General features: G+C 61.1%; 52 protein-coding genes (1 of these 52 running past the window's edge). 35 read left to right on the top strand and 17 right to left on the bottom strand.

Annotated elements, in window-relative coordinates; genetic code table 11:
* Window positions 1-250 precede the first annotated feature (250 nt).
* Window positions 251-871 (top strand): TetR/AcrR family transcriptional regulator, encoded by a 621-nt coding sequence (locus tag BM132_RS11465; RefSeq protein ID WP_092398895.1) that lies wholly within the window; start codon window positions 251-253, stop codon window positions 869-871.
* Between the two features lie 142 nt (window positions 872-1,013).
* On the opposite strand, the gene preA is transcribed toward BM132_RS11465, so the two are convergent.
* The 3 genes from preA to hydA form a co-directional block, all read right to left on the bottom strand.
* The gene (preA, locus tag BM132_RS11470) at window positions 1,014-2,288 is read right to left on the bottom strand and encodes an NAD-dependent dihydropyrimidine dehydrogenase subunit PreA (RefSeq protein WP_092455354.1); all 1,275 of its coding nucleotides are present in this window, start codon (window positions 2,286-2,288) and stop codon (window positions 1,014-1,016) included.
* On the bottom strand, window positions 2,289-3,656 hold the full coding sequence (locus BM132_RS11475; RefSeq protein ID WP_092455356.1) for an NAD(P)-dependent oxidoreductase: 1,368 nt from the start codon (window positions 3,654-3,656) through the stop codon (window positions 2,289-2,291).
* Window positions 3,657-3,843: 187 nt separating this feature from the next.
* Window positions 3,844-5,283: a dihydropyrimidinase gene (hydA, locus tag BM132_RS11480; RefSeq protein ID WP_092455358.1), complete on the bottom strand. Its 1,440-nt coding sequence runs from the start codon at window positions 5,281-5,283 to the stop codon at window positions 3,844-3,846.
* 622 nt (window positions 5,284-5,905) lie between these two features.
* Between hydA and BM132_RS11485 the strand changes: the two genes are divergently transcribed.
* The 4 genes from BM132_RS11485 to BM132_RS11500 all read left to right on the top strand — a co-directional run bounded on the left by BM132_RS11485 (window position 5,906) and on the right by BM132_RS11500 (window position 10,890).
* Window positions 5,906-7,384, top strand: a complete 1,479-nt coding sequence (locus BM132_RS11485; RefSeq protein WP_092398887.1) for an NCS1 family nucleobase:cation symporter-1 — start codon at window positions 5,906-5,908, stop codon at window positions 7,382-7,384.
* A gap of 151 nt (window positions 7,385-7,535) precedes the next feature.
* Complete coding sequence (locus BM132_RS11490; RefSeq protein ID WP_092398885.1) at window positions 7,536-8,819, top strand: Zn-dependent hydrolase; 1,284 nt, start codon at window positions 7,536-7,538, stop codon at window positions 8,817-8,819.
* 107 nt (window positions 8,820-8,926) lie between these two features.
* On the top strand, window positions 8,927-10,411 hold the full coding sequence (locus BM132_RS11495) for a PAS domain S-box protein (RefSeq protein WP_092398883.1): 1,485 nt from the start codon (window positions 8,927-8,929) through the stop codon (window positions 10,409-10,411).
* 230 nt (window positions 10,412-10,641) lie between these two features.
* Window positions 10,642-10,890, top strand: coding sequence for a DUF1652 domain-containing protein (locus BM132_RS11500; protein WP_047230189.1), 249 nt, complete (start codon window positions 10,642-10,644; stop codon window positions 10,888-10,890).
* Between the two features lie 174 nt (window positions 10,891-11,064).
* On the opposite strand, the gene BM132_RS11505 is transcribed toward BM132_RS11500, so the two are convergent.
* Both BM132_RS11505 and BM132_RS11510 read right to left on the bottom strand, forming a co-directional pair.
* Entirely contained in the window at window positions 11,065-12,450 is a 1,386-nt protein-coding gene (locus BM132_RS11505; protein WP_092455361.1) for a sensor histidine kinase, read from the bottom strand.
* On the bottom strand, window positions 12,428-13,111 hold the full coding sequence (locus tag BM132_RS11510; RefSeq protein ID WP_047230191.1) for a response regulator transcription factor: 684 nt from the start codon (window positions 13,109-13,111) through the stop codon (window positions 12,428-12,430). The genes BM132_RS11505 and BM132_RS11510 overlap by 23 nt, the downstream gene beginning before the upstream one ends.
* Before the next feature lie 280 nt (window positions 13,112-13,391).
* Here BM132_RS11510 and hcnA point away from each other — a divergent pair, with 280 nt between their 5' ends.
* The 3 genes from hcnA to hcnC are packed head-to-tail and all read left to right on the top strand — an operon-like array spanning window position 13,392 to window position 16,403.
* Window positions 13,392-13,715 (top strand): cyanide-forming glycine dehydrogenase subunit HcnA, encoded by a 324-nt coding sequence (gene hcnA, locus BM132_RS11520; RefSeq protein WP_177193357.1) that lies wholly within the window; start codon window positions 13,392-13,394, stop codon window positions 13,713-13,715.
* The gene (hcnB, locus tag BM132_RS11525) at window positions 13,712-15,121 is read left to right on the top strand and encodes a cyanide-forming glycine dehydrogenase subunit HcnB (protein WP_092455363.1); all 1,410 of its coding nucleotides are present in this window, start codon (window positions 13,712-13,714) and stop codon (window positions 15,119-15,121) included. Before hcnA ends, hcnB begins: the two co-directional genes overlap by 4 nt.
* Window positions 15,114-16,403 carry a cyanide-forming glycine dehydrogenase subunit HcnC gene (hcnC, locus tag BM132_RS11530; protein WP_092455365.1) on the top strand — a complete coding sequence of 430 codons (1,290 nt, stop codon included), beginning with the start codon at window positions 15,114-15,116 and terminating at the stop codon, window positions 16,401-16,403. Before hcnB ends, hcnC begins: the two co-directional genes overlap by 8 nt.
* A gap of 201 nt (window positions 16,404-16,604) precedes the next feature.
* On the opposite strand, the gene BM132_RS11535 is transcribed toward hcnC, so the two are convergent.
* Both BM132_RS11535 and BM132_RS11540 read right to left on the bottom strand, forming a co-directional pair.
* Window positions 16,605-17,216 (bottom strand): glutathione S-transferase, encoded by a 612-nt coding sequence (locus BM132_RS11535; protein ID WP_092455367.1) that lies wholly within the window; start codon window positions 17,214-17,216, stop codon window positions 16,605-16,607.
* A 54-nt stretch (window positions 17,217-17,270) separates the two neighbouring features.
* Window positions 17,271-18,191, bottom strand: coding sequence for a MurR/RpiR family transcriptional regulator (locus BM132_RS11540; RefSeq protein WP_047230196.1), 921 nt, complete (start codon window positions 18,189-18,191; stop codon window positions 17,271-17,273).
* Between the two features lie 313 nt (window positions 18,192-18,504).
* Here BM132_RS11540 and iolC point away from each other — a divergent pair, with 313 nt between their 5' ends.
* The 14 genes from iolC to BM132_RS11605 all read left to right on the top strand — a co-directional run bounded on the left by iolC (window position 18,505) and on the right by BM132_RS11605 (window position 35,691).
* On the top strand, window positions 18,505-20,451 hold the full coding sequence (gene iolC, locus BM132_RS11545; RefSeq protein ID WP_092455368.1) for a bifunctional 5-dehydro-2-deoxygluconokinase/5-dehydro-2-deoxyphosphogluconate aldolase: 1,947 nt from the start codon (window positions 18,505-18,507) through the stop codon (window positions 20,449-20,451).
* Window positions 20,452-20,595: 144 nt separating this feature from the next.
* The gene (gene iolE / locus BM132_RS11550; protein ID WP_092398865.1) at window positions 20,596-21,489 is read left to right on the top strand and encodes a myo-inosose-2 dehydratase; all 894 of its coding nucleotides are present in this window, start codon (window positions 20,596-20,598) and stop codon (window positions 21,487-21,489) included.
* Window positions 21,486-22,295: a 5-deoxy-glucuronate isomerase gene (gene iolB / locus BM132_RS11555; protein ID WP_092455370.1), complete on the top strand. Its 810-nt coding sequence runs from the start codon at window positions 21,486-21,488 to the stop codon at window positions 22,293-22,295. The genes iolE and iolB overlap by 4 nt, the downstream gene beginning before the upstream one ends.
* A 30-nt stretch (window positions 22,296-22,325) precedes the next feature.
* On the top strand, window positions 22,326-23,828 hold the full coding sequence (locus BM132_RS11560; protein ID WP_092455372.1) for a CoA-acylating methylmalonate-semialdehyde dehydrogenase: 1,503 nt from the start codon (window positions 22,326-22,328) through the stop codon (window positions 23,826-23,828).
* Between the two features lie 30 nt (window positions 23,829-23,858).
* Window positions 23,859-24,680 carry a TIM barrel protein gene (locus BM132_RS11565; protein ID WP_092455374.1) on the top strand — a complete coding sequence of 274 codons (822 nt, stop codon included), beginning with the start codon at window positions 23,859-23,861 and terminating at the stop codon, window positions 24,678-24,680.
* A 163-nt stretch (window positions 24,681-24,843) separates the two neighbouring features.
* Window positions 24,844-26,775 carry a 3D-(3,5/4)-trihydroxycyclohexane-1,2-dione acylhydrolase (decyclizing) gene (iolD, locus tag BM132_RS11570; RefSeq protein WP_092455376.1) on the top strand — a complete coding sequence of 644 codons (1,932 nt, stop codon included), beginning with the start codon at window positions 24,844-24,846 and terminating at the stop codon, window positions 26,773-26,775.
* A 30-nt stretch (window positions 26,776-26,805) separates the two neighbouring features.
* Entirely contained in the window at window positions 26,806-27,816 is a 1,011-nt protein-coding gene (locus tag BM132_RS11575) for a bifunctional inositol 2-dehydrogenase/D-chiro-inositol 1-dehydrogenase (RefSeq protein ID WP_092455378.1), read from the top strand.
* Between the two features lie 195 nt (window positions 27,817-28,011).
* Window positions 28,012-29,064, top strand: coding sequence for a Gfo/Idh/MocA family protein (locus BM132_RS11580; RefSeq protein WP_092398853.1), 1,053 nt, complete (start codon window positions 28,012-28,014; stop codon window positions 29,062-29,064).
* A 142-nt stretch (window positions 29,065-29,206) separates the two neighbouring features.
* Complete coding sequence (locus BM132_RS28470) at window positions 29,207-29,359, top strand: hypothetical protein (RefSeq protein ID WP_177193354.1); 153 nt, start codon at window positions 29,207-29,209, stop codon at window positions 29,357-29,359.
* A 51-nt stretch (window positions 29,360-29,410) separates the two neighbouring features.
* The gene (locus BM132_RS11585) at window positions 29,411-30,337 is read left to right on the top strand and encodes a sugar ABC transporter substrate-binding protein (protein WP_092398851.1); all 927 of its coding nucleotides are present in this window, start codon (window positions 29,411-29,413) and stop codon (window positions 30,335-30,337) included.
* A 73-nt stretch (window positions 30,338-30,410) separates the two neighbouring features.
* Entirely contained in the window at window positions 30,411-31,964 is a 1,554-nt protein-coding gene (locus BM132_RS11590; protein ID WP_092455379.1) for a sugar ABC transporter ATP-binding protein, read from the top strand.
* Between the two features lie 187 nt (window positions 31,965-32,151).
* Window positions 32,152-33,174 (top strand): ABC transporter permease, encoded by a 1,023-nt coding sequence (locus BM132_RS11595; RefSeq protein ID WP_047230207.1) that lies wholly within the window; start codon window positions 32,152-32,154, stop codon window positions 33,172-33,174.
* A 326-nt stretch (window positions 33,175-33,500) separates the two neighbouring features.
* Window positions 33,501-33,905 carry a TraR/DksA family transcriptional regulator gene (locus BM132_RS11600; RefSeq protein WP_003202859.1) on the top strand — a complete coding sequence of 135 codons (405 nt, stop codon included), beginning with the start codon at window positions 33,501-33,503 and terminating at the stop codon, window positions 33,903-33,905.
* Window positions 33,906-34,083: 178 nt separating this feature from the next.
* Entirely contained in the window at window positions 34,084-35,691 is a 1,608-nt protein-coding gene (locus tag BM132_RS11605; protein WP_092455607.1) for a methyl-accepting chemotaxis protein, read from the top strand.
* 251 nt (window positions 35,692-35,942) lie between these two features.
* Here the strand turns inward: BM132_RS11605 and BM132_RS11610 are convergent, their stop codons facing one another.
* The 3 genes from BM132_RS11610 to BM132_RS11620 all read right to left on the bottom strand — a co-directional run bounded on the left by BM132_RS11610 (window position 35,943) and on the right by BM132_RS11620 (window position 36,867).
* The gene (locus BM132_RS11610; protein ID WP_092398847.1) at window positions 35,943-36,179 is read right to left on the bottom strand and encodes a DUF2789 family protein; all 237 of its coding nucleotides are present in this window, start codon (window positions 36,177-36,179) and stop codon (window positions 35,943-35,945) included.
* Between the two features lie 87 nt (window positions 36,180-36,266).
* Window positions 36,267-36,497: a hypothetical protein gene (locus BM132_RS11615; protein WP_092455381.1), complete on the bottom strand. Its 231-nt coding sequence runs from the start codon at window positions 36,495-36,497 to the stop codon at window positions 36,267-36,269.
* 133 nt (window positions 36,498-36,630) lie between these two features.
* Window positions 36,631-36,867: a hypothetical protein gene (locus BM132_RS11620; protein WP_092398843.1), complete on the bottom strand. Its 237-nt coding sequence runs from the start codon at window positions 36,865-36,867 to the stop codon at window positions 36,631-36,633.
* A 427-nt stretch (window positions 36,868-37,294) separates the two neighbouring features.
* Between BM132_RS11620 and BM132_RS11625 the strand changes: the two genes are divergently transcribed.
* The 3 genes from BM132_RS11625 to BM132_RS11635 all read left to right on the top strand — a co-directional run bounded on the left by BM132_RS11625 (window position 37,295) and on the right by BM132_RS11635 (window position 39,510).
* Window positions 37,295-37,744, top strand: a complete 450-nt coding sequence (locus BM132_RS11625) for a hypothetical protein (protein WP_092398841.1) — start codon at window positions 37,295-37,297, stop codon at window positions 37,742-37,744.
* Window positions 37,745-37,935: 191 nt separating this feature from the next.
* Window positions 37,936-38,946 carry an ABC transporter substrate-binding protein gene (locus BM132_RS11630; RefSeq protein WP_092455383.1) on the top strand — a complete coding sequence of 337 codons (1,011 nt, stop codon included), beginning with the start codon at window positions 37,936-37,938 and terminating at the stop codon, window positions 38,944-38,946.
* Between the two features lie 126 nt (window positions 38,947-39,072).
* Complete coding sequence (locus BM132_RS11635; protein WP_092455385.1) at window positions 39,073-39,510, top strand: DUF3995 domain-containing protein; 438 nt, start codon at window positions 39,073-39,075, stop codon at window positions 39,508-39,510.
* 23 nt (window positions 39,511-39,533) lie between these two features.
* Here the strand turns inward: BM132_RS11635 and BM132_RS11640 are convergent, their stop codons facing one another.
* The 6 genes from BM132_RS11640 to xylA form a co-directional block, all read right to left on the bottom strand.
* Entirely contained in the window at window positions 39,534-39,854 is a 321-nt protein-coding gene (locus BM132_RS11640) for an isochorismate lyase (RefSeq protein WP_092455387.1), read from the bottom strand.
* Between the two features lie 229 nt (window positions 39,855-40,083).
* Window positions 40,084-40,365 carry a fructose-bisphosphate aldolase gene (locus BM132_RS11645; protein ID WP_092455389.1) on the bottom strand — a complete coding sequence of 94 codons (282 nt, stop codon included), beginning with the start codon at window positions 40,363-40,365 and terminating at the stop codon, window positions 40,084-40,086.
* 602 nt (window positions 40,366-40,967) lie between these two features.
* The gene (locus BM132_RS11650; protein WP_092398827.1) at window positions 40,968-42,104 is read right to left on the bottom strand and encodes a sugar ABC transporter permease; all 1,137 of its coding nucleotides are present in this window, start codon (window positions 42,102-42,104) and stop codon (window positions 40,968-40,970) included.
* Window positions 42,105-43,661: a D-xylose ABC transporter ATP-binding protein gene (xylG, locus tag BM132_RS11655; RefSeq protein WP_092455391.1), complete on the bottom strand. Its 1,557-nt coding sequence runs from the start codon at window positions 43,659-43,661 to the stop codon at window positions 42,105-42,107.
* Between the two features lie 174 nt (window positions 43,662-43,835).
* On the bottom strand, window positions 43,836-44,837 hold the full coding sequence (xylF, locus tag BM132_RS11660) for a D-xylose ABC transporter substrate-binding protein (protein WP_092455393.1): 1,002 nt from the start codon (window positions 44,835-44,837) through the stop codon (window positions 43,836-43,838).
* A 146-nt stretch (window positions 44,838-44,983) separates the two neighbouring features.
* Complete coding sequence (gene xylA, locus BM132_RS11665) at window positions 44,984-46,300, bottom strand: xylose isomerase (RefSeq protein ID WP_092455395.1); 1,317 nt, start codon at window positions 46,298-46,300, stop codon at window positions 44,984-44,986.
* Window positions 46,301-46,457: 157 nt separating this feature from the next.
* Here xylA and BM132_RS11670 point away from each other — a divergent pair, with 157 nt between their 5' ends.
* The 7 genes from BM132_RS11670 to BM132_RS11700 all read left to right on the top strand — a co-directional run bounded on the left by BM132_RS11670 (window position 46,458) and on the right by BM132_RS11700 (window position 54,921).
* Entirely contained in the window at window positions 46,458-47,642 is a 1,185-nt protein-coding gene (locus tag BM132_RS11670; protein WP_092398819.1) for a XylR family transcriptional regulator, read from the top strand.
* 165 nt (window positions 47,643-47,807) lie between these two features.
* Window positions 47,808-48,149, top strand: a complete 342-nt coding sequence (locus BM132_RS11675) for a hypothetical protein (protein WP_092455398.1) — start codon at window positions 47,808-47,810, stop codon at window positions 48,147-48,149.
* A 243-nt stretch (window positions 48,150-48,392) separates the two neighbouring features.
* Entirely contained in the window at window positions 48,393-49,187 is a 795-nt protein-coding gene (locus tag BM132_RS11680; protein WP_092398815.1) for a DeoR/GlpR family DNA-binding transcription regulator, read from the top strand.
* A 117-nt stretch (window positions 49,188-49,304) separates the two neighbouring features.
* Window positions 49,305-50,231, top strand: a complete 927-nt coding sequence (locus BM132_RS11685) for a Gfo/Idh/MocA family protein (protein WP_092455400.1) — start codon at window positions 49,305-49,307, stop codon at window positions 50,229-50,231.
* A gap of 253 nt (window positions 50,232-50,484) precedes the next feature.
* A complete protein-coding gene (locus tag BM132_RS11690; RefSeq protein ID WP_092455402.1) occupies window positions 50,485-52,206 on the top strand; it encodes a type I secretion system permease/ATPase in 1,722 nt (573 codons plus the stop codon).
* Window positions 52,199-53,569 carry an HlyD family type I secretion periplasmic adaptor subunit gene (locus BM132_RS11695; protein ID WP_092398807.1) on the top strand — a complete coding sequence of 457 codons (1,371 nt, stop codon included), beginning with the start codon at window positions 52,199-52,201 and terminating at the stop codon, window positions 53,567-53,569. Before BM132_RS11690 ends, BM132_RS11695 begins: the two co-directional genes overlap by 8 nt.
* Window positions 53,570-53,571: 2 nt before the next feature.
* Entirely contained in the window at window positions 53,572-54,921 is a 1,350-nt protein-coding gene (locus tag BM132_RS11700) for a TolC family outer membrane protein (protein ID WP_092455404.1), read from the top strand.
* 80 nt (window positions 54,922-55,001) lie between these two features.
* On the opposite strand, the gene BM132_RS11705 is transcribed toward BM132_RS11700, so the two are convergent.
* The gene (locus tag BM132_RS11705; protein WP_092455406.1) at window positions 55,002-55,343 is read right to left on the bottom strand and encodes a hypothetical protein; all 342 of its coding nucleotides are present in this window, start codon (window positions 55,341-55,343) and stop codon (window positions 55,002-55,004) included.
* A gap of 204 nt (window positions 55,344-55,547) precedes the next feature.
* Between BM132_RS11705 and BM132_RS11710 the strand changes: the two genes are divergently transcribed.
* The 3 genes in view from BM132_RS11710 to BM132_RS11720 are tightly spaced (at most 37 nt apart) and all read left to right on the top strand, a layout consistent with a single transcriptional unit that may run on beyond the window.
* The gene (locus BM132_RS11710) at window positions 55,548-56,180 is read left to right on the top strand and encodes a TonB C-terminal domain-containing protein (RefSeq protein WP_092455408.1); all 633 of its coding nucleotides are present in this window, start codon (window positions 55,548-55,550) and stop codon (window positions 56,178-56,180) included.
* Entirely contained in the window at window positions 56,177-56,722 is a 546-nt protein-coding gene (locus BM132_RS11715) for a sigma-70 family RNA polymerase sigma factor (RefSeq protein WP_047228928.1), read from the top strand. The genes BM132_RS11710 and BM132_RS11715 overlap by 4 nt, the downstream gene beginning before the upstream one ends.
* Window positions 56,723-56,759: 37 nt before the next feature.
* Window positions 56,760-56,868 carry the 5' end (the start) of a FecR family protein gene (locus BM132_RS11720; RefSeq protein WP_092455609.1) on the top strand. Its footprint extends 833 nt past the window's final position, so 109 of the gene's 942 nt are visible here — the first part of the coding sequence; it begins with the start codon at window positions 56,760-56,762; its stop codon lies beyond the right edge, outside the window.

Consider the following 56,868-nt stretch of genomic DNA (forward strand, 5'->3'; position numbering starts at 1 on the left):
CGCCTGCTCTTAGTTGTGCGATGACTGGTCTAAGACCTTAGTCGAATGATCATCCTCGAACGCTCCCCAGCCGGGCTGCTGTAGGAGCTGTCGAGTGAAACGAGGCTGCGATCTTCCCCTGCCAATTGAGTCTCAAGCGAAAGATCAAGATCAAAAGATCGCAGGCTTCGCCAGCTCCTACAGGGACCACCGGTGTTTTCAGAAGTGGGTGAATGCTAGTCTTGACCAACGCTGTCGCCAGGGAGCCCTCATGGGCAATCACAAGATCGAGATTCGTCGCAGTAACGTCGAGAAAATCCTGCTGGCCGCCGAAAAGGTCTTTGCCGAAAAGGGCTTCGGCGGCACCGCCATGGCCGACATCGCCGCCGAGGTGCAACTGCCCCGATCCAACCTGCATTACTACTTCAGCACCAAGAGCGAACTGTACAGCGCCGTGTTGTTCGATCTGCTGGAGGTCTGGAAGCAGGACGCCTTGTGCTTCGAGATGTTCGATGACCCACGGGTGGTGCTCAGCAGTTACATTCGCGCCAAGATGAACCACTCTCGTAGCCGGCCCTACGGCTCGAAGGTCTGGGCCAACGAGGTAATACACGGCGCTCCGACATTGGGCCAGGCGCTGGACGCCAGCCTCTATGACTGGGCCAAGATGAAAGAGGCAAAAATCCGCCAGTGGGTGGAGGACAAACGCATCCTCCCCGTAGAGCCCTCAAGCCTGCTCTACATGATCTGGGCTTCGACCCAGCACTACGCCGACTTCGACCACCAGATCAACATCCTCAATGATCACCAGCCCCTGTCCGATATGCAGTTCGAGCGGGCGGTGCAGACGGTGACCAGTGTGATTTTGCGGGGGATTGGGTTGGAGCCCTGAAGTTTGTGGTGCGGCTGATGGCCCTATCGCGAGCAGGCTCGCTCCCACACTGGATCGTGTCGTTCACAGATTTTGTGAACGCCAGAAATCTACTGTGGGAGCGAGCCTGCTCGCGATGGCGTCAGTCCAGACACCTCAGTCCTCAGACCGCTACATGATAAGGATTACGCGGATCATGGTTCCAGTCCAAAAATGGCTTGCCCGTTTCCACCGTCACCATCTCGATGCAGTCCTGCACTGGACAGGTAATCTGGCACAGGTTGCAGCCCACGCACTCTTCATCGATCACTTCATATTTGCGCGTCCCGTCCGCTTGCTTGAGGCTGGCGATGGCTTGGTGGGACGTATCTTCACAGGCGATGTGGCAGCGACCGCAACCGATGCAGGCCTCTTGGTCGATCTTCGCGATGACCTGATAGTTGATGTCCAGGTACTTCCAGTCGGTGGTGTTGCCCACCGCGCGGCCGGAAAATGCCTGCAGGTTGGCGTGGCCGTGATCGTCCATCCAACGTGACAGACCGTCCTTCATCTCTTCGACAATCCGAAAACCGTGGAGCATCGCCGCCGTGCACACTTGCACGGCGCCACTGCCCAGGGCGATGAATTCCGCCGCGTCGCGCCAACTGCCGATGCCGCCGATGCCGCAAATCGGCAAGCCCTGGGTCTGCGGATCGCGAGCGATTTCGGCGACCATGTTCAGGGCGATCGGCTTGACCGCCGAGCCGCAATAACCGCCGTGGGTGCTCTGACTGCCGACGATGGGCAGGGCGACCATGCGGTCCAGGTCGACACTGGTGATGGAGTTGATGGTGTTGATCAACGACACCGCATCGGCGCCGCCCCGATGGGCCGCCCGGGCGGCGACGCGGATGTCGGTGATGTTCGGCGTGAGCTTGACGATCACCGGCAGCGAGCAATAAGTCTTGCACCAGCGCGTGACTTGCTCGACGTACTCCGGCACCTGGCCGACGGCCGCACCCATGCCGCGTTCCGGCATGCCATGGGGGCAGCCGAAGTTCAGCTCGATCCCATCGGCACCCGTGGCCTCCACCAGAGGCAGGATGCGTTTCCAGGATTCTTCCACGCACGGCACCATCAACGACACGATCAGCGCCCGGTCCGGCCAGTCCTTTTTCACCTGGGTGATTTCCCGCAGGTTGATCTCCAGCGAACGGTCGGTGATCAGCTCAATGTTATTGATGCCCAGTACCTCGCGATTGGCGCCGAAGTGGGCCGAGTAACGCGACGACACGTTCACGGCTGCCGGGTCCTCTCCCAGGGTTTTCCAGACCACGCCACCCCAGCCGGCCTCGAAGGCGCGGACCACGTTGTAGGCCTTGTCGGTCGGCGGCGCGGAGGCCAGCCAGAACGGATTGGGGGCTTTGATGCCAGCGAAGACAATCGACAGATCGGCCATTTACGCAGCCTCCACGTTGAGCATGAGTTGAGCGTTGATCGCCTCGGCGGCGAGCTTGCCGTGCTGCACCGCCTGCACCGTCAGGTCCTGGTCCAGGCTGGTGCAGTCACCGCCGGCATACACGCCGGCAATGCTGGTGCGCAAATGCTCGTCCACCAAGATTCGTCCATCCTGGCGTTTGAGTTCCCGGGCCAGCGGGTCCGCCAGTGCGTGATCATCGAAGGCCTGGCCGATGGCTTTGAAAATCCCGTCGGCGGGCAGTTCGAAGGTTTCGGTGCCGATGACCAACCGCCCGTTCTCCAGGTGGGTGCGGGAGAAACGCATGCCCCGCACATTCCCTGCCTCGTCCAGCAGCACCTGTTGCGGCTGGGCCCAGGTCAGCAGACGCACCTGATTGGCCTTGGCGATGTCTTGCTCATGGACGGTGGCGCCCATGTCCTCAAGGCCGCGCCGGTACACCAGGCTGACGTCCCGAGCACCGAGACGGGCCATCTGCACGGCCATGTCGATGGCGGTGTTGCCGGCGCCGAGAACGATGCAGTGCTCGGCCAGCGGCAATTGGCTGAGGTCGTCGGCCTGACGCAACTCGCGGATGTACTCGGTGGCGGCCAGCAGCCCCGGCGCTTGTTCATCGCTCAGGCCCAGTTGTTTGCTGGCGGCCAGGCCAAGGCCGAGGAACACAGCGTCGAATTGCTGGTGCAAGTCACTCAAGCTGAGGTTTTCGCCAAGCTTTTGGCCGTGGCGGATTTCGATGCCGCCGATGTCCAGCAGAAAGTCCAACTCGCGCTGGGCATAATCGTCCACCAGCTTGTATTTGGCGATTCCGTATTCGTTGAGGCCGCCAGCCTTTTCCCGGGCTTCGAACACCACCACGTCATGGCCGTGCATCGCGCTGCGGTGAGCACAGGACAACCCTGCAGGACCCGCGCCGACCACGGCAATGCGCTTGCCGGTGGCGGCGGCACGTTTGAACGGGTGCTCGCTGAAGTGGGCGTTGTCCACGGCGTAGCGTTGCAACAGGCCGATCAGTACCGGCGCGCATTCGTGGGCGTTGTTGCGCACACAGGCTTGCTGGCAAAGGATCTCCGTGGGACAGACCCGGGCACAACTGCCGCCGAGGATATTGGCCGAGAGAATCTTTTGCGCCGCGCCCTGGACGTTGTCCTGGTGGATGTTGCGGATGAACGAAGGGATGTCGATCTCGCTCGGACAGGCGTTCACGCACGGCGCGTCGTAGCAGTACAGGCAGCGGGAGGCTTCCAGGTGGGCCTGGCGCGCGTTGAGCGGCGGCGCCAGGTCGCTGAAGCGCGCGGCGAGGGCGGTCGGGTCTTCCTGGGAATGGGGGAGGTGACTCAAGGGCTGGATCATGGAATTGGCCTCACGGTGTTTGAGGTGCTGCCTCTGGTGGGCAGTGTTTTTGTTTGCGCACAAACCCTGTAGCAGCTGCCGAAGGCTGCGATCTTTTGATCTTGATTTGTCGATCTTTCGCTCAAGACTCAGGTGTCTGAACAAAAAGATCGCAGCCTTCGGCAGCTCCTACATGTACGGCGTTCGCTTATCGCTTTATGGCAACCGGTTTGTGCAACTCCGCCCGCTTGCTCAACAAATCGAACACCGCCGGATACGCCGGTCGTTCGATGTAGCGCCCCGCCCCGCGTTCGGCCCGCAGGTCACCGTCGACCCAGACCAGTCGGCCCTGGCTGATGGTGTGGCTGGGCACGCCCCGTACGGTCTTGCCTTCGAAGATGTTGAAGTCCACCTGCTGATGGTGAGTCTTGGCCGAAATCGTGCGGCTGCCTTGCGGGTCCCAGAGCACCAGGTCGGCGTCGGCACCGACGCGAATGGCCCCTTTGCGCGGGTAAAGGTTGAAGATCTTCGCCGTGTTGGTGGAGGTCAGGGCGACGAAATCATGCATCGACAATTTGCCGCTGTTGACCCCTTCATCCCAGAGCACCGCCATACGGTCTTCGATACCGGCGGTGCCGTTGGGAATTTTGCTGAAGTCTTCGCGGCCGGCGGCTTTTTGCTCGGCGCAGAAACAGCAATGGTCGGTGGCGGTGGTGTGCAGGTTGCCCGACTGCAAGCCATGCCAGAGCGCCTCTTGGTGTCCGCGAGGGCGGAAGGGCGGGCTCATCACGTAACCGGCCGCGGTCTGCCAGTCGGGGTGGCGATAAACGCTATCGTCCAGCAGCAGATGCCCGGCCAGTACTTCACCGTAAACCGGCTGGCCCTGGCTGCGGGCATAGGTGATTTCATCCAGGGCTTCTTTGGTCGACACATGCACCAGGTACAGCGGCGTGCCCAGGGTTTGGGCAATACGGATGGCCCGGCTCGCGGCTTCACCTTCCACTTGTGAAGGCCGCGACAGCGGATGGGCTTCGGGACCGGTAATGCCCTGGGCCAGCAACTTGCGCTGCAGGTGATCAACCAGCTCGCCGTTCTCGGCATGCACCGTGGGCACGGCGCCCAGTTCCAGGCACCGCTCGAAGCTCGCCACCAAGGTGTCGTCGGCCGCCATGATCGCGTTCTTGTAGGCCATGAAGTGCTTGAAGCTGTTGACCCCGTGCTGGCTGACCAGCTCGGCCATCTCTTCACGAACCTGTTCACTCCACCAGGTGATCGCCACGTGAAAACCGTAGTCACTGGCGCTTTTTTCCGCCCAGCCGCGCCACTGGTGGAAGGCCTCCATCAGCGACTGCTGGGGATTGGGGATGACGAAGTCGATGATCGACGTTGTGCCTCCCGCCAGGCCTGCCGCCGTGCCACTGAAAAAGTCTTCGCTGGCGACGGTGCCCATGAACGGCAATTGCATATGAGTATGCGGGTCGATGCCGCCCGGCATCAGGTATTGGCCGCTGCCATCGAGTACCTCGGCATCGGCGGGCGCATCCAGGTTTTCACCAATGGCTTTGATCACACCCTCGGCACACAACACATCGGCGCGATAACGTTCATCATGGGTTATTACGGTGGCGCCACGGATCAACAAAGACATTCCGAGTTCCTCGCAGGCATGACCGACTGATGCCGGTTCTTTATGTTGTATAGATCATGATGGGGAAGTGATGAAGTCGTGCAGAGTTTTAATCCTGTCACGGCTGTCAGGATTAGAAGCTAGCTGGAGTTTAATGAATCGGCAAGATTATTTTTAATAGACTGTTTGAATGTTTAACTCATTGAAAAATATCAATTAAATCAATAATTCACCAAAATGGTGAGCTGCCTCACCATTTTGACGCACTTGACAGGTTCATTATTTGAGCGAGATTTATCATGCTAAATCAGCAGCTTGAAAGATGTGAAAGTGCGGTTTAGACGCTTCGCAATATTGGGAGGTGCACCACTTTGAATCTCGGGCTCGACAGAACGTGCAGGTCATCTAGCCTCAAGGGCACTGGCGCGCGGTGCGAGTGAACAATGAAATTAAATTAAAGCGTTAAAGATCAAAAAGTTGTCAGCGTTATTTCGTTCAACCGGTCAACCCGGCGAGGCAATCGGCACAGTTATTGAGTGCTGTCACTGCCAGGCAGGGCCGCCGGTTGAACGCGCGCTTTACATGCAAGTACTCCGGCCATCGCCAGTCGATGAGCAAAAATAATGAAAACAGTGGAGCGGACATGACCAGATCAACAGTGACCGAGCGCGACGGGTTATTCGAGCTTGAGGCCGGCAGCGACGTGCTCGACAGCCCCCGTTACAACCATGACATCGCGCCAACCCAGGTGCATGAGCGAACCTGGAATAAATGGCACATCACCGCGTTATGGGTCGGCATGTCGATCTGTGTGCCGACCTACACCCTGGGCGGCGTGCTCACGGCTTATTTCGGACTGTCGGTGGGCGAAGCGCTGTTGGCCATCCTGTTCGCCAATATCATCGTGCTGATCCCCCTGACGCTGAATGCATTTGCCGGGACCAAATACGGCATCCCGTTTCCGGTGTTGTTGCGCTCGTCCTTCGGCGTCATTGGCTCCAACGTTCCCTGCCTGATCCGCGCATTGGTGGCGTGCGGCTGGTTCGGCATCCAGACGATGTTCGGCGGGTTGGCGATTCACCTGTTTCTCGGCTCGGTGTTCGAAGGCTGGAAGAGCCTGGGTGGCACCGGCGAAGTGATTGGTTTCATGGTGTTCTGGGTCCTGAACCTGTGGGTGGTGCTGCGCGGTGCCGAGTCGATCAAATGGCTGGAAACCCTGTCCGCGCCGCTGCTGGTGCTGGTGGGGGTTGGCCTGCTGATGTGGGCGTTGCCCAACGTCTCCCTGACCGAGCTGATGGCGGAGCCGGCCAAGCGGCCCGAAGGTGCCGGCGTGACCAGTTATTTCCTGGCGGGGCTCACGGCGATGGTGGGGTTCTGGGCCACGCTGTCACTGAACATTCCTGACTTCAGTCGTTATGCCAAGAGCCAGAAAGACCAGATCGTGGGGCAGATCATCGGCCTGCCGCTGACCATGTTCCTGTTCGCCGCCCTCGGCGTGGTGATGACGGCGGCCTCGGCGAAACTGGTAGGCGTGACCGTCTCCGACCCGGTGACCCTGATCGGGCATATCCAGAGCCCGCTGTGGGTGGCCCTGGCCATGGTGCTGATCATCATCGCCACGCTCTCGACCAACACCGCCGCCAACATCGTTTCGCCCACCAATGACTTCCAGAACCTGGCGCCGAAACTGATCGGCCGTACCAAGGCGGTGATGCTGACCGGCCTGGTGGGGTTGGCATTGATGGCCCATGAACTGCTGAAAAAGCTCGGTCTGATCGTTTCCGAGGTCAGCCTTGAGTCGGTCTATTCCAACTGGCTGCTGGGCTATTCGAGCCTGCTGGGGCCGATTGCCGGGATCATGGTGGTGGACTATTTCCTGATCAAGAAACAACAACTGGACCTGGCCGGGCTGTACCGCGACGACGTCTACCCGGCCTGGAACTGGAACGGCTTCATCGCCTTTGGCGTACCCGTGGTGCTGACGCTGCTGTCACTGGGCAGCGACGCGTTCAGTTGGTTCTACAGCTACGGCTGGTTCACCGGCTCGGCACTGGGCGGGGTGATCTATTACGGGTTGTGCAGTATGCGGGCGAGCCCGTCCATCGCTAAAACTGCGGTGTAAAGGAGGGCCCCATCGCGAGCAGGCTCGCTCCCACACTGGATTGGGGTGAATGCAAGTCTGTGTGCACAGCAGATCCCCCGTGGGAGCGAGCCTGCTCGCGATAGCGGCCTCAAGTACAACGAGAAAATGCCTGAAAAAACTGGAGATCCCCATGAACGCAGCCGTCGACGTTCTACAGTCCACCCAACAGCACATCAATCGCGACCGCTTGTGGCAGTCGCTCATGGACCTGGCGCAGCTCGGTGCCACGGTCAAAGGCGGGGTGTGCAGGTTGGCCCTGACCGACCTGGACCGTCAGGCCCGGGACTTGTTCGTGCAATGGACCGAGGCAGCCGGCTGCACCGTCAGCATTGACGCGGTGGGCAATATTTTTGCCCGTCGCCCGGGGCGCAATCCGAACCTGCCGCCGGTGATGACCGGCAGCCACATCGACACCCAGCCTACCGGCGGCAAGTTCGACGGATGCTTCGGTGTGCTGTCCGGCCTGGAAGTGCTGCGCACCCTCAATGACTTGAAGATAGAGACCGAAGCACCGTTGGAGGTGGTGGTCTGGACCAACGAAGAAGGCTCGCGCTTCGCCCCGTGCATGATGGGCTCCGGCGTATTCGCCGAGAAGTTTACCCTCGAAGAAACCCTGGCCAAGACCGACGCCGAGGGCATTACCGTGGGCCAAGCGCTCAACGCCATCGGCTACGCCGGACCACGCCCGGTCAGCGGGCATCCGGTGGGCGCGTATTTCGAGGCGCACATCGAGCAGGGGCCGATCCTGGAGGACGAACGCAAGACCATCGGTGTGGTGATGGGTGCACTGGGGCAGAAGTGGTTCGATCTGACCTTGCGGGGCGTCGAAGCCCACGCCGGCCCGACCCCGATGCACTTGCGCAAGGACGCCCTGGTGGGAGCCTCGATCATCGTCGGTGCCGTCAACCATGCCGCCCTTGGCCATCAACCCCACGCCTGCGGCACGGTTGGCTGCCTGCAAGCCTATCCCGGTTCGCGCAATGTCATCCCGGGCGAAGTGCGCATGACCCTGGATTTTCGTCACCTGGAGCCGGCGCGTCTGGATTCGATGATCGCCGAGGTCAGGCAAGTGATCGAGGACACCTGTCAGCAACACGGCCTGACATATGAATTGACCCCTACGGCCGACTTCCCGCCGCTGTACTTCGACAAGGGCTGTGTCGAAGCGGTCCGCGGTGCGGCCCAAGGGCTGGGCCTGTCCCATATGGACATCGTCAGCGGCGCCGGCCACGACGCGATCTTCCTCGCTGAACTGGGGCCGGCCGGGATGATCTTCGTGCCGTGCGAAGGCGGCATCAGCCACAACGAAATCGAAAACGCCGCCCCCGACGATCTTGCCGCTGGCTGCGCGGTATTGCTGCGGGCAATGCTGGCTGCCTCACAGGCGATTGCCGAGGGACGCATGGCGGCTTGAAAGATCAAAAGATCGCAGCCTCGTTGCACTCGACAGCTCCTACAGGGAACGTGTCATCGCCGTGGATGGTCGTAATTTCCATGCTCCTCTGACCACATGGAGACCCGATGAGCCAGGATGTCCCGACTACCGATACCAATCGTCGTCAACTGCTGCAAATCATCGCCGGGCTGTCTGATGGGGTGATGTTGATCGAAGTCGATCAGACCATCGCCTGGGCCAACGAAGCGGCGTTGACCATGCACGGGGTTACTGACCTCAACGAGCTGGGGGCCAACGCCGAGGAATACGTCCAGCGGTTCAATTTGCGTTATCGCAACAACCACCCGCTGACCGCGGACAACTACCCCATTGCTCGGGTCGCCCGTGGCGATGAGTTCAGCGATGTATTGGTAGAGGTCACACCCGAGGCCGATCCGGACCGTACTTGGGTTCATCGGATTCGCAGCATGGTGCTGACCGACCGCAGCGGTGAGGCGGAATTGCTGGTGCTGATTCTCAGCGACGCCACCGAGTGGGCCAGCGCCGAGCAGCGTTTTGAAAAAACCTTCGGTGCCAACCCGGCGCCGGCGGTGATCTGCCGCCTCAGTGACTTGCGCTATATCAAGGTCAACCAGGGCTTTCTGGAGATGACCGGCTACAGCCGTGAGCAAGTGATCGGGCGTTCGGTGTATGAGCTGGATGTACTCGAGGCGGCCGAGAAGCGGGATTTGGCCGTCGAACGACTGGGCCAGGGCGCGACCATCCCGCAGATGCAGGCCGAGTTGAAATTACCCGGTGGCGGCAGCAAGCAGGTGATCGTCGCCGGCCAGCCGTTGGACCTGCATGACGAAGATTGCATGCTGTTTTCCTTCATGGACATGGAGCCGCGCCGCAAGGCCGAAACGGCGTTGCGCCAGAGTGAGGAGCGCTTTGCCAAATCGTTCCGCCTCACGCCCGTGCCAACCCTGGTGTGTAGCGCCGAACAGCAATTGTTGGAGATCAACGAAGCCTTTCTTCAGACCAGCGGTTATTCCAGTGAAGAGCTGCTGGGCAAAACCGTGGAGGAAATCGGCTTTCTCGACCCGGATGCCAGCGCCGCGCTGTTTGCCACGCTGGAAAAAACCGCAACCGTGTCCAGTGTCGACGTCAAGGTTCACAAAAAAGGCGGGGAACAGATCGACTGCGAGATGGCCGCCGATACTGTCGTCATTCAGGACAAGCCGTGTTATTTGCTGGTGTTGATGAACATCACCGAACGCAAACGCTCGGAGCTGGAACTGGTGGCAGCTATCGAAGAGGTGATGAAAGATGCCTCCTGGTTCAGTCGGACCCTGATCGAAAAACTGGCCAATGTGAAGAGCATCAACGCCCAGCTGCCCAGCACTTCATTTACCGAGCTCACAGCCCGGGAGCGTGATGTGCTGGGGCTGATCTGTCAGGGCCTGGCCGACAAGGAAATCGCCGCGCGTTTGAAGCTGGCCCCTAACACCGTGCGCAATCACGTGGCGACGCTGTATTCCAAACTCGATGTTCACAGCCGCAGCGAGGCGATCGTCTGGGCTCGGGAACGCGGTCTGTTCGCCAATGAGTGGCGAATGAAGGCACCATGATAGCCAGTGCAAATGCACCGGGCGTGCTGGTGCAAATTCGGGTTTTGCCCGCGTCGTTGGCTCCTTAGGCTGTGAGGGTGCGGCATTCTCTGTGTAGTGCTGCGTCCCCCACGAAACAGTCAAGGAACACGCCACAATGAGCAGTGAACGAATCAATTGTGCAATCGCCAGGACGCTTGCCGGGCAACTGCCCGCCGGTCGCTCGCGGCTTCAGCGCTGAGGAGCAACGGATGACCCTACTGGCCCCCCTGCGCGCCCGACTCGAAGAAAGCTTCAAGCCACTGGCCTGCGAATGCAGCCTCAACGGCGACGGAACCCTTACCGTACGCCTGTATCACCGCGAAAGCGGGGAGGTGGATCTGGTGGTGAGCGGCATGAGCGTCGACAGCGTCCGCTCGGAAGAAAGCCTGGCAAAGCTGATCGATGAGTTGCGGTATGAGCTTGAAAACACCCCGCTGTATCGAAGTGATCCCGCCTGAATGATCCGCTGAACTGTGTAGCCGCTGCGTAGGAGCTACGTCGCAGGTAGGAACTGGTAGGAGCTGTCGAGTGCAACGAGGCTGCGATCTTTTGATCTGCTCTTTCGCTTGCGATTCAATTGTCTGGGAAAAGATCGCAGCCTCGTTGCACTCGACAGCTCCTACGGCCGCTACCTACAGCAGCGTTGCCCGGCAATCGAGTGCCAGCCGAGCGCCGCCTTGCTCGCTGCTGCCCACATCCAGCGTGAACCCGTGCAAATTGACAATCGCTGCGACGATCGACAGCCCCAGGCCAAAGCCGCTTTGCTGGCTGCTACCCTCGGCGCGGTAGAAGCGGCGAAACACAGCCTTGCGCTCCGCCTCGGGGATTCCGGGCCCGGAGTCGAGCACTTCGATGCGGCTGCTGTCGCCCTGATCAACACCCCGCAGGATCACTTCACCGCCCGGCGGGGTGAATTTGATCGAGTTGCTCAGCAGGTTGGACACCGCCTCGAACAGCAATGCCCGGTCGCCATTGAGCAAGGGCAGGGCATCGGGCACTTCGAGGGTGAAGGTCAGTTCCCGCTCCTCGGCCAGCGGCAGATAAAAATCGTGCAGTTCCTGCAACAACTGCAACGGATCGAGGCGCACGAACCCTGAGCGTCGTTGCTGGTCTTCCAGCTCGGAAATCCGCAGTAACCCCCGAAACCTGGCCATCAAGGTGTCAGTCTCGGCAATCACCTGATCCATCTGTAACGCTTCGGGCGAGCCGTCCGGGGCTTGCTGCTGGATGCGATAAAGCTGGGCACGCAGGCGAGTCAGCGGGGTGCGCAGGTCGTGGGCGATGTTGTCGCACACGCCCTTGACCTCGTTCATCAAGCGTTCGATGCGATCGAGCATGGCGTTGACGATCGCGGCCAGCATGTCCAGCTCATCGCGACGGCTCGACAGCGGCAGGCGATGGGTCAGGTCGCCGGCCACGATGGCCTCGGCACTGGCCTGCAGTTTGCGGATGCGTTGCAACGGTCGTCGGCGCAACAGATGCCAGCCGGCAATGCCCGGCAGGATGGTCAGGGATACGCCCCAGAACAGCGCGTGCAGAATGATGCGTGTCACCGCGAACAGCGAGCCGTTGTCCCGTGCCAGCACCAGCCAGCGTCCATCCTGGGTCCGGGTCGCCACCGCGTCGCAACTGTCGGAAGGAATACCTGGATCTCTGGAGTCGACGCAGCCGCCGAGCATATGAATCTTGCCGTCCAGCGGCAGGTCGGCGGGGACACGCCGGATCGGTCCGCTCAAGTGGCGCAGTTGCGGATCGAACAGGCCGTAGGCGTCGACGCCGCGTTCATCCAGGGTCAGGCTGGCCAAGAGCGCATCCTCCAACTGATCGCCATGAATGCGCGCGAACAGGTGTTGGCGCTGCATCAGCGAGTGCTTGGCAAGGCTGTCAAGGTAGCCGAACACTTCGTAATACATCACTCCCATCAGGACCGCGCTCCAGAGCACGAACAGCGAACTGTACAGCGCCAGCAGACGACTGCTGGAGGAGCGCCAGCCCTTAGCGGGGTTCAGCAATGACATAGCCGGAACCTCGTACCGTGCGAATCAGCGGTTCCAGGCCCGGCGGGTCGATTTTCTTGCGCAGGCGACCGATATGGACGTCGATCAGGTTGGTGCCGGGGTCGAAGTGATAGCCCCAGACCTCTTCGAAAATCATCATGCGCGACAGAATCTGGCCGCTGTTGCGCATCAGGAACTCCAGCAGCTTGTATTCGGTGGGCAGCAGGCTGAGCAGTTGCCCGTTGCGGCTGGCTTCGCGGCTGATCAGGTTGAGTTCCAGATCGGCCACCCGCAGTGCGGTTTCCGGCTCGCGGGCACCGTTGTTGCGCCGCAGCAGGACTTCGACCCGGGCGGCCATTTCGTCGGTGGCGAATGGCTTGGTCAGATAATCGTCGCCACCGGCCCGCAGGCCGCGCACCCGCTCGTCCACATCGGAGAGGGCGCTGATCATCAGGATCGGCGTGGCCACGCCCATGGTGCGCAACGTCGTCACAATCACCAGCCCGTCGAGTTCGGGCAGCATGCGGTCCAGGGTGATCAGGTCGTAATCACCGCTCACCGCCCGTTCCAGACCCTCGCGGCCGTTGTCGACCCAGTCGACATCCAGGCCGTTGCGGGTCAGTTCGGCGACGATTTCACGGGCGGTCACGGCGTCGTCTTCGATGGTCAAAATGCGGTTCATGGGCGGTACCGGGTGAGAAATTGGAGCCATTGCGCAGCATTCTGCCAAAAAATACCTGTCGGCTTTCTGAAAAAATGTTCATGCACGACGACAGCGGTATTCACTGGCCTGGATCAACACTTGGTCACAAATAATCCCTAACATAAATTCAGCGCGCACCATCATGCTGCGTCCGTTGCCCTGCTTTGGCGCGCTGTCGCTGATGGGCACTGACACGAACCGGTGATGGTGTGCCGCAAGGAGCCGAGACCTCACTGAACCTTCAAGGAAGAGCTGCATGATGCAACCTCAAGACCTTCTACGCCGAAAATTTGATATCCAGCCGCTGAAACAGGCCGACATGACGGTGCACCTTGACGGGCAGTCCGTCAGCGCGGCGCAAGGTGAAACCGTCCTCAGCGTCATCCAGTCCCTGGGCCAGCGCCAGGTAGCCCGCAACGATCACGACCAACTCAGTGGCGCATATTGCGGCATGGGCGTGTGCCAATGCTGCCTGGTCAAGATCGACGGCCGCCACAAGCGCCGCGCCTGCCAGACCCAAGTGCGTCCCGGCATGCAGATTGAAACCCGGGCCAATCGCATCGCCGAAAGGGAGGCACCATGAACCTCCATCCGGTGATTGTCGGCGGCGGGCCGGCGGGTATGGCAGCGGCCATCGAGCTGGCCACCCACGGGGTGCGTTGCACTCTGCTTGAGGAAGCGCCCCGCCTGGGTGGCGTGGTCTACCGCGGGCCGCTGCGCGACGGGGTGAGCCTGGATTACCTGGGGCCGCGCTATAGCGAAGCCCTGAAGAAACTCCACGGTGAGTTCCAGCGCTACGCCGGGCTGATCGATGTGCGACTCAACCACCGCGTCATCGGCGCCGAAGGGTTCAAGGCGCTGATGCTGCTGAACGCCGATGAACAACTGCGCGAGGTCACCTATTCCCACCTGGTGCTGGCGGCCGGTTGTCATGAACGCAGCGTGCCGTTCCCTGGCTGGACGCTGCCGGGGGTGATGCTGCTCGGTGGCCTGCAATTGCAGATCAAGAGCGGAGCGGTCAAACCGCCGGGGCCGGTGGTGATCACCGGTACAGGCCCGTTGCTGCCGCTGGTGGCCTGTCAACTTCACGCTTCGGGCGTGGCCGTGGCGGGCGTCTATGAGGCTTGTGCCTTCGGCAAGATCGCCAGGGAAAGCCTGGCATTGCTGAACAAACCACAATTGTTCCTCGACGGCCTGAGCATGCTGGCTTATCTCAAACTGCATCGCATCCCCGTGCGTTATGGCTGGGGAGTGGTGCAGGCCAACGGCGAGGGCGAGCTGGACATCGTCACCGTCGCACCGTATTCCAGTACCTGGGAGCCTGACCTCGAACGAGCCGAGCAGGTCCCGGCCCAGACGCTGGCGGTTGGCTATGGTTTCATCCCGCGCACCCAATTGAGCCAGCAGATGGGCCTGGAGCATGGCTTCAGCGATGACGGTTATTTGCGGGCGGTGTCCAATGCCTGGCAACAAAGCAGCCAGACGCACATTCACCTGGCCGGCGACGTGGGCGGGATTCGCGGTGGTGAAGCCGCCATGCTGAGCGGGCGCATGGCCGGGCTGTCGATCCTGATGCAGGCCGACCTGCTGGATTCGTCCACTGCCCTGGAGCACCGCGACCGGTATCGAGCGCAACTGGAGCGGATTATTCGTTTTCGCGCTGCCGTAGACCGCTACACGCAACGCGGCGCCGGTCAAACCGCTTTGCCGACCGCCGATACGGTCATTTGTCGTTGCGAACACGCGACCCGCGCCGACATCGACCGCGCCCTGGAGCAGGGCGTGCAAGACATGGCCAGCTTGAAAATGCGCACCCGCGTGAGCATGGGCGATTGCCAGGGACGGATGTGCGTGGGCTATTGCAGTGATCGCCTGCGCCAGGCCACCGGGCGTGCCGATGTTGGCTGGCTGCGGCCACGTTTTCCCATCGACCCGATTCCTTTTTCAGCCTTTCAGAACGTTGGTCCGGAGGCCGTCCAGCATGACTGAGCATCCAGACCGCAAACACTATGACGTCGTCATCGCCGGCGGGGGCGTGATCGGTGCTTCCTGCGCCTATCAACTGTCCAAGCGCAAGCATCTGAAGATCGCCTTGATCGACGCCAAGCGCCCCGGCAACGCTACCCGCGCTTCGGCTGGCGGCCTGTGGGCCATCGGTGAATCCGTGGGCCTGGGTTGCGGGGTGATCTTCTTTCGGATGATGTCGGCCAACCGCAAGCGCCAGGCCCCGATAGCGGATCAGAGCGCCGCCGTGGCGGTGGACGCCAGCACGCCGCACATCCTGCCCCAGTCATTCTTCGATTTTGCCTTGCAGTCCAATGCGATGTACCCCCAACTGCACCGCGAGCTGATGGACAACCATGGCATGGACTTCAAGTTTGAGCAGACCGGGCTCAAGTTCGTGATCTACGACGACGAAGACCGTTTGTACGCCGAGCATATCGTCGCCTGCATTCCCCACTTGGCCGATCAGGTACGCTGGCTCGACCAGGCCGCCCTGCGCGAGGCTGAGCCGAATGTCAGCCACGAGGCCCGAGGGGCGCTGGAGTTCCTGTGCGATCATCAGGTCAGTCCGTTCCGGCTGGCCGACGCCTACACCGAGGGTGCGCGGCAGAACGGCGTCGATCTGTTCTTCAACACCAACGTGACGCAGGTGCTTGGAGACGGGGCGCGGGTGACGGGGGTGAAAACCGCCGAAGCCGGGACCTTCACCTGCCGGACGCTGATCAATGCCGCCGGTGCCTGGGCCGCGGACCTGAGCAAACAGGCCACGGGTGTGCGCATCCCGGTCAAGCCGGTCAAGGGGCAAATCCTGCTGACCGAGCGCATGCCGAAGATCCTCAACGGGTGCCTGACCACCAGCGACTGCTATGTCGCGCAAAAGGACAACGGCGAAATCCTCATCGGCAGTACCACCGAAGACAAAGGGTTCGACGTGACCACCACCTACCCGGAGATCGAGGGGCTGGTACAGGGCGCGGTGCGGTGCATACCGCAGTTGGCCGACATCAACCTGAAACGCACCTGGGCCGGTTTGCGTCCCGGTTCACCCGATGAACTGCCGATCCTGGGGCCGATGCGCGGCGTGGAAGGCTACCTCAATGCCTGCGGGCACTTCCGCACCGGCATCCTGACCTCGGCCATCACCGGAGTGTTGCTGGACAAACTGGTGAACCACGAACCGCTGCCGCTGGACATCACGCCGTTCCTGGCGGATCGGTTTGAGGTGGCGCCGATGGCCGCAGGACCAAGGGAAGTGGTGCTGACTTGAAGCAATTTTTTGTGCTAAACAAAAATTTTGCAGTCCTCCGGCCCCAAACTGTGGGAGCGAGCCTGCTCGCGATGGCTTCGGATCAGTGCCATTGATGTTGATTGACCCACCGCTATCGCGAGCAGGCTCGCTCCCACATAGGTCTGGGGGTGACCCTCATCCGGTGGTCACTCAGGAACCCGCTGTGGGAGCGCTCTTCCGTTATTCCATCGGCGTGCTGACAAACGCCTCCAACCCTTCGGCATAGGCAGTAAACGCGCTGATCGACGGAAATGACTTGCCCTGCACCTGATCCGGCACCACCAGGTTGGTGAAGCTCCAGGCCACCGCCACGGTGATGCCCGCCTGATCGAGGGGGCCATCGGTGGCCAGGGGCTGTTTCACCAATTCCTGTTCGAGCATGTCATAGGCCGCCGCCAGTTGGCCTTCCACGCGTTCGACCCAGGGGGCGTGTTGGATTTCTGTCGGCCGAAGGTTGCGTTCGTAGTAGATCTGCACGGACTTCTCGCACGCCGCCAGGGCCAGGCCAATCACGCGCAGTGCGCGCAGCCGTTGCCCACTGTCGGCCGGCATCAGGCTTTTGCCCGGCGCGGCCAAGGTTTCGAGATAGTCGATGATCAACGTGGAATCCATCAGCACGCCGCCATCGTCGAGCACCAGAGTGGGGGCCTTGACCACCGGGTTGATGCCCTGGAATTGCTCGAAATGCCTGAACACCGAAACCGATTCGTGCTCCAGCGCGATCCCTAGACATTTGGCGCTAATGGCGACACGTCGCACATAGGGTGAATCCAGCATGCCGATCAGTTTCATGGCTTTTCCTTTAGCGACTTTTTATAAGACAACTTACTAAGGCAACCCCGGACGTCAATCCTCGAAGCCCACCTGTTCATGGATTTCATCGACCTTGAGCTCCAACCGATAAGCCACGGCAATAAAAAGAGCCTGGCACAAACACAAGGTCGCACTCAACGAGCGGAAGGCGAAGGAACTGCCTTCGTTCACCAACAGCACCGCATTGGCCCGTTTGGCCAGGGGCGACAGGTTGCTGTCGGTGATGATCAGCGTCTTGGCCTGATGGTGCTGGGCAATGCGCAGGCAGTGCTGGGTTTCCTTGCCGTAGGGCGTAAAGCTGATGGCGATCACCAGATCGTTGGCCCGCACGCTGCGCATCTGCTCGCGATAACTGCCCCCCAGCCCGGAAACCAGGTGAATGCGCTTGTTGGTGTGTTGCAGGTTATAGACCAGGTAATCGGCCACTGCGAACGAGCGCCGCACTCCGACCACATAGATGTTGTCGGCGTTGACCACCAGGTCCACGGCTTTGTCGAAGGCCTGATCGTCCAGCTCCAGGCCCAGGCGTTCGATACCCGAGAGGGTGGCGTTGACGCATTCGCGCGCCAGGTCGCCGCCGCTGGCTTTCTGCGACTTGTTGGCGATCATGCTGCGGATGCGCTGCTGGTAGTTCTGCACCGGCGTGGTCTTGTGGGTATAGGCCTCGCGAAACAAGGCCTGCATTTCGCTGAACCCACTGAAGCCGAAACGCTGGGAGAACCGCACGATGGCCGACGGATGCACTTCGCATTCGCGCGCAATGTCACTGATGCGATCGACCATGATCCGGTCGCTTTGCTGACTCATGTAGCTGGCGATGCGTTTGAGCTGGCGCGGCAGGCTTTCATACTCGTCGGTAATCAGTTGCAGCAGACGCTCGGCATTGATCGGTGGGCTTGAAAGGGCGGGTTCGGACGCACTCTCGGACGGCGCCGGCAGATCGGGGCGGGTCATAGAAAATCCTTCTGGCTTGTTCTTATAGGGCGGCCCGGGAAAAGAGCCGGCCCTCGACAATAGGTTGGCTGATCGCAGTCTACAGCGTAGGCGTGAGGAAAATCATGGGCAGACAACGTGGCAGTACCTGCTGAAACGATGCACTGCGTCTGGCACGCTCCAGTGATAGCGTATTGGAAAAAATATTCCACGTAAAAAATTTATAGAATAATTATTGATTGTTGGCTGCCGCTCGTTTTAGTCTGCATCCACCAAGAGCGTTGGCGCCGGTTTCGGTGGCCCGCGCGGGCTGATAAAAATAACAGGAGCCAGCATGGGCCAGACTCGTTTTGCCAGTGGGCGTCAATTGGATGTGATCTGCCTGGGACGCCTGGGCGTCGATCTTTACGCGCAGCAAATCGGAGCGCGTCTGGAAGATGTCGCAAGCTTCGCCAAATACCTGGGTGGTTCGTCGGCCAACATCGCCTTCGGCACCGCGCGGTTGGGGCTCAAGTCGGCGATGCTGAGCCGGGTAGGGGACGACCATATGGGCCGTTTCCTGGTGGAGTCCCTGGCCCGCGAAGGCTGCGATGTCAGTGGCATCAAGGTCGACCCTGAACGTCTGACAGCCATGGTCCTGTTGGGTATCAAGGACCGGGAAACCTTTCCCCTGGTGTTCTACCGGGAAAACTGCGCCGATATGGCGCTGCGCGCCGAGGACATCCATGAAACGTTCATTGCCTCCAGCAAGGCGCTGCTGATCACCGGCACGCATTTCTCTACCGAAAGTGTCTACAAGGCCAGCACCCAGGCGCTGGATTACGCCGAGAAACACAACGTCAAGCGCGTGCTGGACATCGACTATCGCCCGGTCCTCTGGGGCCTGGCAGGCAAGGCCGATGGGGAAACCCGTTTCGTCGCCGACCAGAAAGTCAGCCAACACGTGCAACGCATCCTGCCGCGTTTCGACCTGATCGTCGGCACCGAAGAAGAATTCCTGATCGCCGGCGGCAGCGAAGATCTGCTGAGTGCGTTGCGTACCGTGCGCTCGCTGACGTCGGCGACCTTGGTGGTCAAGCTCGGCCCGCAAGGTTGCACGGTGATTCATGGTGCCATCCCGGCCCGGCTTGAAGACGGTGCGATTTATCCTGGTGTACGGGTCGAGGTCCTGAATGTATTGGGCGCAGGTGATGCATTCATGTCGGGCTTTCTCGCCGGTTGGCTGGAGGACGCCAGTGACGAGCGCTGCTGCCAGTTGGCCAATGCCTGCGGTGGCCTGGTGGTGTCGCGCCATGCCTGTGCCCCGGCGATGCCGACCCGGGCTGAACTCGACTACCTGTTCAACAGCCCGGTGGCGATTACCCGGCCGGATCGGGACGTGGTCTTGCAGCGTCTGCATCAGGTCAGCGTGCCGCGCAAACAGTGGAAGCAACTGTTCATCTTTGCCTTCGATCATCGCTGGCAACTGGTGGAGCTGGCCCACAAAGGCGGGCGTGAGCTGAGCGCCATCAGCGAACTCAAACAACTGTTCATCCAGGCCGTGGAACGGGTCGAAGCCGACCTGAAACGTCAGGGCGTCGAGGCCGATGTCGGTCTGCTGGCCGATCAACGTTTCGGTCAGGACTCGTTGAACGCTGCCACTGGACGTGACTGGTGGGTGGCGCGGCCAGTGGAGGTGCAGGGGTCACGGCCGCTGGCGTTCGAACACGGGCGCTCCATCGGCAGCAACCTGATCGCCTGGCCCCAGGAGCAGATCATCAAGTGCCTGGTGCAATTTCACCCCGACGACGAACCGCTGCTGCGCCTGGAACAGGAGGCGCAACTCATGGCGCTGTATCAGGCGTCCCAGGTCAGCGGCCATGAACTGCTGTTGGAAGTCATTCCACCCAAGGATCATCCGTCGCCGCACCCGGACGTGCTGTATCGCGCCCTCAAACGCCTCTACAACCTGGGCATCTTCCCATCATGGTGGAAGATCGAAGCCCAGACGGCAGACGAATGGAAGCAACTTGATGAGCTGATTCAACAGCGTGATCCCTATTGCCGAGGTGTGGTACTGCTGGGCCTCAACGCCCCGGCCGCCGTGCTGGCCGAGGGCTTCCGCCAGGCCAGCCAGAGCACAACCTGCCGTGGGTTTGCCGTCGGACGGACGATCTTCCAGGAACCGAGCCGCGCCTGGCTGGCCGGGGAAATCGACGATGAAACGTTGATCCGGCAGGTGCAGGGTAGGTTTGTGGAGTTGATCGAGGCGTGGCGGGCTGCACGAAATCAGGAATTGTAAATGCTGAACCTGTGGGAGCGAGCCTGCTCGCGATAGCGCACTGATAGTTAACACTCAGTCGCCTGACACACCGCTATCGCGAGCAGGCTCGCTCCCACAGGGTTCAGTGCCCAATGGTTATGTAAAACAATAAAAGGTACAGCCATGCCCGCAATTCGAATTGGCATCAACCCGATTTCCTGGAGCAACGACGACCTGCCATCGCTGGGTGGCGAGACGCCGTTGAGTACGGCGCTGAGCGAAGGCAAGGCAATCGGTTACGAAGGTTTCGAGCTCAACGGCAAGTTTCCCAAGGATGCCAAGGGCGTTGGCGATGTGCTGCGGCCCTATGACCTGGCGCTGGTCTCCGGCTGGTATTCCAGTCGCCTGGCCCGGCGCTCGGCGGCCGAAGAGATCGATGCCATCGCCAGCCATGTCGAGTTGCTGGCGCAAAACGGCGCGACGGTGCTGGTGTACGGCGAGGTGGCCGATTCCATTCAAGGCCAGCGCATCCCACTGATCGAGCGGCCGCGCTTTCACACGGACGAAGCCTGGCAAGACTATGCCGAAAAACTCACCGAACTGGCCCGCTTCACCCTGTCCCGGGGTGTGCGTCTGGCGTATCACCATCATATGGGCGCCTATGTCGAATCGCCTTCGGACATCGACAAACTGATGGCCCTGACCGGCAGCGAGGTCGGCCTGCTGTTCGATTCGGGCCACTGCTACATGGGCGGCGGCGAGCCGTTGCAGGTGTTGCGCAAGCACATCGAGCGCATTTGCCATGTGCATTTCAAGGACGTGCGCAAGCCCGTGGTGCAGCTGGCGCGCAACAACCTCTGGAGTTTCCCCGACTGCATCATCAACGGCACCTTCACCGTGCCGGGAGATGGCGACATTGACTTCGCCGCGTTGCTGGATGTGCTGCTGGCCGCCGACTACCAAGGCTGGCTGGTGGTGGAAGCCGAGCAGGATCCCGCCGTGGCCCCGAGTTATGCCTACGCCAAGAAAGGCTACGACACCCTGCGCGCCTTGCTGCAAGAGAGGACTGCGTCATGAGCCTGTTGATCAAAAGCCAGCCCAGCGGCCAGACCATGGTCCAGCTACCCGCCGGTGAACTGGAGTATGTCGGGTTTGCCGCCTACCGTTTGAGTCTTGGTGAAAAGCTGCCGGTGGCTGCCGCCGACAAGGAACTGTGCCTGGTCTTGCTCAGCGGGCGCATCAGCCTCAAGGGTGAAGCACCGGGGCAGGGTGCCTTCGATTGGGACAACCTGGGTGATCGTCAGTCGGTGTTCGAGGACAAATCGCCCTATGCCGCGTACCTGCCGCCGGGCAGCCAGGCCCAGGTGACCGCCCTCAGCGATGTGCAGATCGCCGTGTGTGCCGCGCCGGGTTCAGCCCAAAACCCATACGGCCCACGATTGATCCGCCCCGACAGCATGAAGCGCAGCGTGCGCGGCAAGGGCGCCAACACCCGCTATGTCTGCGACATCCTGCCCGACAGTGAGCCGGCCCACTCACTGCTGGTGGTGGAAGTGCGCACGCCTTCGGGGCATTCATCGAGCTACCCGCCCCACAAGCACGACACCGACGACCTGCCGCACCAGAGCTTTCTGGAAGAAACCTATTACCACCAGGTCAACCCGTCCCAGGGCTTCGTGTTCCAGCGGGTCTACACCGACGACCGCAGCATCGACCAGGCCATGGCGGTGGAAAACAGCGACCTGGTGGTGGTGCCCAAGGGTTACCACCCGGTCAGCGTGCCCTACGGGTACGAGTCGTATTACCTGAACGTCATGGCCGGCCCGAAGCGGGTCTGGCAGTTCCATAACGATCCGCAGCACAGTTGGCTGCTTGATCTCTGACTTCCATCCTTTGCACGGAGAACAAGAACAATGAGCGATGCCCCGGTAGTAGGCCATTACATCAACGGTCGAGTGCAGGACAGCGACACGCTGCGGTTCAGCAATGTCTTCAACCCGGCCACCGGGGCGGTACAGGCCCGGGTGGCACTGGCCGAGCCGGGCACCGTCGAGGCCGCAGTGGCCTCAGCGCTGGCGGCGTTCCCGGGCTGGTCCGAGCAGTCGTCCTTGCGCCGGTCGCGGGTGATGTTCAAGTTCAAGGAATTGCTCGACCGGCATCATGACGAACTGGCGCAGATCATCAGCCGCGAGCACGGCAAGGTATTGTCAGATGCCCATGGCGAAGTCACCCGTGGCATCGAGATCGTCGAGTACGCCTGCGGCGCGCCGAACCTGCTCAAGACCGATTTCAGTGACAACATCGGCGGCGGCATCGACAACTGGAACCTGCGCCAGCCCTTGGGTGTGTGTGCCGGAGTCACGCCGTTCAATTTTCCGGTGATGGTGCCGCTGTGGATGATCCCCTTGGCGCTGGTGGCCGGTAACTGTTTCATCCTCAAACCTTCGGAGCGTGACCCGTCCGCCAGCCTGCTGATGGCCCGACTGTTGACGGAGGCCGGGTTGCCGGACGGTGTGTTCAACGTGGTCCAGGGCGACAAAGTGGCGGTGGATGCCCTGTTGCAGCACCCGCACATTGAGGCGATTTCTTTCGTCGGCTCCACGCCGATTGCCGAGTACATCCACCAGCAGGGCACGGCGAACGGCAAGCGCGTCCAGGCCCTGGGTGGGGCGAAAAACCACATGATCGTCATGCCCGACGCCGACCTCGACCAGGCAGCAGATGCGCTGATCGGCGCGGCCTATGGCTCGGCCGGCGAGCGCTGCATGGCGATTTCCATTGCCGTGGCGGTGGGGGATGTGGGCGATGAACTGATCGCCAAACTGTTACCGCGCATTGACCAGTTGAAGATCGGCAACGGTCAGCAACCCGGCACCGACATGGGGCCGCTGGTCACCGCCGAGCATAAGGCCAAGGTGGAAGGCTTCATCGACGCCGGGGTCGCCGAAGGTGCTCGCCTGATCGTCGATGGCCGTGGTTTCAAGGTGCCGGGGGCCGAGCAAGGGTTCTTTGTCGGGGCGACGCTGTTCGATCAGGTCACCGCCCAGATGAGCATCTACCAGCAAGAGATTTTCGGCCCGGTCCTGGGCATCGTTCGCGTGGCGGATTTCGCCAGCGCCGTGGCCCTGATCAATGCCCATGAGTTCGGCAACGGCGTGTCCTGCTTCACCCGTGACGGCGGCATTGCCCGCTCGTTTGCTCGCAGCATCAAGGTCGGCATGGTGGGCATCAACGTGCCGATTCCGGTGCCCATGGCCTGGCATTCCTTTGGTGGCTGGAAGCGCTCGCTGTTTGGCGATCACCATGCCTACGGTGAAGAAGGTTTGCGTTTTTACAGCCGCTACAAAAGCGTGATGCAGCGCTGGCCCGACAGCATCGCCAAGGGCCCCGAGTTCAGCATGCCGACTGCCCAATAACCGTTTATGAATGCCGGAGGGATAACAACAATGAACAAGCCCCTGCGTTTTGCCTTGAACCGAATGGTTGCTCCGCACCTGTCTCTGCCCGAATTCATCGACCTGGCGCTGGCGCTGAAAACCGATGCCATCGAGATTCGCAACGATCTGAAGGGCGTCGAGATCGAAAACGGCATGCCGCCCACTCAGGTGCGTGAGTTATGTGAGGCGCGGGGCATCAAGGTGTTGTCGATCAACGCGCTGTATCCCTTCGACGTATGGAACGAGGAACGCCGTGCCCAGGCCGTGCGGTTGGCCGACTATGCCCGCGAATGCGCTGCCGAGGGGTTGGTGATGTGCCCGCTCAACGAGCGCGCCGACCCGCGTGGCGAGGCCGAACGCGCCGCCGGGCTGCGTACGGCCCTCAGTGAGCTGGCGCCGATCCTGCGGGCTTTCGGCATCTACGGTTTGATCGAGCCGTTGGGGTTTGAAGAATGCTCGCTGCGGCGCAAGCGCACCGCCGTGGAAGCGATCGAGGCCATTGGCGGGCTGGATGTGTTCCGTCTGGTGCATGACACCTTTCATCATCACCTGGCCGGTGAGCAGGAGTTTTTCCCCGAGCTGACCGGGCTGGTGCACATCTCCGGTGTCGAGGATGCCCAGGCACCCTTGACGACCATCCGCGACGGCCACCGCGTGCTGGTGGGCGAGGCGGATATCCTCGGCAATACCGCGCAGATCGAGGCATTGCGGGCCGGTGGGTACGAGGGCTACCTGTCCTTCGAACCGTTCGCCCAGAGCGTCCATGAGCTGGCCGACATCCGTCAGGCGTTGGGGGTGAGCATGAATCATTTGCAAAACCTCCATGGCTGACACCGTTATCAAAATGATGAAGACCCCTGTGGGAGCGAGCCTGCTCGCGATGGCGGACTGACAGTCATCTCGAAGTTGCCTGACACACCGCTATCGCGAGCAGGCTCGCTCCCACAGGGGATCGAACCGACTGCCAGATTTGCATTTCAGACAAGGTGCAAGCATGACCACAACACGACTGACCATGGCTCAGGCCCTGGTGAAATTCCTCGATAACCAGTATGTCGAGGTCGATGGCGTCCAGAGCAAATTCGTCGCCGGGGTCTTTACCATTTTTGGCCACGGCAATGTGCTGGGGCTGGGCCAGGCGCTGGAGCAGGACAGCGGCGACCTGGTGGTCCATCAGGGGCGCAACGAGCAGGGCATGGCCCACGCGGCCATCGGTTTCGCCAAGCAGCATCTGCGCCGCAAAATCTACGCCTGTACGTCGTCGGTCGGCCCTGGCGCGGCGAACATGTTGACCGCCGCCGCGACTGCAACGGCCAATCGCATCCCGTTGCTGTTGTTGCCTGGTGATGTGTACGCCAGTCGCCAGCCGGACCCGGTATTGCAGCAGATCGAGCAATTCCATGACCTGAGCATCAGCACCAACGATGCGTTCAAGGCCGTGAGCAAATACTGGGATCGCATCAATCGACCCGAGCAACTGATGACTGCCGCGATCCAGGCCATGCGCGTGCTCACCGACCCCGCCGAAACCGGCGCGGTGACGCTGGCGCTGCCCCAGGACGTGCAAGCCGAGGCCTACGATTACCCGGATTACTTTCTGCAAAAACGCGTGCATCGCATCGACCGGCGCCCGGCCACCGAAGCCATGCTCGACGATGCGTTGACGCTGCTCAAAGGCAAGCGCCAGCCGCTGATCATCTGCGGCGGCGGGGTCAAATACGCCGGAGCCAACGCGGCGCTGCTAGCTTTTGCCGAGCGTTTCGACATCCCCTTTGCCGAGACCCAGGCCGGCAAGAGCGCGGTGGTGTCCAGTCATCCACTGAACGTCGGAGGCGTTGGCGAAACCGGTTGCCTGGCGGCGAACCTGCTGGCCAAGAAAGCCGACCTGATCATCGGCATCGGCACCCGCTACAGCGATTTCACCACCGCGTCCAAATGGCTGTTCCAGCATTCGGAGGTGCAGTTTCTCAACCTCAATATCAGCCCCTGCGATGCCTTGAAGCTTGATGGCGTGCAACTGCTGGCCGACGCTCGCTCGGGCCTGGAGGCCCTGTCCGCGGCGATGGGCGATTATCGCGCTGAATGGGGCGGGCAGATCGCCGACGCCAAGGTCCAGCTGGACGCCGAGGTCGACCGGATCTACCAGGCCGATTATCAAGCCGAGGACTTCATCCCGGAAATCAACGACCGCATGGACCCGGCGGTGTTTCGCGAATTCATCGAACTCACCGGTTCTTGCCTGACCCAGAGCCGCGTGCTGGGCACCCTCAACCAGACCCTGGCCGATGAGGCGATCATCGTTGCCGCCGCCGGCAGCCTGCCAGGGGATTTGCAGCGCAGTTGGCGCAGCAAGGGGGTGAACACCTATCACGTCGAATACGGCTATTCGTGCATGGGCTATGAGGTAAACGCGGCGCTGGGGGTGAAGCTGGCCGAGCCCGACAAAGAGGTCTATGCCCTGGTGGGTGACGGCTCCTACATGATGCTGCATTCGGAGCTGGCGACCTCGATTCAGGAGCGTCGCAAGATCAATGTGGTGCTGCTGGACAACATGACATTCGGTTGCATCAACAATTTGCAGATGGGCAACGGCATGGACAGCTTCGGCACCGAGTTCCGCTTCCGCAACCCGGACACCGGCAAGCTCGACGGCGGCTTCGTGCCGGTGGACTTCGCCATGAGCGCAGCGGCCTACGGCTGCAAGACCTACAAGGTCAAAACCCTCGATGAACTCCACGCGGCCCTGGCCGATGCGCGGCTGCAAACGGTCTCGACCCTCATCGACATCAAGGTCTTGCCCAAGACCATGATCCACAGCTACCTGTCCTGGTGGCGGGTCGGCGTGGCGCAAGTCTCCACCAGCGCGCGCACCGATGCGGTCGCCAAAACCCTCAATGAACGACTGGCCGAAGCTCGCCAGTATTAACCGCCCCCAACCCTACGAAAGGAGTTATTCATGTCTTTGAAGCTGGGCGTCATCGGCACCGGGGCCATCGGCCAGGACCATATCCGGCGTTGCAGCCAGACCTTGCTCAACAGCCAGGTGGTGGCGGTGACCGACATCAACCTCGCTCAGGCGGCGAAGGTGCTGGCCGACTTGAAACTGACCGCCGAGGTGTATCCCGACGGGCATGCCTTGATCAGTGCGCCGGACGTTGAGGCGATCCTGGTCACGTCCTGGGGGCCGAGCCACGAAGAGTTCGTGCTGGCGGCGATCGCGGCCGGCAAACCGGTGTTCTGTGAAAAGCCTCTGGCGGTCACGGCCCAAGGCTGTCGCAAGATCGTCGAAGCCGAAGTCGCCCATGGCAAGCGGCTGGTTCAGGTCGGTTTCATGCGCCCTTACGATGAAGGCTATCGAGCGCTCAAGGCGGTGATCGACAGCGGTCAGATCGGCGAACCGCTGATGCTGCACTGCGCGCATCGCAATCCCAGCGTGGGGGAGAACTACACGACCGACATGGCGATCACCGACACACTGATCCATGAGCTGGATGTGCTGCGCTGGCTGCTGGCCGATGACTACGTTTCGGTGCAGGTGGTATTCCCGCGCAAGACCAGCAAGGCGCTGGCGCACCTGCGCGATCCGCAGATCGTTCTGTTGGAAACCGCGAAGGGCACGCGCATCGATGTGGAGGTGTTCGTCAACTGCCAGTACGGCTACGACATCCAGTGTGAAGTGGTGGGGGAGACCGGCATCGCCAAACTCCCGGAACCGTCCCAGGTGCAACTGCGCAGTGGCGCCAAGCTGTCCAATGCAATCCTGATGGACTGGAAGGATCGCTTCATCGCCGCCTACGACGTTGAATTGCAGGCCTTCATCGACGGTGTACGCGCCGGGCAGGTGGGCGGGCCGTCGGCCTGGGACGGCTTTGCCGCGGCAGTGGCGGCGGATGCTTGTGTTGAAGCGCAGCAGAGTGGGCAGATCGTCAAAGTCGAACTGCCCGAACGCCCGCGTTTTTACGGCTAATCACAATCTCCCTGTGGGAGCGGGCTTGCTCGCGAAAGCGTAGTGTCAGTCAACATCAAGGTTGAAGTTACCGCCGTCTTCGCGAGCAAGCCCGCTCCCACAGTCGACTGCGTTGCTTCAAAGGTACTCGGTCAAATTGTGGGAGCTCAGCTCCCACAGGGATTGCATTCATTCAGTGATTAACAAGGAGCTTTCATGCGAATCGGACTAGTCGGCTACGGCAAGGGTGGACGGTTTTTCCACGCGCCGCTGATCAGCAGTCTGCCCGGGGCTACGTTTGTCGGTGTGGTGACGCGGTCTGCTGAGCGGCGCCAGCAACTGGCGAACGAGCACCCGCATGCGCAAGCCTTCGACACCCTCGAACAATTGGTGGCCGCAGGCGTCGATGCGGTGGTGGTGTCCACGCCGCTGGACGGGCGCCCGGCCGTGGTCATGCAGGCCATTGAACTGGGTGTTGCAGTAGTCAGCGACAAACCTTTCGCCCTGGATGCCGCCCAGGCCGAGGCGATGGTGTTGGTTGCCGAGCAGCGCAACGTGCCGCTGACCGTGTATCAGAACCGCCGCTGGGATTCGGACTACCTGACCTTGCGCAAACTGCTGGAGTCCGGTGCGCTGGGGCAGGTCATTCGTTTTGAGTCCAGCGTCGAGCGTTATTCGCCAACCTCGGTCGGCAAAGGCAGCGGTGGCGGGTTTCTGCGGGACCTGGGCAGCCATCTGGTGGACCAGGCGCTGCAATTGTTCGGGCCAGTGACCCGGGTGTACGCCGAGCTGGACTACCGGCAGCCAGGGCAGGTGTTCGACAACGGTTTCTTTATGTCCCTGACTCACGCCAACGGCGTGCTTTCACACCTGAGCGGCAGTTGCCTGCAAAACGCTCCGCGCCCGCGCTTTCGGGTCAGCGGCACCGGGGGCTGCTATACCGTCGAGGGCCTGGACGGCCAGGAGGCCCAGGCGCTGGCCGGGTTGAGCCCGGCGACCGAGGGTGAGCGCTGGGGGAGCGAAGAGCATCGGCGCTGGGGCTGGTTCGAGCAAGGTAGCGAGCGCGAGCGTGTGGCATCGGAGCGCGGTTGCTGGATGGCGTTCTACCAGAGTTTGCAAACCGCCTTGCAGAACGCCGGTCCGCTGCCGGTGCAAGCCCGTGATGCACTGGCGACCACGCGCATTCTGGACGCGGCCAGGCAGAGCGCCGAACAGGGTGAAGTGGTGAGGTTATCCACGCCTGTCGGTCATGGAATAAAAAACGAATAAAATTCTAAAATGAGTTGATATGGAAAATATTTTCCAATAAAGTCGATTCCAGGTTACCGACAACTCTGTTCGTCTTCTACCAAGCCAGCCTTGAGCAAATGACGGACAAAACAACAACAAGAAACACAGCCAGGTACCGTCGATGAAAACCTTCAGCCGTTCTGCGTTTCACCTGCCACGCTCGTTGCGCTTGTGCGCAATCCTTCCCCTGTTCGAGTCCCTGTGCATTCAGCGCAACGGCACCGTGGTGTGTTGCATGCCCGGTGCGCCCATCGTGCGTTTGCCGCGTTCCTGATCCGCTACGCCTTATCCATAAAACCAACAACAAAGTGGAGAAAGACCGTTCATGAAGACCAAGACCCGTATCGCCTCGCTGGCCCTGTCGTTGATGCTCACCAGCGGCGCCGCCCTGGCCGACCTGAAGATCGGCGTCAGCATGTCCCAGTTCGATGACACTTGGCTGACGTACCTGCGTGAGTCGATGGACAGCAAAGCCAAGTCCCTGCCGGATGGCGTCACCTTGCAGTTCGAAGATGCACGCAGTGATGTGGTCAAGCAACTGAGCCAGGTGGAAAGTTTTATCAGCCAGAAGGTCGACGCGCTCATTGTCAACCCGGTGGATACCGCTGCGACCCAGCGCATCACCAAGGCCGCCGTGGCCGCCGGCATCCCCCTGGTGTACGTCAACCGCCGCCCGGACGAACCGAAGTTGCCGGAAGGTGTGGTCACCGTAGCCTCCGATGATCTGGAAGCCGGGCGGATGCAGATGCAATACCTTGCCGACAAGATGGGCGGCAAGGGCAATATCGTCATCTTGTTGGGTGACCTGGCCAACAACTCCACCACCTACCGCACCAAAGGCGTCAAGGACGTTTTGGCCAAGTACCCGAACATCAAGATCGAACAGGAACAGACTGGCACCTGGTTGAGGAACAAGGGCATGGACCTGGTGAACGACTGGCTGACCCAGGGTCGCGACTTCCAAGCCGTGGTGTCCAACAACGACGAGATGGCCATCGGCGCCGCCATGGCCCTCAAGCAAGCGGGCAAGGAGAACGGCAGCGTACTGATCGCCGGGGTCGATGGCACGCCGGACGGATTGAACGCCATCGAGAAAGGCCAGATGGCGGTCTCGGTGTTCCAGGACGCCAAGGGCCAGGCCGACGGTTCGATCGACACGGCGGTAAAAATGGTCAAGAAACAGCCGGTCGAGCAGGCCGTATGGGTGCCGTATCGTCTGATCACGCCGGAAAACGTCGATCAGTTCAAGTGACGTTTAACGTACTGCTACCACAACAATAAACAGGCGAGGTCGCCCACTGACCTTGCCAAGGGAGTACCTGACCATGTTCGCTTCAGCGACTGCTTCGAGCGCCCCGGCGGCTACTGTCCGGCCGGACGTAATACCTGAAGAACCGTACTTGCTGGAAGTCGCCAATGTCAGCAAGGGGTTTCCCGGTGTGGTGGCCCTGTCGGATGTGCAATTGCGGGTGCGCCCCGGTTCCGTGCTGGCTTTGATGGGCGAGAACGGTGCGGGCAAATCCACTCTGATGAAAATCGTGGCCGGCATCTACCAGCCGGACGCCGGTGAGCTGCGCCTGCGGGGCAAGCCGGTGAAGTTCGACACACCTCTGGCAGCCCTGCAGGCCGGCATCGCGATGATCCACCAGGAACTGAACCTGATGCCCCACATGAGCATCGCTGAAAACATCTGGATCGGCCGCGAGCAGCTCAACGGCCTGCATATGGTCGATCACGGGGAAATGCACCGGTGCACCGCCAGGTTGCTGGAGCGCCTGCGCATCAACCTTGATCCTGAAGAGCAGGTGGGCAACCTGAGCATTGCCGAGCGGCAGATGGTCGAGATCGCCAAGGCGGTGTCCTACGACTCGGACATTCTGATCATGGACGAGCCGACCTCGGCCATCACCGAGACGGAGGTCGCGCATCTGTTCTCGATCATTGCCGACCTCAAGTCTCAAGGTAAGGGCATCATCTACATCACCCATAAAATGAACGAAGTCTTCGCCATCGCCGATGAAGTGGCAGTGTTTCGCGACGGCGCCTACATCGGCCTGCAACGAGCCGACAGCATGGACGGCGACAGCCTGATATCAATGATGGTCGGGCGCGAACTGAGCCAGTTGTTCCCGGTGCGGGAACAACCTATCGGTGAATTGGTGCTGTCGGTGCGCGACCTGAGCCTGGACGGCATCTTCAAGGGTGTGTCGTTCGACCTGCATGCCGGGGAAATTCTCGGCATCGCCGGGTTGATGGGCTCGGGCCGGACCAACGTGGCCGAGGCGATTTTCGGCGTGACCCCGAGCACGGGGGGGGAAATCCACCTGGACGGCCAACCGGTACGCATCAGCGACCCGCACATGGCCATCGAGAAGGGTTTCGCGCTGTTGACCGAGGATCGCAAACTCAGTGGCCTGTTCCCGTGCCTGTCGGTGCTGGAAAACATGGAAATGGCCGTGTTGCCCCATTACGTGGGCAACGGCTTCATCCAGCAGAAAGCCCTGCGTGCCTTGTGCGAAGACATGTGCAAGAAGTTGAGGGTCAAGACTCCGTCCCTGGAACAGTGCATCGACAACTTGTCCGGCGGCAACCAACAGAAGGCCCTGCTGGCCCGATGGCTGATGACCAACCCACGCATCCTGATCCTCGACGAGCCGACCCGTGGCATCGACGTTGGCGCCAAGGCCGAGATCTACCGGCTCATTTCCTACCTCGCCAGCGAAGGCATGGCGGTGATCATGATTTCTTCGGAACTGCCGGAAGTACTGGGCATGAGCGACCGGGTGATGGTGATGCATGAAGGGGACCTGATGGGCACGCTGGACCGTAGCGAGGCGACCCAGGAACGGGTCATGCAACTGGCCTCGGGTCTGTCCTGATAACAGAAGGCCTCAAGCTCGCGCAGGGTTCCGTAGGAGCTGACTCGCGGAGCGAGGCTGCGATCTTTTGATCTTTCGCTTGAAACTCAGGTGCTGGGTGAAAGATCGCAGCCTCGTTGCACTCGACAGCTCCTACGGAACCCAGCGCGAGCTGTGCCCTCGCCACAGATAAAAAAGGTGAATGGTTATGAACGCGATACTGGAAAACAAACCCGCGGCCGCCCCGGCCAGGACACGGCGGCGGCTGCCGACGGAACTGAGTATCTTCCTGGTGCTGATCGGCATCGGCCTGGTGTTCGAAGTGTTCGGCTGGATCATGCGCGACCAGAGTTTCCTGATGAACTCCCAGCGTCTGGTGCTGATGATCCTGCAAGTGTCGATCATCGGTCTGCTGGCCATCGGTGTGACCCAGGTGATCATTACCACCGGTATCGACCTGTCCTCCGGCTCGGTGCTGGCGTTGTCGGCGATGATCGCCGCCAGCCTGGCCCAAACGTCGGATTTCACCCGGGCGGTGTTCCCCTCCTTGACTGACTTGCCCGTATGGATACCGGTGGTGGCGGGGTTGGGCGTAGGGTTGTTGGCCGGAGCGATCAACGGCAGCATCATCGCCATCACGGGTATCCCTCCCTTTATTGCCACCCTCGGCATGATGGTCTCGGCCCGTGGTTTGGCGCGCTACTACACCGAAGGCCAACCGGTGAGCATGTTGTCCGATTCCTATACCGCCATCGGCCATGGCGCCATGCCGGTGATCATTTTCCTGGTGGTGGCGGTGATCTTCCACATCGCCCTGCGCTACACCAAGTACGGCAAGTACACCTACGCCATCGGCGGCAACATGCAGGCGGCACGCACCTCGGGCATCAATGTCAAACGCCATCTGGTGATCGTCTATAGCATCGCCGGGCTGCTGGCGGGGCTGGCCGGGGTGGTGGCTTCGGCGCGGGCCGCCACGGGGCAGGCCGGCATGGGCATGTCCTATGAGCTGGACGCGATTGCGGCGGCCGTGATCGGCGGCACCAGCCTGGCCGGTGGGGTGGGGCGCATCACCGGAACGGTGATCGGCGCGCTGATCCTCGGGGTCATGGCCAGTGGTTTCACCTTTGTCGGCGTGGATGCCTACATCCAGGACATCATCAAGGGCTTGATCATTGTGGTGGCGGTGGTCATCGACCAGTACCGCAATAAGCGCAAACTTAAACGCTGAAGGACCTTTCGCTGCGACAAAGCGCCACGCCTGACCCGCGTGGCGTTGCCATTTGTCTTCTTGATACAGCTATTGAATCGAATTTCTTGTTATAAACGCACTCCGATGACTGCCAAAAGCCTGTCAGAGAACATTTAGAAGGGTTGTCGGACATTTTCCCTATGTTTTCAGTTGCTGAGGCTTCGACTCGGCCTTAGACTGCCGCCCCTCGTAAATTGAGTGCCGGGTGGCGCTTGGAATAGACGGCGCCTTCCCGATGAGCGTGGCAGCGCGCTGCGGGACGCTTCATAATTCGCCTTAATGCACGTTTTTTTATAGAGAAATCAATGACAAAGGAAAAGTTGCTGGCCATGCCGGCGGATGACTACATGAATGCCGAGCAGCTGGCTTTCTTCACCAAGCTGTTGCAGAACATGAAAGTGGAAACCCACGAGCGCATCGAACAGAACCGAATCGCCATTGAGAGCCTGGATACCCCGGCTGACCCGGCGGACGCTGCTTCCGTGGAAGAAGAGCGGACCTGGCTGGTCAACGCCATCGATCGCGACCAACGCATGCTGCCTCAGCTGGAGCAGGCCCTGGACCGTATCAACGACGACAGCTTCGGCTGGTGTGATGACAGCGGCGAGCCGATCGGGCTCAAGCGCCTGCTGATCAGCCCGACCACCAAGTACTGCATCGAGGCTCAGGAACGTCACGAACAGATCGACAAGCACCAGCGTCAGGCCTGATTCGCGTTTCAGAAAAGATCGCAGCTTCCTTCCGGACGCTGCGATCTTTTTGCTTTCGGCTGCGCCTGTTCGCCTACTTGCGTTGACCCTCGACAAAAACACGACTAATGGACCATGGATAATGGCTCCGTAGTGGCGTTTAATGCGGGTATAACAACGAGAAATGTGGGTGATTGATATGGCGACAGACGGTTCCCTGGCGAGGGCGGTGCCAGCTTCGGTGCCTGTGACCAGCAACACGGCGCGCTGGCTGACGCCGACTTTGCAGAGTCTTGCGCTGACTTTGCTGCTGTGCGGCATGACCCTGGGTGGTTTGTCGTTGTATCTGGGCCTGCCCCTGGCGATGCTCATCGTCTGGCTACCGCGCCTGCGCTCGCGTCTGGTCGCTGCGCCTGAACCGGCCGCAGCGGACACGTTGGCCGAGCTGACCCGTGATCTGTCCTACACCACCAGCCATAACGCGTTATCAGCAGCCGGCGTTGCCTATTCGGTCAAGCAACTGGCTGGCAAGGTTCAGTCGCAGCTCGATGCGGCGGCGCAAATCGTCGGCAATGCCGAATCGATGATCGCCACTGAGCAGGCCACCTCACAACTCAGCCAACAGGCCCTGAGCGCTGCCAGTGAGGCCCATCGCAGTAGCGTTGCCGGGCGCAGCGAACTGGTGGAGTCCATCAGCCGGATGCACCAGCTCAGCCAGCGCGCGAACGACAGCCGCGAGTTGATCGAGGCGCTGAGCGTGCGCAGCGATGAAATCCAGCGGGTCAGCCTGGTGATTCAGTCGATCGCCAGCCAGACCAACCTTTTGGCACTCAACGCGGCCATCGAAGCCGCACGGGCCGGTGAGCATGGTCGTGGCTTCGCGGTGGTGGCGGATGAGGTCCGTGGGCTGGCCGGGCGTACGGCCGCGGCAACCGGCGAGGTCGGGGTCATGGTTGCGGACATCCAGCAGCGCACCGCCCAGGTGGTGGAGCAGATCCGCCAACTGGCCAGCGACCTGGACAGTGGCGTGCAGCAAGTCGAGCACACCGGCCAGCATCTGGAAAACATAGCCCGGCTGGCGGCCGGCGTCGAAACCCAGGTCAGCGCCATCGCCCAAGGCACCGACACCAACCGCGAACAACTCGACAGCCTGTTTCACGCCATCGAACAGATGCGCAGCGACCTGTCCATCAGCGATCAGCAGACCCAACGCCTGGCTCAAGCGGCCGTGCAAATGGAAGGCCAGGCTGAAACCATCAGCGAACGCCTGGCCGAGGTCGGCCTGGACGATTATCACCAGCGGGTCTACGACCTGGCGCGCGAAGGGGCTAGCCAGATCGCGGCCCAGTTCGAGGCAGACATCGACCAGGGCCGTGTCAGCCTGGAGGACCTGTTCGACCGCAGCTACCAGCCGATCCCCAATACCCAGCCCGCCAAGTTCCAGACCCGTTTCGACCGCTACACCGATCAGGTCCTGCCGGCCATCCAGGAACCTTTGCTCGCCCGACACGAGGGCCTGGTATTCGCCATTGCCTGTACCCAGGAAGGTTATGTACCGACCCACAACAACGTCTTCAGCCAACCCCTGACCGGCGATCCGCAGGTGGACACGGTAAACAATCGCACTAAACGCAAATTCTCCGATCGCACCGGGATTCGTTGCGGTAGCCACCAGCAGCCGGTGCTGTTGCAGACCTACACGCGCGATACGGGTGAGCTGATGCATGACCTTTCAGTGCCGATCATGCTCAAGGGGCGCCATTGGGGTGGCTTGCGGCTAGGCTATAAACCCGAGAAGCCGCGCTAGGCTTGATACGGTAAAAAAAAACGGTGGCGGTGGCGCTTGATCACGCCGTAGGAGCTGTCGAGCGAAGCGAGGCTGCGATCTTTTGATCTTTTGATCTTTTGATCTTTTGATCTTTTGATCTTTTGATCTTTTGATCTTTTGATCTTTCACTTGGGGCTCAATTGACCTCGGAAAGATCGCAGCCTCGCTTCGCTCGACAGCGCCTACGGAAACGAGCGGGAGCAAGCTCCCTCGCCACGGGGTTTGACGGGTTATTTACCGTCGTGCAAACGGACATTCAACTGATCCACCAGCACCGCCTCCTCGCCGTCGGCGAGCAGCCATTCCCGGAGCAGGTCTTTCTGTTGCTCCGACCAGAAGTCGGCCTCCACCAGTTTGATCTCCGGGTCCAGCGGATGCGCCATGATGAAGTCATCGATGGCTTTGCCATCCGATGGCAGGCCTAGTTGATCGAACAGGGTTCTGAGCTCGTGCGAGGGCTGTTCCATGGGGTTCTCCTTTGGGCGGGCGCCGTCATGGCGCCTCGATTGCTTCCCTTTATCTGAGGCAAACGCCGGTCAGGAGTTCGATTGGCTTCAGGCTTTCAACGCGCCTTCATCCACCGCCAGTTTCAGGGCTTTTGCCGCTGCCCGCGCGGCTTCGGCGGCGAGCTCGGAGGTTTTGAACCAGCGATCCTTTTCCACCTGATGGCACGTGATGGTGGTCAAGGGGGGCTTGGCGCGCATCACGATGACGGCCTGGAATTCGCCTTCGACCTCTCTGGCCTCGCCCCGGATGAAAAACTCGCCAATATCAAATTCCGTCACGTCGCGCCTTTCCTTCACAAGTCATTAGTATGAGTGCGCGATCGTCAATGGGGGACGGTCTTCGCTGGGCGGGCAGTATGGCAGCAGTTGCCTGTCGCGGCTGAGTTAAGTGATGGGCGTGTCGTATCTCAGGTCAAACGCTTCGTTCCAGACGCCTGGCCAGGTAACAGGCCTCGTTATGATCGGTACGGAAACCTCTTACACGGCCAGTCGAGGTTTCTTCAATATGGAAAAAGCACTTGCCGGCCAGAACCACCCGATAACGCGGTTGAAACAAAGAAACCGGCAGGTAATGCACTTCGTCAAACCCGTCAGGCTTGTCAGCGATGCAAGGGGTGAGGGGGTGGGTCAGGGTCGTGAAAGTGGCCATGTGAATTCCTTTTCTATGGTTTACCGACGAATTGCCGAGTGTTTTGAGTAGTCTCCACGCCTGCGGCTGCTCTAGAATCGGCAGCACCGTGTGGGGGCTGTGCCTATCTAAAGCAATTTTTTTTGGCCTCGATGTCAGAAAAATGCTTTTCTAAGTGAGAAATTTCCCTAAAGTTAGTAGTCCCACCTTTTCCGATGCTCAGAGTGGCGTTTTCCTTCAGCCTCTGACGACCCCGCGGGAAAGACGGCGAGAGTGGCAATCCTTTAGTCTTCTCTCGCCCCGGGGCAGGGCACGCCGTTCACTTCGAATTTTCAGTTACAGGTCCACTGCGACACACAGTCGGCACGGGTTCTCGTGGTCCGTCCTTTTCAGAGGGCGGGCCGTTTACAAAGATGGGGATGTTTCCTTGGCAGTAAGTAATCTCGACATGCATGCGTTATTCGTACTTGGTGATCTGCGGGCAAAACTGGTCAAGCAGTTCCAGTCGCGCTTCGTCTACATCACCGAGCAAACCGCCGAAGGTATTTATGTTGCCGAAATCGACACCGAATCGGCCTTGGTGGTCGATGACAAGCCCAGGCTTGAACTCAAAGTCGGTGATCATTTTCGTGCAGCGGTATTGCCCAGCCGTGAAGGTGGCAAGTTTGAACTCCGCTTTCGCGATATCAAGCTGACGGTCTATGGCCTTGGCGATTACGCCTTCGTGACCACCCCCGGTGGCCACGCGATCCTGTTCAAGGAAGGGCACAGCGTGCTGACGGTTTTCGCCGCCAACGAGCAGTTGCACGAGGGCCTGACCAAGACCCTCAAGGCCGTGACCGCCAAAGCCGCCAAGTGGCGCAAAGGTGAACTCGTCACCTTCAAGGCCAGCGAGTGATGTGTACCTCGTCAGCCCGACGGATGTGATAGGCGGGCTGACACAGCGTTCGGGTTTTGCGCCCTGCTAACAGTTTTCACCCGGTCTGCGTGGAACCTCGGCTACAGTCAGTTGACTGAATTAATCAGAGGCTTGCGTCCGGTTACGCAGGACCGTTGAGCTATTGCTGTGTCTGGTACGAGGTGCAACGCATGAAACGAGTTCGACAGTGGTTGGCTGCCTGGGCCACCTGTGCGGTGATGGTTTCGCCACTCCCGGCATCGGCCGCGCAGGCGCCGATCCATTTTGCCGACCTGAACTGGGAAAGCGGGAGCCTGATCACCGATATCCTGCGCGTCATCGTTGAGAAGGGCTATGGGCTGCAGACCGACACATTGCCGGGCACCACCATTACCCTGGAAACCGCGCTGGCCAATAACGACATCCAGGTGATCGGGGAAGAGTGGGCCGGTCGCAGTCCCGTATGGGTCAAGGCCGAGGCTGAGGGCAAGGTGGTCGCCTTGGGCGATACGGTCAAGGGCGCGACCGAAGGCTGGTGGGTCCCGGAATATGTGATCAAGGGCGACCCGGCCAAGGGCATCAAACCCCTGGCCCCGGATTTGCGCAGCGTCGAAGACCTGGCGCGCTACAAGCATGTCTTCAAAGACCCGGAAAGCCCCAGCAAGGGCCGCTTCCTCAACAGCCCCATCGGCTGGACCTCCGAAGTGGTCAACAAGCAGAAGCTCAAGGCTTATGGGCTGTCCGACAGCTATGTGAATTTCCGCAGTGGTTCGGGCGCGGCGCTGGATGCGGAGATCAGCTCGTCGATCCGCCGGGGCAAGCCGATCCTGTTTTACTACTGGTCGCCGACGCCGCTGCTGGGACGTTTCAAGCTGGTGCAGTTGCAAGAACCCCCGTTCGATGCCGAGGCCTGGAAAACCCTGACCGATGCCGACAATCCCAACCCCAAGCCAACCCGCTCCCTGGCCTCGAAGCTGTCGATTGGCGTCTCCGCGCCGTTTCAGAAGCAACACCCGGAGATTGCCGAGTTCTTCAGTAAAGTCGACCTGCCCATCGAACCGTTGAACAAGGCCCTGGCCGACATGAGCGAGAAGCACACACCGCCGCGCGAAGCCGCCGAGGCGTTCCTCAAGGCCCATCCACAGGTCTGGCAGGCCTGGGTGCCCAAGGAGGTCGCCGACAAAGTCGCTGCCGGTCTGTAGCGTGCCAGATTGAACTCTTGATCTTGAGCAATGCGTCAATCGCCGAAAACCGGCAGTCTGCCCCCGTGCGGCGAAATGCCGAATTCGAGCTAGGATGATTGTTCAACCTTTCAAGGAGGCTGGCGAATGACGCTGTTAGTGGCTCGGTCGCTGGTCGCAATATTTGCGACCATCAGCTTGATTCATTTGTATTGGGCCCTGGGCGGGCGATGGGCGGCCCTGGCGGTCGTGCCTCAGGTTCCGGCGAGGCAAGGAGAGTCGTTGCGCCCGGCGTTCAACCCATCGGGTTGGCTGACACTGCTGGTGGCCCTCGCGCTGCTGCTGATTGCAGTTCTGGTGTGCCTGCGGGTCGGCTTGCTGGCACCGCCCGTCACCCATCGGGCGTTGCAATGGCTGATCAGCGCGATCGCCTTGCTGATGTTCGCCCGCGCCATTGGCGAATCGAACCTGGTGGGTTTCTTCAAGGAGGTCAAGGGTTCGATGTTCGCCAAGCTCGACACATGGGTTTATTCACCGTTATGTGTCGTGCTTGGGGCCGGCCTGCTGACGGTTGCCTGGGCCTGAGTGCAATACGCTTGTCGTGGCGATCAGGTCGCGGATTGTTGAGCCGTCCAGTGTTTCATCTCTTCGGCGATAAAGTGATTCACCAGGTCGCTGTACATTTTCTCGATCGCATCGGGGCTAAGGCCTTCAGCCTCGGCCCACTGGCGCCGGGTCGCCAGCATGGCCTGAAAGCGCTCGGGAGCACGCACCGACGTGGCCGAGGTCTTGAATTTCGACGCCGCCAGTACGTACTGAAAACGCCTGCCCAACAGCTTGATAACGGTCTGGTCGAGGGCGTCGATTTCGCGGCGGATGTCTTCCATATTCGCGCAATCGCAGGGTTGTAGCGGGTTGTGCACTTCCATGCAGTTACTCCTTGATGAGACAGGATCGGCCCAAGCCGGGCCGATCTTCGATAGGACAGGAAACTCCCTGTGCAAGCAAGGTCCCGTCGCCATGGGGTTGAACTAAGCGTCTCCGAAGGATACTCACATCTTTGTGGCGAGGGGATTTATCCCCGCTCGACTGCGCAGCAGTCGCCAGCCGACCGGCGCGCTGCGGCGTTTCGCTAAATCCCCTCGCCACAACAGTTGTTCAGCCTTCGAGCCCGCGTTGTTCGATCACGCCAAACACATCCGCCACGTCCTGCACCAGAATCCGGGCGACGTTGGTGAGGGTGTTTATATCACTCGTCGCTGAATCGCGCAGGCTGGAGCAGGCCACCAGCGTCAGATAATCGAGGGTGGCGTGCAGGCGTTCGCTGGCGCAGGCGTGGAGTTCGGGCAATGGCGCGTGGGTGTCGATCAGCAGGACGGGGTGGGTGGTGGCGGTTTGGGTTAATGGGGTGAAACGGTCGGATGCTTGATGTGTGGTCATAAGGTCATTCCGTTAAGAAAAAAAGAACTGCCCCCTTCATGCTGCGAAACAAATGGGTGGCAGCTACGCGCGGGTTCGCAGACCGAGGAATGACCCAACCCGGCAGACCCGAAGGTCTCCCGCGCGCAACCGCCATAAAATGAAAGCCGGCAATTTTGCCTGAGTTTTCATTCGACGGTGCAAGTCATTCATATTCTGTAGGGCTGCGAAACCCAGCCACTGACCAACGCCAGCGGCGAGCCCAACTATAGGAGGCGATTCCAGCAGCAACAACTGCCCTGTAGGACGCTCACGGCCCCTGTGGCGAGGGAGCTTGCTCCCGCTCGGCTGCGCAGCAGTCGCAAAACCGCTGCCTGCGGTGTACCTGGCGAAACGCGGTGTCTGGTTTGGGGCCGCTTCGCAGCCCAGCGGGGATAAATCCCCTCACCACAGGGGTAAATTCCTACGAGATTTTAGGACCGACTCTGGCCGCTACCACTTGGAGTTCGCAGGTCCGGTGGGAGCAAAGCTTGCTCGCGAGGCAGAGCTCCCGGCTCGCAGGGAAACCGCGTCATCTTCATCGCGGGCGAGCCTTGCTCCCACCGTGGGTGAATTCCTGACCACTAGCGCCGCCCCGTGCGCGTACTCACATCCACCCACACCGCCAGCACCAGAATGCTGCCCTTGACGATCATCTGCCAATAACTGTCGACGTCGAGCATGGACATGCCGTTGTCCAGGCTGGTGATCACCAGCGCGCCGAGGAGGGCGCCGTAGACGGTGCCGGAGCCGCCGCGCATGGAGGTGCCGCCGATGAAGCAGGCGGCGATGGCGTCGAGTTCACCCATGCTGCCGGCCGAGGGTGAGCCTGCGGCCAGGCGCGCGGTGTTGACCACGCCGGCGAGGGCGCACATCACGCCCATGATGCCGAAGATCCACAGCTTCACCGCCTGCACGTTGATCCCGGACAGGCGCGTGGCTTCCATGTTGCTGCCCACCGAGTAGACCCGCCGGCCGAACACCGTCTGGCTGGTGACGTAGCTGAACACACCGAGCAGAATCAGCAGAAGCAACACCGGCACCGGGATGCCGTCGTAGCTGTTGAGGGTATAGACGAACCCGGCCAGTACCGCGCCGATCAGCACCACGCGCAATACATCACGCACCAGGGAGTGGGCCGCCAGGCCATGCAGGGCGCGATTGCGCCGCTGTTTCCAGGTCAGGAACAGGGTCAAGGCAAACAGCAGTACGCCCAGGCCCGTGCCGACGGAGTGCGGCAGATAACCCTGACCGATGTAGACCAGCTCCGGTGACACCGGGGCGATGGTGGTGCCGTCGGTAATCCCCAGCAGAATGCCGCGAAAGGCGAGCATGCCGCCCAGGCCGACAATGAATGACGGGATGCGCAGATAAGCCGTCATGTAGCCGTTGCCCAGACCGATCATCAAACCACACAAGGCCACCAGGCTCAGGTTCGCCAGCAGCGGGATGTGATAGATCACGTCGAGAATCGCCGCCAGGCCTCCGAGCAATCCAAGCAGTGAACCCACCGACAGATCGATCTCGCCGCTGATGATCACCAGCACCATGCCGCAGGCCAGGATTCCGGTGATGGACATCTGCCGCAGCAGGTTGGAGAGGTTGCGCGGGGTCAGGAACCCGCCCTCGGTCTGCCAACTGAAAAACAGCCAGATCACCGCCACGGCGATCACCAGCGCGAGCATTTTGTAGCGGCTGAAGAGTTGCTTGACCTGATTCATCTACGCGGACTTCCGATCATTATTGTTATGGCCTTCGGGGTGGCTGAGGGCGGCGGCGAGCACCTGTTCCTGGGTGAGTTCGTGGTTGATGAAATCGCCGCGCAATTGGCCTTCGCCGATCACCAGCACGCGGTCGGACACCCCCAGCACTTCGGCCAGCTCCGAGGACACCATGATGATCGACACGCCTTCGGCGGCCAGCGCGCCCATCAGCTTGTAGATCTCGTACTTGGCGCCGACATCCACGCCACGGGTCGGCTCATCGAGAATCAGCACGCGCGGTTGGGTCAGCAGCATCTTGGCCAGGACGGCTTTTTGCTGGTTGCCGCCGGAGAGGCTGGTGATCGGCAGGAACGGGCTCGCGGTCTTGAGGTGCATGCGCGAGATTTCCCGGTCGATGCTGCCCAACTCCGCTTCGGTGTCGATGCGGGTCATCTTCGAGTAGTTGTCCAGCACTGCCAGGGTGATGTTCTGGCCCACCCCCAGGTCGGGAATGATGCCTTGGCGCTTGCGGTCTTCAGGCACCATGCACAGGCCAGCGCGGATTGACTTGAGGGGCGTGCGCGTGTCGATCGGTTGGCCGTTGAGCCAGACCTCACCTTCGTGGCGGCCAGGGTAGGCACCGAACAGCGCCGACACCAGTTCCGTGCGGCCGGCGCCGACGAGCCCGGCGATGCCGAGGATTTCCCCGCGCTTGAGCACGAACGAAATGTCGTCGACCCGTTTGCGCTTGGGGTTGTCGACGTCGTAGCAAGTGATATGGCGCGCCTCGAAAATCACCTCGCCGATGTCATGGGGTTCGGTGGGGTAGAGGTTACTCATTTCTCGTCCGACCATCTGGGTGATGATCTGCGGGATGTCCATGTCGGTCATGGCGGTGGTGGCGATGTGTTTGCCGTCGCGGATCACCGAAATGGTGTCGCACACGGCGGCCACTTCATCGAGTTTGTGAGAGATGTAGACGCAGGCGACGCCCTTGGCCTTGAGGTCGCGGATGATGTCCAGCAGCACCTCGATTTCCGAACGGGTCAGAGCCGAGGAGGGCTCATCGAGGATCAGCAGGCGCGCCTGTTTGTTCAGCGCCTTGGCGATCTCCACCAGTTGTTGGTAACCCCCGCCGTATTGTGAAACCGGTAGCGAAACGTTCATGTCCGGCACCTTGAGTTCACGCATCAAGGCCTCGGCCCGGTGGATCATTGCCGGGTAGTTCATGCGTCCGCCAGGCAGCGTCAGCTCGTGGCCCATGAAGATGTTTTCGGCCACCGACAGGTCGGGGACCAGGGTCAGCTCCTGATGAATGATGACGATCCCGACGGCTTCTGTTTCGCTGATGGACTGCGCCTTGAGCGGCTGTCCGTCCCAGACAATTTCACCGTCCCAGGTGCCGTACGGGTAGACCGCCGACAGGACTTTCATCAGCGTGGATTTACCGGCGCCGTTCTCACCACACAGGCCGACGCATTCACCCGGCTTGACCTTGATGTCGATGCCATTGAGGGCTTTGACACCGCCAAAGGTTTTGACGATGCCGTTCATTTGCAGCAGGTAGTCGGACATGGCGAGGGCTCATATAAAAAGGGCTCACACACAAACAGTGGGGCAGGCAGTCAAGGAACTGTGGGAGCGAGCCTGCTCGCGATAGCGGTAGTTCAGCTTGCATCTATAGTGGATGTGCTTGCGCCATCGCGAGCAGGCTCGCTCCCACAGGGGGCTTGATTGACTGGTATTAGGTCACTGCCCGGCGATCTGCGCCTTGGTATAGAACCCATCTTTCTCAAGCAGGTCGATGTTGTCCTTGGTCAACGGGGTCGGGGTGAGCAGGATGGTGTCGACTTTCTTGCTGCCATTGTCGTATTGCGAGGTGTAGGTGGGTTTCTCGTTGCGCGCCAGTTGCACCGAGAGCTTGGCCGCTTCGGTGGCGATCAGTTTCAGCGGCTTGTAGACGGTCATGGTCTGGGTGCCATCGATCACCCGCTTGACCGCCGCCAGGTCCGCGTCCTGGCCCGAGATCGGCACCTTGCCGGCCATTTTCTGCGCGGCCAGGGCCTGGATGGCGCCGCCTGCGGTGGCGTCGTTGGAGGCGACGATGCCATCGATTTTGTTGTCGTTACGGGTCAGGGCGTTCTCAACGATGCTCAAGGCTTCGGTGGGGTTCCATTCCTTGACCCACTGCTGCCCGACAATCTTGATATCGCCCTTGTCGATGGCCGGTTGCAGCACTTTCATCTGGCCTTCGCGCAGGACCTTGGCGTTGTTGTCCGTGGGCGCGCCGCCGAGCAAAAAGTAGTTGCCCTTGGGTGCCGCTTTCAACACGCCGCTGGCCTGCATCTCGCCGACTTTTTCGTTATCGAAGGAAATGTAGGCGTCGATGTCGGCATTGAGGATCAGTCGGTCATAGGACACCACCTTGATCCCGGCCTTCTTGGCTTCGGCCACGGCATTGGTCAACACGGTGGCGTTGAACGGCACGATGACGATCACATCGACGCCACGGGAGATGAGGTTTTCGATCTGGGAAATCTGTTTCTGCTCGTTGGCATCGGCCGACTGGACGAAGACTTTGGCGTCCATTTTTTCCGCCGCCGCGACGAAATAGTCACGGTCCCGGGACCAGCGTTCCAGGCGCAGATCATCGATGGAGAAACCGATTTTCGGGTGGGTAGCGTCGGCCATGACCGGAAGCGAGAGCAGGGCCAGGGCGCCGGCGAGCAGCGTGAGTTTCAGTTTTTTCATGGTGGTGCGTCCTTTTATTGTTGTTCGAAAGACACTGCCTGACGATGAACGTGGTGCGGGTAGAACTGTAGAGACTCCCGGGGTGCCGCGCGCAGAGATTTGTCGTGAGAATGTAACAACCTCTGCGCAGCGAACGGGGCCTGGTGTCAGGGGTAGATGAACCGGTTGACCACGTTTTCGAGCATCTCTTGCCGACCACTCACAGCCTGCGGATTGAGCTCGTTGTCGAAGGCGTGTTCGGCCAGTGAAGCGAGGCTGAACTCACCGGCCAGCACCGCCTGACCGAACGGCTGCTGCCAGCCGGCGTAGCGTTGGTCCTTGAACTGCTGGAGTTGGTCGTTCTGCACCATGGCCGCTGCACGTTCCAGGGCCAGGGCGAGGACGTCCATGGCCGCGACGTGGCCGTGGAACAGGTCGATCTCGTCCAGGCTCTGACGACGGACCTTGGAATCGAAGTTGAAGCCGCCATGGGTGAAGCCACCGGCCTTGAGGATTTCATAGGTGGCCAGGGTCATCTCTTCGACGCTGTTGGGGAACTGGTCAGTGTCCCAGCCGTTCTGCGGATCGCCACGGTTGGCGTCGATGCTGCCGAAGATCCCCAGGGAGACGGCGGTGGCGATCTCATGATGGAAACTGTGCCCGGCCAGGGTCGCGTGGTTGGCCTCGATGTTGACCTTGATCTCCTTCTCCAGGCCGAACTGTTGCAGGAAGCCGAACACCGTGGCGCTGTCGTAATCGTATTGGTGTTTGGTCGGTTCCTGCGGCTTGGGTTCGATCAGCAGATCGCCCTTGAAACCGATTTTGTGCTTGTGCTCGACCACCATGGCCATGAAGCGCCCCAGTTGTTCGCGCTCGCGTTTGAGATCGGTATTGAGCAGGGTCTCGTAACCTTCACGACCACCCCACAACACGTAGTTGGCCCCCTTGAGACGCTGGGTGGCGTTCATCGCGCTGAACACTTGGGCGGCGGCGCAGGCGAACACTTGCGGGTCGGGATTGCTGGCCGCGCCTGCGGCGAAGCGCCGGTTGCTGAAGCAGTTGGCGGTGCCCCACAGCAGCTTGATCCCGGTTTGTTCCTGATGCCGTTCCAGGTGGTCGATCATCTGCGCGAAGTGGTTGCGGTACTCCCTCAGCGACTGGCCTTCCGGGGCGACATCGGTGTCGTGAAAGCAGTAGTAGTCGATGCCCAGTTTGGAGAAGAATTCGAAGGCCGCTTCGGCCTTGCCGATGGCCAGTTCCATCGGGTCGCCGGCATGCTGCCACGGGCGCTGGAAGGTGCCGGCGCCGAACACATCGGATCCCGGCCAGACAAAGGTATGCCAGTAGCACACAGCCATACGCAGGTGCTCGCGCATGGGCTTGCCGAGCACGAGCTTGTCGGCGTCGTAGTGGCGAAAAGCAAGAGGCGAGTCGCTGGCGGGGCCTTCGTAGCGAACCTTGTCGATGGCGGGGAAGTACGACATGGGCGTTTTCCTTATTGTTCTTGGCGGTGTGTCCCGATACTAACGCCGGCGTCATGACCGCTGATTATGAAAATCACCAAGGCACAGTGCGATTTTGCGTATTGAGATCCGGCGCTGGCGGGCCTAGTCTGTGTCGATCGGCTCAGGATCAAAAACAATGAAAACCGTCCCGCCCGTTCACCGCATCGCGTTGTTGTTTAACGGCAGCAAGATCTACGACCGTGGCATCATCAGCGGCATCGGCAATTACCTGAGCAGTACCCGGGCGTCCTGGGACCTGTTTCTGGAAGAGGATTTTCTCTGTCGGTTGAAAGGCATCGAACGCTGGCAGGGCGACGGGATCATTGCCGACTTCGATGACCCGCTGATCGGCGAGGCGTTGACCGGGATCGGCTTGCCGGTGGTGGCGGTGGGCGGCTCTTACCAGGATGAGCGCGCTTATCCGAAGGGCATTCCCTATGTCGCCACCGACAATGATGCATTGATGAAGTTGGCGTACGAGCACCTGATCGAGGCCGGGTTGACGCGTTTTGCCTGCTTCAGCCTGCCGCAAGCACAAGCCAATCGCTGGGCCCAGGAACGGGAAAACGCCTTTCGCCGGTTGCTGCTGCGCGATGGTCTGCACGCCGAGGTCTATCGCGGCATGGGCACCAGCGCGCCGCTCTGGGACAGCGCCGTCGAACAGCAGATCGCCTGGCTGCAAAGCCTGCCCAAACCCATCGGCATCATCGCCGTCAGTGACGCCCGCGCCCGGCAACTGCTGCAGGCCTGCCTGACCGCCGGGATCGCCGTGCCGGAGCAGGTAGCACTGATCGGCATCGACAACGACCCCCTGACCCGCACCCTGACACGGGTGCCGCTGAGTTCGGTGATCCAGGGCACCGAAACCATGGGCCGAACCGCCGCGCGCTTGCTCCATCAGATGCTGCACGGCATGCCGTCCACGGGTACGCAGGTGCTGATACCCCCGGATGCGATCAACGTCCAGGCCTCGAGTCTGCATCAGCCGTTGGGCAATCCCTACGTCATGCAGGCGCTGCTGTTCATCCGCCAATATGCCTGCCAGGGCATCAAGACCGCGCAGGTGGCGGCGTATGTGGGCGTGTCGCGTTCCTCCCTGGAGGCGCACTTTCGCAAGGCGCGCGGCTGCAGCGTGCACGACGAAATTCTGCGCTTCAAACTGGCGGCGGCGGCCCAGGGCTTGGAAAACACCGATTCGGCGATTGCCGACATCGCCCAGAACTGCGGCTTCAAATCGGCGCAGTACCTGCACACGGTGTTTCGTCGGGAGTTTGGCTGTACGCCCCGCGAATACCAGCAGGGGCGCGGCACAGGTCACTGAAACCGGCCTTCGCCGCGCACAACTATTGCTGGAAGCAATAGTGACCATTACCAAACACAAGTTCTGTTTTGTCGGCAATGCCTGGAAAATCCCTCCCATCGAACAGGCGGCCCAAGCAGCTCCGTTGCCTGATGAAGCGAACCTTTTATTTTCAGGACCAGACCGATGCGCCTTTTATTTGCGTCTTCCATGGCGTTTGCCTCCTTGTTGCTCGCCGGTTGTGCCAGCGCGCCGAATGACCCGACCCTGACTTTGCAGACCAGCAAGACGCCGGCCCAGTACGCCGACTGTGTCGTGCCGAAATTGCAGGACCACGCGATGAGCCCGACCGTCTCCCAGACCCAACGCAGCTACCGGATCGTGGTGCCGAGCAAAGTGTCGGCGGACAACGTGCTGGAAGCCTACAAGGCCGGGAGCGGCGGCAAGGTATTCATCTACGAGCGGCATCTGTTGGCTTCCAGCTTCCTGCCTTCGAGTTTTGAACGCGCCGCACAGGACTGCATCTGAGGCCGGCCCGTACAGGTTTTTCACCGTGCTCCTTTGGTTGGCCGCAACCAACCATTTTTTTACCCCGCACCGCATTCGGTAGCGGGGTTTTTTTTGCCTGTGGGGAAGAGGGTGTCAGATTCACTGGAGTCCGCTGCCACAGAGCGATGGCTGGCCCGGCGTTGTAGTTTGACGAGGAGCCCTGTAACCGGCATATTTGCTCGTTGATGATAATTAGTGCTCGTTTATGAAGGTTGTAAGCCCATGACTTCCACCCACGAAGTGTTTCCTGATGAACGCCAGCAACTGATCCGCGAGCGTCTGGCCCTGTATGGGCGGGTTATTGCGACTGATCTGGCCAGCGAGTTCAAGGTCTCCGAGCACTCGATACGGCGCGACCTCGGCGTATTGGCAGCGGCGGGGTTATGCAAGCGCGTCTATGGCGGCGCCATCCTGGTGCCCGCCGATGAAGGGCCGATAGCCGTTCGAGTACGGCAAAACGTCGAGCGCAAGGACAGTCTCGGTCTGGCGGCGGCCTCGTTGCTGAGGGCGGGACAGCATGTGCTTATCGATGCCGGCTCGACCAACCTGGCGATTGCCAGCGCAATCGATCCGGGCCTTAAGCTGACGCTGACCACCAATTCGCCGTTGATTGCCGTGCAACTGATGAAACTGCCTTGCGCCGAGGTGATTCTGTTGGGCGGGCGCTTGAATACGGTGTCGGGCGGGGTGATCGGGCTGACGGCGGTGCAGCAACTGCGCCAGTTCAATTTTGACCTGTGTTTTCTCGGCGCTTGCGCCATCGACCCGGACAATGGCGTCACGGCGTTCGGCCTTGATGATGCCGAGTTCAAACGCGCGGCTGTCGCGGCGAGTGGTCAGGTGGTGGTGGCGGTGACCAATGAAAAACTCTCCAGCATTGCTCACTATCAGGTGGCGTCGTGTGAAGAGGTGGCAGCCCTGGTGGTGGAGCACGACGCGCCGGGCGAACGCCTGGAGCCGTTCTTCGGCAGGATTGCCACCGTCATGACCGCGTCCTGCGAACCGCAGCAGGCGTGAAGCGTTGCTGTAGCGCTCACGACATTCAAGCGCATGTGCGGCGAGCCATTGTCCGTCGCACGATTTACCGCTAGTTTGCTGGCCCATCAAAAGTACAAAAATAATCAGGAGTCATCGATGCAACCGATTCGTCTCGGTCTGGTGGGCTACGGCAAGATTGCCCAGGATCAACACGTTCCCGCTATCCTCGCCAACCCGGCGTTCCAGCTGGTGTCTGTCGCCACTCAAGGGCAGCCCTGCGCCGGTGTGGAGAATTTCCGCTCCCTGGGCGAACTGCTTGAAAACGGCCCGCAGGTCGATGCGATTGCCTTTTGCACTCCGCCGCAAGGTCGATTCGCATTGGTGCAGCAGGCGCTGGCCGCCGGCAAACATGTCCTGGTAGAAAAGCCGCCCTGTGCCACGCTCGGTGAAGCCATGGCCTTGGTGGATCAGGTCCGCGAACAAGGCGTAAGCGGCCTGTTCGCCTGGCATTCGCGTTACGCGCCGGGCATCGAAGCAGCCCGTGACTGGCTGGCCAGCCGCACCCTGCAAAGCGTCAAGATCGACTGGAAGGAAGACGTACGCAAGTGGCACCCCGGCCAGGCCTGGATCTGGCAGCCTGGAGGCCTGGGCGTCTTCGATCCCGGCATCAACGCGTTTTCAATCGTGACCCATCTGTTGGCGCTGCCGCTGTTTGTTGAGTCGGCAGAACTGCGCGTGCCGAGTAACTGCCAATCGCCGATCGCCGCCAGTATCAAGATGTCCGATGCGCAACACCTCGACGTGCGCGCGGAGTTCGATTTCGACCACGGTCACGACGAACTCTGGAGCATCGAGATTCGCTGCGCCGAAGGCCTTCTGCGCCTGGACAACGGTGGGGCAGTGCTGAGTATCGACGGGGTGCGTCAGACGGTTTCCCAGGAGGGCGAGTACGCCGTGGTGTATCGGCATTTCCAGCAAATGATTGCTGACAAAACCAGCGACCTGGACCTGCAACCGTTGCGCTTGGTGGCGGACAGCTTCTTTCTTGGCAGTCGGACCTTGGTTGAGCCGTTTTACGACTAGCCCCTAGGGGGCGGTTCAAGATCGCACACCGTCTGTCTTGAATGCCCCGTTCTGCCCATGTTGAGGTGAAAACACCGGCCCCATGCTGGCACTAACCCGTGGTTACGTTGTCAGTACTTGGCGTCTATAGCGCCGACGATCGGCTCAGATAGCGACACGTCAGCAACATGACGCACTTTTTTTGACGCCTTCGGGCAAATAACTCGCGATGGATTGCGCCGGGACCGACTATTCCTTTGCGGGTTGATTCTCTATGCGCTTTCTACTCGATCCGCGTCATGACATTGATGCTGCCTTGTTGAGTTACCGCCGGGTGTTCGGGTCGCTGGCGCTGTTCAGCGGTGTGATCAATCTGTTGGTGCTGGTGCCATCGCTGTACATGATGCAGGTGTACGATCGGGTTCTGACCAGCCGCAACGAAACCACCTTGTTCATGCTGACCCTGATCGCTCTGGGCCTGTTTATGTTCAGTGCCCTGATCGAGTGGGTTCGCGGCGAGGTGATGATTCGCATGAGTGCGGGGCTGGACGACGCCCTGGGCGAGCGTATTTTCGACGCCGCCTTCGCCCGCAGCCTGCGCGAGCACAACGCCAACCCGGCCCAGGTGCTCACTGATTTGGCGACGTTGCGTCAGTTGATCACGGGCCAGGGTCTGATCGCGTTGCTCGATGCACCGTGGTTGCCGATCTTCCTGCTGGTGGCGTTTATCTTTCACCCTTGGTTCGGGGTGCTGACTTTGGTGCTCGCCCTGGTGCTGATCGGCCTGGCGCTGTGGGGTGAGCTGGCGACTCGCGCTCGGTTGGGTGAAGCCAATCGCCTGGGTGTGCAGTCGTCTGTCTATGTCAACAGCACGCTGCACAATGCCGAGGTCATTCAGGCGCTGGGCATGCTCGGCCCGTTGCGCCAGCGCTGGAGCCTGCTGCAACAACGCATCATTGCCGCCCAGGCCCATGCCAGTGACCGTGGCGCCCGTATCACCTCTGCAACCCGTTTCGTGCGCATATCGGGACAGTCGTTGGCCCTGGGCCTGGGTGCGCTGCTGGTGCTCGAAGGGCAGATGTCGGCAGGCATGATGATCGCCATGTCGCTGCTGCTGGGGCGTGCCCTGGCGCCGGTGGAAATTGCCATCGGCTCCTGGAAACAGTTCAACGCCGGGCGCCAGAGCTACCAGCGTCTGAGCCAGCTGCTCACCCAACACCCCCGCGAGCGCTTGCGCATGCCCTTGCCGCCGCCCACCGGCGCGGTGCGCCTGGAGCAACTGTATGTCGGCCCGCCCGGTGCCTCGCAACCGATTGTGCGCGGGATCCATTTCAGCCTGGCCAAGGGCGAAGTGCTTGCCGTGGTCGGCCCCAGCGCCAGTGGCAAGTCGACGCTGGCCAGGGCGCTGGTCGGGGTGTGGCCGGCCATGGCCGGCTCGGTACGGCTGGATGACGCCGAGATCAGCCAGTGGTCCCATGATGCCCTGGGCCCGTACCTGGGTTACTTGCCCCAGGACATCGAGCTGTTCGATGGCAGCGTTGCCGACAACATCGCCCGCTTCGGCGAGCAGGATGCCGACAAAATCATTGCCGCCGCGCGTCACGCCGGTATTCACGAGATGATCCTCAGGTTCCCCAAAGGCTATGACACGCCACTGGGCCCCGGTGGGCTGGGTTTGTCTGGCGGGCAGAAGCAACGCCTGGGCCTGGCCCGCGCACTGTATGGGCGCCCGTCGCTGATTGTGCTCGACGAGCCCAACTCCAATCTTGACGAAGCGGGTGAGTTGGCGCTGGTACAAGCGATCAATGCGCTCAAGGCCGCCGGCAGTACCGTGGTGCTGATCACCCATCGACCCAATGTGCTGGCGGTGGTCGATCACATCCTGGTACTCAAGGACGGCGCCCAACAAGCCTTCGGCCCACGGGACCGGGTGCTCAAGGCATTGATGCCGGGGCCCAGGCCCGCGGCGGTGAGGGAGGCTGGCGAAGATGCGTGATCTGACCCCGGCTGCATCGGCGCACAGCGAGCAGCAGGTGAGTGTGCTCGACGCCAATACCCTGCCCAGTGCCAGTACCGATGCCAGCGGTGCTGCGCGGTATGGGGTGGGCTTCCTGGTCCTGACGCTGGGCGGCTTTTTGCTCTGGGCCTTCCTGGCACCCCTCGACCAGGGTGTCGTGGGCAGTGGCACCGTGGTGGTGGCGGGCGAGCGCAAGGCGGTGCAGTCGTTGGTCGGCGGGGTAGTGGACCAGTTGCTGGTCAGCGATGGCGATCGAGTCAGCCAGGGGCAGTTGCTGGTGCAGCTCAATACCGTACAGGCGCAGTCGCAATTGGACGTGACCCTGGGCAAGTTGCTCAACGACCGCAGCATCGAAGCGCGGTTGATTGCCGAGCGCCTGGGCAGCGCCGAGATTCAATGGCCGGCTGAACTGCTGGAGCGCGCCGAGGAGCCGCGGGTCAAGGCCGCCATGGCCTTGCAAAACCAGTTGTTTCTGACCCGCCGCGCGGAGCTGGGCAGCCGTTTGCAAATCATCGAACACGAGGTCGCGGCGTTGCAGCAGCAATTGCAGGGCTATGAAGGCGTCAAGCGTAACTACGACGCGCAGATGCGCTTTCAGCAACAGGAGCTCGAAGGCCTGCGCGAGCTGGCCCGTGAGGGTTACGTTCCACGCAACAAACTCTTCGAGGCCGAGCGCAACGCCGCCCAACTGGCCGGCCAGATTGCCTCCGGCGTGGGGGATGTCGGCCGGACCCGCCAGGCCATTAATGAAAGCAAGCTCAAGGCGTTGCAGGTGCAACAGGAATTTCGTCGCGATGCTGAAACCCAGCTCAGCGAGGTCTCCGCCGAGGCGGCCGGTTATGCCGATCAGATTCGCGCCCTGCAGTTTGAAGTCGACAACGGTGCTATCCGTGCGCCAGTGGCCGGGCAGGTCATGGACGTGAGCATTCACACCGTCGGCGGCGTGGCCCAGGCCGGGCAAACTCTGATGCAGGTGGTACCGCTGGATGCGCCCATGGCGATTACCGCGCGTTTCGAGCCGTTGATGGCCAACAAGTTGCGCCCGGGGTTGCCGGTGCATGTGCATTTCACCGCGCTGCAACGGGTGGATACGCCGACGGTAACCGGCACTGTGAGTACGGTCTCGGCCGACCAGTTGATTGATGAGCAGACGCACTTGCCGTACTTCTCCGCCAAGGTCGAGATTCCCGCCGACACGGTCGCCTCGTTGCAGGCCGCCGGGCTGTTAGTGCGACCGGGCATGCTGGCCGATGTCACGGTGGTCACGGGGGAGCGCACCTTTATGAATTACCTGATGAAACCTTTGCGCGAACGCTTGCTGGCAGCCTTCAAAGAGGAATGAGCATGACCGACCGTTGCCGTTACAGCGCTCGCGTGCTGCTGAGCCTGTGTTCCAGTTGGGCCGTGATCAATTTCGCCTCGGCCGCCGACGGTGGCCTGAGCCTGACCGCGGCGTACGACGCCTCCCGACTCAACGACCCGACCTTGCAGTCAGCCACCCATGCTTATGATGCTTCTCGCCAGGAAGAAGCGATTGGCCGTGGCGGCCTCTATCCGCAAGTGTCACTGACTTCGCGTTACGGGCGCGGCGGACGGACCGATGGTGGGGATGACAGCGGCTACGTCAACAGCAACGATTACCAGGCCAACAACGTCACCCTGGCGGCGCAGCAAGCGCTCTACGACAAGGCACGGTGGGCGGCGTACCAGGAGGGCAAGGCGCGAGGACAACTGGGCAGCCAGCTGTTCGACGTTGCCAGCCAGACGCTGTTCGACCGGGTTGCCAAGGGCTACTTCGACGTCGCACGAGCGGAAAACGAGATCAAGTTGATCGTCCAGCAGAAAGCTGCCATCAGCGGCTTGGTCACCCAGAGCAAAAAGCTTTTCGAGGGTGGCCAAGGAGCGATCACCGATATTGACGAGGCTCAGGCGCGGCTTGACCTGGTCGAGGCCCAGGAGGCCGAAGCCCAGGCTCGTCGCGTGGCGGCACTGCGGGCGTTGTCCGGTCGGGCCAATGTGCCCATCGATGACATTTGGCCGATGCGCGAGGAGCTTGCCGCCGGCAGCCCGATCCCACCCGAGCAGGACCTGCCGTACTGGACGGCGATTGCCCGTGAGGCCAGCCCCGAGCTGGCGGCCCGGCTGGCGGCGGTGAAAGTGGCCGAGGCCCAGGCCGACAGCCAGCGCGCCGGGCATTACCCGACCTTGGCACTGACCACTCAGTTGACCCGCCGGGAAACCCGCCAGTATCAGGAGCTCGACCCGCGCCAGGACACCTATTACGTGGGGGTGCAACTGGACATCCCGTTGTATCGCGGCGGAGCGGTGCGCGCATCGGTGGCCAAGGCCCAGGCGCAACTGGCCGGCGCGCAGTCGGACTACGACGTGCAGCGTCAGCAGTTGGCCGAGACGATCGAAACCGATTACCTGGGCGTGGTGGCCGGCTTCGCCAAAAGCAAGGCGATGCAACGCGCGGTGGCGTCCAATCAGCGGGCACTGGCCTCGACGGAAAAAGGCTTCCAGGGCGGTGTGCGCTCCACGGTGGACATCCTGGATGCGCAACAACGGTTATTCCAGGCCCGTCGGGACCTGCTCAACACCAAGCTGGACATGCTGCAAAGTTATGTGAGCCTGCACACCCACACCGGCCAGATGAACCGGGCCGTTCTGGAGCAGGTGCAAAGCCTGTTTTGAGGCGCGTAGGGGCTCCAGCACTCGACGTTGCAACGCCCTCCTGCGGACCAGGGAGCAAGCGCCCTGGGCACAAAAAGCGGTTATCTGGGCAGTGGCGAGTGGCTGGCCGGAACCGGCGGTCTCTGGGGCTTGACCGAGGTGCCAAACGTATTGCCCATGCGCACGCTGGTGGCCGCCGGGGTCGCCAGGCCGATGCTGTTCGGCGGGCGTTTGTTAACGGGCACATTCAACGCCTCCTGCGTGCGTTGCGCGGCAGCCGCGGCGTGCGGATCGTTGCCCATTTGCCGGCTCAGGCAGTTGTAGTCCGCAGTCCTGTAGCCGCCCACGGTCACCTCGATACACGCCGGTACCTCTTCGCCATGGACCCACGGCTGGGCCATGAGCAGTCCGAGGCCCACCATCATTTTCATCCACTGTTTCATTGCCGACCTCCTGGCCCGCCCAGGGGGCGGTTCGCTGTCAGAACACGAGTTTAGTGGGGTTCGAGGGATTTGTATCAGTTGTCATACGACATTCATAAACAGCCCTCAGGATGACGGTTTTCAACGGATACGTCAGTCGTGCAGCAAGGCAGAGCCGGGGGCGGACGCAGGCGTGGATTGGCCAGGTCGCCCTTGGGGGGACTGATGGCGTTGTTGTGGTTGCTGGCCGCGCCGATCCAGGCGAACGGCCTGGTGGACCTGGACATCGCCCCGCAGGAACTGACCACGGCGCTGGAGCAATTCAGCCGGGCGACGGGTATGGCGGTGCTGGTGGATCAGCAGCTATCCCGCCAGCGCCATACGCTGGGCGTCCAGGGACTGTTCACAGCTTCTCAAGGGCTCAATGTGTTGCTTCGCGGCACCGGGCTTGTGGCGCATTACGCCCGAGCGGATGCGTTCACGCTGCAACCGGTGCAGGTCCGTGAGGTGCCGCTGCCTTCTGGCGCGGCCCCGGGCTTGAGCGACAGCAACTATGCGGCGGCGATCCAAACGGTCATCCAGCGCAATTTGTGCCGTTCACCACTCACCCGCCCGGGAAGTTTTCGGGCGGTGCTGCAAGTGTGGATCGGCCGGGACGGCGTGGTTCAGCATAGCCGCCTGGTCAGTTCCACGGGCGATCCGATGCGTGACAAGGCCTTGGTCAACAGTTTGCAAAACCTCAGGATCGACCGCCCGGCGCCCAGTTCATTGCGCCAACCGGTGACCCTGCTTTTATTACCCGACTCATCAGGAACAAGCATGGAGTGCACAGCAGGGGAAGGGGTTTTGGGGCGATGAAACACTCTGGTCGCAGCCCGTTGGTCAAGTTGTTCCTCACCTCTTATGAGGATTTCAAGGTGCGCCTGCGCAAGCGCCTGGGCTCCGAGGAACTGGCTAACGATGTGCTGCATGAAACCTACCTGCGGGTCGATCGCATGGTCGAGACGCCGGACATCGCCCAGCCCAGTGCCTATCTCTATCGCATGGCGCTGAACATTGCCGCCGACCGTCGACAGGCCGATGCTCGCCTGCTCACCGGCAGCGAAATCGAGGACTTGCTGCAGATTTCCGATGAGGCGCTGGATCCGGCCCGGGTGGTGGGGGGGCAGAAGGAGTTGCAGACCCTGCTCAAGGCCCTGTATGAACTGCCGGCGCGGCGCCGCAGGATTTTCATTGCCGCGCGTCTGGAGGAAGCGCCGCACCTGGAAATATCCCAACGTTTCGGCATCTCCACGCGCATGGTAGAGAAGGAAATCAAGGCCGCGCTGGGGCATTGCGCCCTGCGTCTGGAAAGAAAAGTGATTCAGCGGTTCGGTCCCGGCGCGGGAAAACAGTCTTGAGAGTAGAGACCAGACCAATTCGTGAGTGTGTGTGCGCTTGAACATCTTCAGCATTGCTTCCCCTGATGCCACGCCTGAGGCTCGACTGGCCAGCGAGGCCCAAGACTGGTTGGTCCTGCTGACCTCGGGTCGCGCCACCGTGGCCG

The sequence above is a fragment of the Pseudomonas sp. NFACC45 genome, assembly GCF_900113505.1.
GTDB lineage: Bacteria > Pseudomonadota > Gammaproteobacteria > Pseudomonadales > Pseudomonadaceae > Aquipseudomonas > Aquipseudomonas tehranensis.

Coding starts and splice junctions, on each gene's coding strand:
- preA (WP_092455354.1), bottom strand. CDS start 2,288: ATGGCCGATCTGTCGATTGTCTTCGCTGGCATCAAAGCCCCCAATCCG.
- BM132_RS11485 (WP_092398887.1), top strand. CDS start 5,906: ATGACCAGATCAACAGTGACCGAGCGCGACGGGTTATTCGAGCTTGAG.
- BM132_RS11505 (WP_092455361.1), bottom strand. CDS start 12,450: ATGTCATTGCTGAACCCCGCTAAGGGCTGGCGCTCCTCCAGCAGTCGT.
- hcnC (WP_092455365.1), top strand. CDS start 15,114: ATGACTGAGCATCCAGACCGCAAACACTATGACGTCGTCATCGCCGGC.
- xylG (WP_092455391.1), bottom strand. CDS start 43,661: ATGTCCGACTACCTGCTGCAAATGAACGGCATCGTCAAAACCTTTGGC.
- BM132_RS11675 (WP_092455398.1), top strand. CDS start 47,808: ATGCGCCTTTTATTTGCGTCTTCCATGGCGTTTGCCTCCTTGTTGCTC.
- BM132_RS11700 (WP_092455404.1), top strand. CDS start 53,572: ATGACCGACCGTTGCCGTTACAGCGCTCGCGTGCTGCTGAGCCTGTGT.
- BM132_RS11540 (WP_047230196.1), bottom strand. CDS start 18,191: ATGACCCGCCCCGATCTGCCGGCGCCGTCCGAGAGTGCGTCCGAACCC.
- BM132_RS11620 (WP_092398843.1), bottom strand. CDS start 36,867: ATGGCCACTTTCACGACCCTGACCCACCCCCTCACCCCTTGCATCGCT.
- hcnA (WP_177193357.1), top strand. CDS start 13,392: ATGCAACCTCAAGACCTTCTACGCCGAAAATTTGATATCCAGCCGCTG.
- BM132_RS11585 (WP_092398851.1), top strand. CDS start 29,411: ATGAAGACCAAGACCCGTATCGCCTCGCTGGCCCTGTCGTTGATGCTC.
- xylA (WP_092455395.1), bottom strand. CDS start 46,300: ATGTCGTACTTCCCCGCCATCGACAAGGTTCGCTACGAAGGCCCCGCC.
- BM132_RS11535 (WP_092455367.1), bottom strand. CDS start 17,216: ATGAAACTGATCGGCATGCTGGATTCACCCTATGTGCGACGTGTCGCC.
- BM132_RS11645 (WP_092455389.1), bottom strand. CDS start 40,365: ATGACCACACATCAAGCATCCGACCGTTTCACCCCATTAACCCAAACC.
- iolD (WP_092455376.1), top strand. CDS start 24,844: ATGACCACAACACGACTGACCATGGCTCAGGCCCTGGTGAAATTCCTC.
- hcnB (WP_092455363.1), top strand. CDS start 13,712: ATGAACCTCCATCCGGTGATTGTCGGCGGCGGGCCGGCGGGTATGGCA.
- BM132_RS11510 (WP_047230191.1), bottom strand. CDS start 13,111: ATGAACCGCATTTTGACCATCGAAGACGACGCCGTGACCGCCCGTGAA.
- BM132_RS11465 (WP_092398895.1), top strand. CDS start 251: ATGGGCAATCACAAGATCGAGATTCGTCGCAGTAACGTCGAGAAAATC.
- BM132_RS11500 (WP_047230189.1), top strand. CDS start 10,642: ATGACCCTACTGGCCCCCCTGCGCGCCCGACTCGAAGAAAGCTTCAAG.
- BM132_RS11625 (WP_092398841.1), top strand. CDS start 37,295: ATGCATGCGTTATTCGTACTTGGTGATCTGCGGGCAAAACTGGTCAAG.
- BM132_RS11710 (WP_092455408.1), top strand. CDS start 55,548: ATGGCGTTGTTGTGGTTGCTGGCCGCGCCGATCCAGGCGAACGGCCTG.
- iolC (WP_092455368.1), top strand. CDS start 18,505: ATGGGCCAGACTCGTTTTGCCAGTGGGCGTCAATTGGATGTGATCTGC.
- BM132_RS11680 (WP_092398815.1), top strand. CDS start 48,393: ATGACTTCCACCCACGAAGTGTTTCCTGATGAACGCCAGCAACTGATC.
- BM132_RS11630 (WP_092455383.1), top strand. CDS start 37,936: ATGAAACGAGTTCGACAGTGGTTGGCTGCCTGGGCCACCTGTGCGGTG.
- BM132_RS11610 (WP_092398847.1), bottom strand. CDS start 36,179: ATGGAACAGCCCTCGCACGAGCTCAGAACCCTGTTCGATCAACTAGGC.
- BM132_RS11560 (WP_092455372.1), top strand. CDS start 22,326: ATGAGCGATGCCCCGGTAGTAGGCCATTACATCAACGGTCGAGTGCAG.
- BM132_RS11635 (WP_092455385.1), top strand. CDS start 39,073: ATGACGCTGTTAGTGGCTCGGTCGCTGGTCGCAATATTTGCGACCATC.
- BM132_RS11490 (WP_092398885.1), top strand. CDS start 7,536: ATGAACGCAGCCGTCGACGTTCTACAGTCCACCCAACAGCACATCAAT.
- BM132_RS11475 (WP_092455356.1), bottom strand. CDS start 3,656: ATGATCCAGCCCTTGAGTCACCTCCCCCATTCCCAGGAAGACCCGACC.
- BM132_RS11580 (WP_092398853.1), top strand. CDS start 28,012: ATGCGAATCGGACTAGTCGGCTACGGCAAGGGTGGACGGTTTTTCCAC.
- BM132_RS11600 (WP_003202859.1), top strand. CDS start 33,501: ATGACAAAGGAAAAGTTGCTGGCCATGCCGGCGGATGACTACATGAAT.
- BM132_RS11640 (WP_092455387.1), bottom strand. CDS start 39,854: ATGGAAGTGCACAACCCGCTACAACCCTGCGATTGCGCGAATATGGAA.
- hydA (WP_092455358.1), bottom strand. CDS start 5,283: ATGTCTTTGTTGATCCGTGGCGCCACCGTAATAACCCATGATGAACGT.
- BM132_RS11705 (WP_092455406.1), bottom strand. CDS start 55,343: ATGAAACAGTGGATGAAAATGATGGTGGGCCTCGGACTGCTCATGGCC.
- iolE (WP_092398865.1), top strand. CDS start 20,596: ATGCCCGCAATTCGAATTGGCATCAACCCGATTTCCTGGAGCAACGAC.
- BM132_RS11685 (WP_092455400.1), top strand. CDS start 49,305: ATGCAACCGATTCGTCTCGGTCTGGTGGGCTACGGCAAGATTGCCCAG.
- iolB (WP_092455370.1), top strand. CDS start 21,486: ATGAGCCTGTTGATCAAAAGCCAGCCCAGCGGCCAGACCATGGTCCAG.
- BM132_RS28470 (WP_177193354.1), top strand. CDS start 29,207: ATGAAAACCTTCAGCCGTTCTGCGTTTCACCTGCCACGCTCGTTGCGC.
- BM132_RS11650 (WP_092398827.1), bottom strand. CDS start 42,104: ATGAATCAGGTCAAGCAACTCTTCAGCCGCTACAAAATGCTCGCGCTG.
- BM132_RS11595 (WP_047230207.1), top strand. CDS start 32,152: ATGAACGCGATACTGGAAAACAAACCCGCGGCCGCCCCGGCCAGGACA.
- BM132_RS11590 (WP_092455379.1), top strand. CDS start 30,411: ATGTTCGCTTCAGCGACTGCTTCGAGCGCCCCGGCGGCTACTGTCCGG.
- BM132_RS11495 (WP_092398883.1), top strand. CDS start 8,927: ATGAGCCAGGATGTCCCGACTACCGATACCAATCGTCGTCAACTGCTG.
- xylF (WP_092455393.1), bottom strand. CDS start 44,837: ATGAAAAAACTGAAACTCACGCTGCTCGCCGGCGCCCTGGCCCTGCTC.
- BM132_RS11565 (WP_092455374.1), top strand. CDS start 23,859: ATGAACAAGCCCCTGCGTTTTGCCTTGAACCGAATGGTTGCTCCGCAC.
- BM132_RS11575 (WP_092455378.1), top strand. CDS start 26,806: ATGTCTTTGAAGCTGGGCGTCATCGGCACCGGGGCCATCGGCCAGGAC.
- BM132_RS11605 (WP_092455607.1), top strand. CDS start 34,084: ATGGCGACAGACGGTTCCCTGGCGAGGGCGGTGCCAGCTTCGGTGCCT.
- BM132_RS11690 (WP_092455402.1), top strand. CDS start 50,485: ATGCGCTTTCTACTCGATCCGCGTCATGACATTGATGCTGCCTTGTTG.
- BM132_RS11695 (WP_092398807.1), top strand. CDS start 52,199: ATGCGTGATCTGACCCCGGCTGCATCGGCGCACAGCGAGCAGCAGGTG.
- BM132_RS11670 (WP_092398819.1), top strand. CDS start 46,458: ATGAAAACCGTCCCGCCCGTTCACCGCATCGCGTTGTTGTTTAACGGC.
- BM132_RS11715 (WP_047228928.1), top strand. CDS start 56,177: ATGAAACACTCTGGTCGCAGCCCGTTGGTCAAGTTGTTCCTCACCTCT.